The organism is Kutzneria chonburiensis, assembly GCF_028622115.1.
Taxonomy (GTDB): domain Bacteria; phylum Actinomycetota; class Actinomycetes; order Mycobacteriales; family Pseudonocardiaceae; genus Kutzneria; species Kutzneria chonburiensis.
The window spans coordinates 7,576,192-7,631,074 of sequence record NZ_CP097263.1; the positions used below are offsets into that span (position 1 = coordinate 7,576,192).

The window sequence follows — 54,883 nt, forward strand, 5'->3', positions numbered from 1 at the left end:
GTTCGAGAACGGCTGGATGGTGAACGCGTTGGCATACGTCACGGTCCCGTCCGGCACGCCCGCGGTCGACGACTTGAAGTTCAGGTCGGCCCGGATACCGCCCGGGTTCATCAGCGCCACCTGCGCGCCGGCCGACTGCGTCGACGCCAGCTGGGCGTCACCGATCACGTCGCCCAACGCCGACTCGCCCGAAGGCTGTTGTGCCGCAACGATGTCCGAGGTGATCGTGCCGACAGCCTTGTTGGCGATCGGCGCCGCCTGCGTCACGGCCCTGGACACCAGCGCCTGCACGGTCGGATCCGGCGTCACGTCCCGCGTGACAATCTCGTTGTGCGCCACCGTCTTCGAGCGGATCGCGTCCTTGGTGCGCGGGTCGATCTTCAGGTCCACGACCGAAAGCAGCCGGCCGAACGAGGCGCCCTGGATCAGCGGCCGCGGGTTGCCGGCCGGGTCCGGCACCGAGCAGTTGTACTGCTGGTGGCTGTGGCCGGAGAAGATCACGTCCACCTTCGGCGACGCCGCCTTCGCGATCGCCAGCGCCGGTCCGGGCGAGGTCCGGCAGTCGTCCGGGCCGCCACCCTCGGTGTTGTCACCCTGGTGCAGCAGCACGGCAATCGTCTTCACACCCAGCCGGTCGAGCAGGTCGGCCGACCGGTTGATCGCCTGCACCTCGTCGCCGAACTTCAGGCCCTTGATCGCGTCCGCCGACGTGACACTGGGCAGATCCTTCAGCGGCACGCCGATCACGCCGACCGGCACCCCGCCGCTGAAGTCCACAGTGAACGGCAACGCCGCCGGCAGGCCGTTGTCGAACGTCATGTTCGCGGCCAGGTAAGGGAACTTCGCGCCCTTGAACGGCTGGTCGAACTGGCAGCCGGTGTCCTTGGCGCAACCGCCGAACTGCTTGCGCAGCAGCTCCTGGTAGCCCTTGTCCAGCTCGTGGTTGCCGATCGCCGACGCGTTCACGCCGATGTCGTTCATGAAGTCGATCGTCGGCTCGTCGTGGAACAGCGCCGAGGCGAGCGGGGAGGCCCCGACATTGTCGCCGGCCGAGAACACCAGGGTGTTCTTCGTCCGCAGCTGCTGCACGTGCGTCGCCATGTACGCCGCGCCGCCCGCCATGACGGTCGTGCCGTCCGACAGCGTCACCCGGCCGGCCGAGCCGGCCGGCGGCTCCAGATTGCCGTGGAAGTCGTTGAACGCGATCAGGCGCAGGTCGATCGGGGCCTGCGTCGCCTGCGCCGGGACACCGGTCAGCGTCAGCGCCGCCGCGGCGGTGACCGCCAGTGCGCCGAGCCGTCTAGCCAAGACGATCATGTAGATCCTTCCGGATTGCGCCCGACTCCCCGTTCGGGCGTTCGGCGCAGGAGTGTGCCCCGAGACCCGCGACAACGCCAGGGTCGGCGACTGAACGGCACGTGACGGTTAGCCTTGACAGGTGAGCGAACCCCGATGGCTCGACGCCGGCGAGATGGCCGCCTGGCGGGCCTACCGCGTCGCCAGCATCCTGCTGGAAGGCCAGCTCCACCGTGAGCTGGTGGACGCCCACGACATCACCCTCGCCGACTACGAAGTCCTCGTCCGCCTCGCCGAACGCCCCGAGCAGCGGATGCGGATGAGCGTGCTCGCCGGCGAAGTCGCCTCCTCCAAGAGCCGCGTCTCCCACCAGATCGCCCGCATGGAACGCGCCGGCCTCGTCGAACGCGACAACTGCACCGACGACGGCCGCGGCGTCTACGCCGTGCTCACCGAAGCCGGCATGGCCAAACTCCGCGAAGCCGCCCCCACCCACGTCGACGGCGTCCGCCGGCACATGATCGACCTCACCACCGACGCCCAGCAGGCCACCATCGCCAAGGTCTTCGACCGCGTCGGCGCCATGCTGGCCGAGACGCCGGAAGACTGACCGGCTACCCTGACACCCCAGGGAAGCGTGGCAGAGCGGCCGAATGCATCCGCCTTGAAAGCGGAAGACGGGCAACCGTCCGGGGGTTCAAATCCCTCCGCTTCCGCTCAGGGGTGGTGTGCTCGGTGCCTTCGGCACCTTCGCCTTCCGCTCCAGGTGTTTTGTGGGGCTCTCGCCCCACACCCCAAGCCAAGGGGCTTCGCCCCTGGACCCCTTCGGGCTCGGCTTCGCCGCTCTTGCGGGGCTTCCGACGGTGGACGGGGATGCCCGCGCGTTCACGCAGTTCGCCCAGGCGCGCGTCGTCCGATGCTCGGCGCCATTCCTCCCAGCCGTCGACGCTGGTGTTGGTCAAGGTGCGGCACGCACCTGGGTTTGTCCGACTCCTGGTCGGCGTCCAGCCCAAGGACTCGGCGCAGGACTGAGTCGACGGTGTCGACCAGCGGTACTGCCTGACGTTGGATCGCCTCGAAGACCTCGTCCGGTCGAAGCTCCGCAAGTCACCCGTCGGGCGAGTCTTCGGCAGATTATTAGAAGCTTTGTTAAACTGGCCCCATGGCGGATGAGCAGATCCCTGGTGAAGGCGCTACGACCGTCGTCTCGGTGTCGATGCACAGCGGCACGATCGGTGCCGTCCGTGGTCGTGTCGGTCCTCGCGGTGTCTCCGCCTACATCGAGGCGGCAGTTCAACGGCAGATCGAACGTGACAACCTCGACGAGCTCATAGCGGCCGCTGAGGCAGAGCATGGGCCGGTCACTGCGGAGGAAATCGAAGCCAAGCGTCAGCAGCTCGCGCAGCTGCGCGACGAACACCGTGGTGCTGGTGCCGCATGACCCTTGTGTTGGACAGCGAGGGACTTGCCAAGGCGGTGCTTCGCGACCGTGAACTGACAGCCTGGCTGGCCGCAGCGCGTGCTGCGGACGAACGGGTGATCACCAGCGCCGCGACCCTGGTTGAAGTCATCCACCCTCGGATCAACCGAGCCTCGTTTGACTGGGTGATCTCCCGCCTGTCCGTTGAGCCGGTCACAGCCGACGTGGCCAGGCAGGCGGGTGCTCTCCTGGAGCGCGTTGGCCGCCACGGCCACAAGTACGCCATTGACGCAATGCTGGCGGCCACGGCACTTGCCGCTCATGGCCCGACAACCGTCCTCACCTCCGACCCTGAGGACATCGCGATGCTTTGCGGTCACCTGGTGACGGTTGTAAAAGTGTGAGGGTGCCTCGCAGGGCGGCGGTGCATCGCGGCACGCGAACGCGATCGAGTCCAGTGCACACGCTTCGGCGGCTGCGCCGCTTCGCCCTGGCGCTCCAGGTGTTTTGTGGGGCTCTCGCCCCACACCCCAAGCCAAGGGGGCTTCGCCCCTGGACCCCCTTCGGGCTCGGCTTCGCCGTCGCCCCCGGGTGCGTGGGTCCGGTATGTGGGTTTGTTTGCATTCTGGTAGGGGATTGGTGTGGATTCGTTGGGGGCATTGCGGGCTGAGTGTGGGGCGTTGGTTCGGGTGTTGAGGGGCCTTGAATCTAGCGCGTTTGTGGTGCCGACCAATTGTCCGCCATGGGATCTGGGGGAGTTGGTGGTGCATATGGCGGACAGTGTTTCTTTGCGACGGAAGCTTTCTGATGGTGATGGTCGGTTGTTCAGTGCTGCCGATTACTATCGGCGGCCGGAGCGGGGTAGTGAAGAATATCGGCGGAAGAATGTCGAGAAGACTCAGCGGTTGGCGGGGAGTGTGCCGGCTGGGGTGACGGCGGTTGAGTGGTTTGAGCGGGTTGCGGGGGAGACGTTGGCCGTGCTTGAGGGGGATGATCTGGGGCGAGTGGTGGAGGTGCCTGGGTTCGGTGTGATGCGGTTGGGGGATTGGGTGGCTACGAGGGTGGTTGCGGTGGCGGCCCACGGATTGGACGTGGCGATTTCGTTGGGCAGGGAAGGGTGGACTACGGAGGAAGCATTGAGGGTTGTTCGGCCGGTGTTTGTGGATTTGTTTGAGGGAGAGCCGGCGGTGGAGTTGGGATGGGATGATGTGGCGTTTTTGGCGGTGGCTACTGGCCGGCGGTTGTTGACGGACAGGGAGCGGGAGGTTCTCGGGGAGCGGGCGGGACGGTTTCCGTTGTTGTCGTAAATGGGTGGCGGGGCTGTTTAGGGTGGGCGGATGGGCGATATGGAGCTTTTTGGGGATGTGGTGGAGTTCGGGGAGGTGCTGGGGGTTGATCATGGGGTGACGGCGGAAAGGGTGGCGGAGGTGCTGGGGGAGCACTTCGCGGACGTGGGGAAGGCGACGCTGAGGCAGGACTTCGGGCTGGTGGAGTTCTACTGGCAGCGGCGATCTGGCGGGCGTGGGTGGTGGGGCGGCCACTTCACGGTGCAGGTGCATCGGCTGACGTACGGGCGGGCGCGTGATCGGCGGCGGACGGTGGGGGAAGCCGTGATGGCGCGGTATGGGCGCAAGTATCGGAAGGTGCTGACGTTCGATGCGCTGAAGGCGGAGCTGGATCGGCGGAAGGTGCGGCTGGTTGAGGGGGACTACGGCAATCTGCCGTACGTGAAGCGGTACTGGCAGCCGGAGTCTGAGATCGACGTGCTGGTCAACGCGGATGCCGACTACGCGGGCGACATCGGGCGGGTGCTGAAGATCTGCTCGAACAGCTGCGGGGGTTGGGGTGAGGCAGCGAATCGGGATCAGGTCAAGGCGCTGGTGGGGATGGGTGAAACGGAGCGCGAGCGCTGGTTGGGGAAGCGTGATGGGGAAGAGCTGCGTGATGTGTGGCAGTGCGCGCGAGGGCGGGCCTGGGGCAGTGGTGAGCGGCGGCGGTCGGAATGGATTGGGCTGTATGTGTGGGCGATGCGAGCTGGGCGGGAACGGGGACTGGTTACGGCAGGGGAAGAAGCTAGAACGACTGGTGGCCTGATTGCTGCTGTTGCCGACCAATTCCCGGCGGAGTTCGAAGAGCTGGCACAAATGCTGCCGGCGGTGGACGACGTGGCGCGGGCCTGTCTCGACCAGGTTGTGACGCCCGAGCCGCTGAGGTTCGCGGACAAGCGAATGGTTGACGTGGCGGTAAGGCTGGCGGATTGGGTGCGGGACCCGGAGTTGGCTCGAGAACTGGAGAAATGGGCGGACGTGCGGTCTGGGGCGACGCGGATGTAACGCGAGGTGCCGTCACGACCGATCCCGGCGATAGGCCCACGCTCACCACAGCCCTCGGCGGTGTGGCCGCCGCCGCGACGCCGCCCAGCGGCACCCAGGTCCAGGCCGACCCGTACGCGCCGACGACCCCGACCGCGCCAACCGGGCAGGCGACGCCGACGTTGGCCTACACCGGCGTGGTCGACTTGTTCGGTCTGAGCCTGGCAGCCGGCGCCGCGCTGGTGATCGGCGCGGGCCTGGTGCTCCTGTCCCGGCGGCGTCGGACCAGTTAGGACTGTTACGCCAATTGTGTAACGCAGGATGCGGCAAGCACCGATTCTGCTGGTAGAGCCGGTTTCTACCCCGGCTGACCGAACCAGGGGAGGGGTTCCTTGTCGTATGCCCTGCTGCGCCGGATCGCGGTCGGATCCGGCGCGCTCACCATTGCACTGACCACCGTGCTCGGCGGTGTGGCGGTGGCCGACGAGAGTCCGGCCACCGCCACACCAGCCGTGACCTCGTCGCCGGCCACGCCGACGTCGGACGCCCCGACGCCGAGCGAGTCGCCGACCTCCAGCTCGCCGACCACGTCGTCGAGCGAGCCCACGCCCAGCACCTCCAGCTCGGCCGAGCCGACGCCGAGCAAGTCCGCGGCCCAGCCGAAGGACGAAGCTCCCGCGCCGAAGCTCGACGTGACGGCCAAGTTCGACAAGTCCGCGTGGGACTGGGACGAAGAGGTCACCGGCTCGATCACGATCACCAACACCGGCACGGCCCCGGCGAAGAACGTCAGCTACTGGGGCTCGGGCTACAACGCCAAGTTCACCTTCACCGGCATCCCGCCCAACTCCGGGCCGGTCATCATCGGCCACGACCTCGCTCCCGGCGAGTCCTTCGTGGTCACGGCCAAGGGCACGATCGTCGACCGGAAGACCCAGATCGTCGACCTGTTCGCGCAGGTCTGGCTGGACCGGGCCCAGGCCTCGATCAACGCGTCCGCGTACGCCTCGGTGATCCCGGGCCGTGGCGACCTCAAGGGCACGCTGTACGTCGACAAGAACGGCAACGGGCGCTACGACTCCGGGGAGGGCCTCTCCGGTGTGCGGGTCACGATCTCCGGCGGTACGACGTACCACGAGGAGCCCGCGCAGACCACCGACAGCGACGGCCACTTCGCCTTCATCCACATTCCGTTCGGCGGCTACGGCGTCACGTACGACGGTCTCGGTGATCTGGTCGCGCAGGGTCAGTACTGGACCATCGGCGACCAGCCGCAGACCGTGTTCATCGAGGCCCGGCCCAAGGTCACGGACGAGTTGGCGGCGTCGGTGAAGCTGAACTCCAACACCTATGCGGGCGGCGACACCGCGCATATCACCGTCACCCTGACCAACAAGGGCGACCGGTCCCTGCATGCCGTGACCGAGCGCTGCAACGGCATCGGTGACGCGAACCAGCTCAGCGGTTTCAGCGACGGCTGGGGCGATCTCCGTGACGGTCACGCCGGCGTCTCCGTGCCGGCGCATTCGACCATCACCATCGAGGTGACCGAGCAGGTGCCGGTCGAAGCCCGCGACTGGGGCTACACCGCGCTCAGCTGCCGGTTCGGCGAGACCGGCTTCGACGAGGTCGTCGCCGACGCCGCTTTCGCCAGCGTGCCCGGCAACGTGATTCCGTCCGTGGCGCTCACCCTGGTCTACGACAAGAACAGCGACGGCAACACCGTTCCCGTCACCGGCGTCAAGGTCTACCTGACCGACTACATCACCAAGAAGATCGTGGCCTCCGCGGTCTCCGACTCCGCCGGCAGCGCCACCTTCACCTCGCTGCCCGCTGGTCTCTACGGGATCGGCCTCGTCGGGCCGTGGAAGACGGCTGGTGAGCAGGCCACGATCTGGCCGACGCGGATGGGTTCGGTGACCATCTCGGTCGAGCCGGGCCCGGATCAGCCCGACCCCACCGTGAACCCGACCAACCCGACGACCAACGTGCCGGTCTCGCCGGCCGCGCAGGCGTCGCCGGTGCTGGCGTACACCGGTGTCGCCGACGTGCTCGGCCTGAGCCTGGCCGCCGGTGCCGCGCTCGTGCTCGGCGTGGGCCTGGTGCTGCTGTCGCGGCGTCGTCGTACCAGTTGAGTGAGCTGGACGGCCGCTCGGCACAGCGCGCCGAGCGGCCGCCCAATGTGTAACGCCGCGAACCGAACCATCCGATCTTGGTTGTAGGCCCGGCTTCTGCCCGGGCAAGGCGAACCTGGGGAGAGGTTCTCTTTGCGGTATGACCTTTTGCGTCGGATCGCGGTCGGATCCGGCGCCTTGACCATCGCGCTCACGACGGCGTTCGGCGGCGTGGCGGCGGCAGATGTGCCGTCGGCGACGACCTTTGAGCTGGCGGTGCAGTTCGACAAGGCCGACTACGGCTCGGGTGACGACGTCAGCGGCACGGTGACGATCAAGAACACTGATCCCGGGTCGGCGCACGGCGCCTTCGTGAGGCCCTTCGGCACCAACCTGTCCACCTGGCATTTCGACGAGGGGGACAACGAGGGCGTCGCCGTCCCTGCGGGCGGCACCCTCGTGCTCGGGTTCACGGCGAGCATCGCCGACCCGGACCAGCCGATCGCCATGACGGTGGACCTGAAGGCATCGCCGAACCTCCCGTCGCCGACGCTGCTGGAGGCGTACGGGACGGCCACGGTCACCAAGGTCACCGGCAGCGCGGACGGCGTCCTGTACTTCGATGCCAACGGAAATGGCCAGTACGACCAGGGCGAGGGCCTTGCCGGCGCCACCGTCAAGTTCAGCGGTGGGGTGCCGTACCACGACGAGCCGCTGCTGACGACCGACAGCGACGGTCGGTTCGCCGTCACGGACATCCCGGCCGGTCACTACTGGCCGACCGTCAGCGGTGTCGGCGGCCTGGTCGCACCCAGCATCGATGTGCATCTCGGCGAGCAGCCGCAGCACATTCTCGTCGAGGCACGGCACAAGGTCTCCGATACGCTCGACGCATCGCTCGCGCTGAACGCCGACACCTACGTGGTCGGCGACATTGCACATGTGACCGTGACGCTGACCAACACCGGCGAGCAGGACTTGGCCGGCATCTCCACCAGGTGCAACCAGGCCGGCGACCAGGACCAGCTCACCGGTGCCGGTACCGGCTGGGGCGACCTTCGCCGTGGTGGCAGTGGTGTCATCGTGCCGGCCGACAGCACGATGACGTTCGACGTGACCGAGGCTGTGCGGCCCGGTTCCGGCGCCGACGGCCGTGTTCGGGTCGTATGCCAGTTCGGCCAGTTCGGCGATGGTTTCGAGACCGGCGTCGCCGTGTCCAACACCGCGTCCGCGCACGTGACCAGCTGAACCAGGGCAACGCCAGGGTTCGACCCTGATGCTTCGAGCCTGCGCACGGCGCAGGCTCGAAGCATGGTCAAGGTACGAGACAGCGCGTGTGTCGCCGCGCCGGTGCTGCTCGGCGGCTACGGCGTGGTGCGGCTGCTCAGCGGGCACGGACCGGGCATCGGCTGGACCGTGGGGCACCTGCTGTTCCTGGCCGGTCTCGTGCTGTTCGTGCCGGTGCTGCTGACGCTGGGGGACCGGCCGGGCGCGGCGCCGGTGGTGGCCGCGGTCGGCCTGCTCGGCCTGGCGGCCGCGGCGGCCCAGGTGGTGATCGACGTCGTCGTGGGTCTACAAGCGAATGACCGGGCCGGTATGAACGTGCTGTACCACCAAGTTCAGTCCGTGCCGGGCCTGCTGCCGGCGGTGTACGTGATCGGGCCGGCGCTGTTCTACGTCTGCCTGATCGTGCTGGCGACGATCAACTGGCGCGTCCTCGGCTGGTGGAGCCCGGTCCTGCTGGCCGTCGGCACCGGATTGGCGCTGCTCAGCCTCGACCTGATCCCGGCAACCGCCGTTTGCTTCCTGTTCGCGATCGGTCCGTACGGTGTGCGCCGCACCGACCGACGACTGACTGGGGCCACGCAGTGAGTGACGCCAAGCTCTTCCTCAAGGAGTTCCTCCGCTCGCCGCTCACCACCGCGTCGGCGATCCCCAGCTCGAAGGCGTTGTCCGAGCAGATGGTCGCGCCGATTCCCGAACAGGGCGAGCCGGTGGTCGTCGAACTCGGGCCCGGCACCGGCGCCTTCACCGAAGTGATCCAGTCCCGGCTGGACGGTCGCGGCCGACACCTGGCGGTCGAGCTCAATCCGCGGCTGGCCGACGTGCTGGCCAAGCGCTTTCCCGATGTCGAAGTGATCGTCGCCGACGCCGAGCGGCTGCCGGAACTGTTGGCAGCGAGGGAAATCTTCGCCGATGTGGTGATCAGTGGGCTGCCGTGGGCGGCATATCGAGGCCGCCTCACCGAATCCGTCGCCGCGGCACTGCATCCCGCCGGCGTGTTCACCCAGTTCACCTACACCTGGACCCGCTGGGCCGGTCCGTCCAAGCGGCAGCTTGCCGGATTTCGGCGCTGCTTCGAGGAAGTCGTGCTCACCAGGACGATCTGGGGCAATCTGCCGCCCGCGCTGGTGCACGTGATGCGACGCCCGCGACAGGTTTGAAGCCCGATCACAACGGGTAGGCAACGGCGGACTGTGTCTGGGGCCGGTCACGTTGACTGGAGTTCACCCCGGCGTGATTGGGTGGCGAGATGACGGAAACCAGGACCGAAAACCTGCCGTTGACCGACGGACGCGAGCTGCGCGTGACAGCCGCGGAACCGGAGGGTGCAGCGCGGGGCGGTCTGGTGCTGCTGCACGAGGCCCGCGGGGTCACCGACACGGTCCGGCTGCTGGCCGGATCGCTGGCGGCCGAGGGCTGGCTCGTGGTGGCGCCGCACCTCTACCCGGACGCCGACGGACTGGCCGACGGCCAGCCCGCGCAGCTGCCGGTCGAGTCCGTGCTCGCGGACATCGACGTGGCCTGCGTGTGGCTCGCCGAGCGGGGCATCACCCCCGACCGGACCGGCGTCATCGGCTTCGATCTCGGCGGCGCCGCTGCCCTGATCGTGGCGACCAGGCGCGCCATCGGCGCGGCGGTCAGCGTGTCCGGACGCGGCATCCTCACGCCGCTGTCCGACGGTCTGCCCTCGCTCGTCGAGGTCGCGCACGAGCTGAGCTGCCCGTGGCTCGGCCTCTACGGCGAGCAGGACGAGCAGATCAGCGCCGAGGAGGTCGACAAGCTGCGCGACGCCGCGGCATCGGCCGACGTGGCGACCGACGTGGTTCGCGTTGCCCAGGCCAACCACCGCTTCGACACCGACCCGAAGGCCAGTGCCGAAGCGTGGCAGCGCACTCTCAACTGGTTCGACTCACACCTGCGGTGATCAGGCGACGCCGGCGGCCACCGAGATCTCGGGCTCGGTGGCCGACCGGACGTCGTCCACCGTCACGCCCGGCGCCAGCTCGACCAGACGCAGCCCGTCCGGCGTCACGTCCAGCACCGCCAGGTCCGTGATGATCCGCTGCACCACACCGCGGCCGGTGAACGGCAGCGAGCACTCCTTGAGGATCTTCGGCGAGCCGTCCTTGGCCGTGTGCTCCATGATCACGATCACCCGGCGGGCCCCGTGGACCAGGTCCATCGCCCCGCCCATGCCCTTGATCAGCTTGCCCGGGATGGCCCAGTTGGCCAGGTCACCGGATGCCGACACCTGCATGGCGCCCAAGATCGCGGTGTCGATGTGGCCGCCGCGGATCATGCCGAACGACAGCGCCGAGTCGAAGAAGGCCGCGCCCGGCAGCGTCGTCACCGTCTCCTTGCCCGCGTTGATCAGATCCGGGTCGACCGCGTCCTCAGTGGGGTACGGGCCCGTGCCGAGAATGCCGTTCTCGCTGTGCAGCACCACCGTGACGCCCTCGGGCAGGTAGTTCGGCACCAGCGTGGGCAGGCCGATGCCCAGGTTCACGTACTGGCCGTCCTCGAGCTCCCGCGCGGCCCGGGCGGCGATCTCCTGCCTGCTCCACCCCATCACTGGGCCTCCCTCACGGTCCGGCGCTCGATGCGCTTCTCGTTGTCGGTGACCAGCACCACGCGCTGCACGAAGATGCCCGGCAGGTGCACGTGCTCCGGATCCAGCTCGCCCGGCTCCACCAGCTCCTCCACCTCGGCCACCGTGATCTTGCCCGCCATCGCGCACAGCGGGTTGAAGTTCATCGCCGACTTGTCGAAGACCAGGTTCCCGTGCCGGTCGCCCTTCGCCGCCCGAACCAGGGCGAAGTCCGTCGTGATGGCCTCTTCCAGCACGTAGTCGCGGCCGCCGAACTCGCGGGTCTCCTTCGGCGGCGACGCCACCGCCACCCCGCCGTCCGAGCTGTACCGCCAGGGCAGGCCGCCGTCCGCGATCTGCGTGCCCCCACCCGCCGGCGTGAAGAACGCCGGGATGCCGCAGCCGCCGGCCCGCAGCCGTTCCGCCAGCGTGCCCTGCGGAACCAGCTCCACCTCCAGCTCCCCGGACAGGTACTGGCGGGCGAATTCCTTGTTCTCGCCGACGTACGAGGAGGTCATCCGCGAGATGCGGCGATCGTGGAGCAGGACACCGAGGCCCCAGTCGTCCACGCCGCAGTTGTTGGACACGACCTTCAGACCATCGACCCCGAGGGCGTGTACCGCCCTGATCAGATCGCTGGGAATCCCGCACAACCCGAATCCGCCGACGGCGAGGGTCGCCCCCGTTGGCAGATCACTGACCGCGTCAGCCGCAGACGGCCGAACCTTGTCCATTGTCACTCCCCGGCCACGTCGATGTGGACCCGTTCACGCTAGTGACCGCCCGCCCGGGCCGTCCACCACCGGGTGCGCGTGGTCCCCACCACACCCGTCAGGGCGTACCCGCAGGTCACACCCCCACTGACCCCCGTTTTGGACCCTGCGGGCCGAGTGTGTAGTCTTATCGACGGTAGCCGAGGGCTCCGGGGAGGCTTCGCCTAGTCTGGTCTATGGCGCCGCACTGCTAATGCGGTTTGGGTTCACCCCCATCCCGGGTTCAAATCCCGGAGCCTCCGCAACATCCTGCTCTGGTAGGGTGACAACTGAACACGCGCCCGTAGCTCAACGGATAGAGCATCTGACTACGGATCAGAAGGTTAGGGGTTCGAATCCCTTCGGGCGCACGCGCAAGAGTGGGAGAGGTCCGTTTGCCGTTGGCAAACGGACCTCTTGCTTTGTGTTTTGTGGGGCTCTCGCCCCACACCCCAAGCCAGGGGGCTCCGCCCCTGGACTCCCCTTCGGGCTCGCCTTCGCCTTCGCCCTGGGGGCGTGGGATGGGGTGGGGCTGTCACGGCTCGCATGGCCGAGTGTGGCGTGGGGTGGGGCGAGCGGTCGAAGTGCTCGCTGGTTCGGGTGGGGTACGTTGCTCGGTCGCGTGGTTCGGTGGTGCACTGGAATGGTGCGACGTTGGGATCAACTGAATGAGCGTCAACTTGAAGTCCTGAAACGGATCGATGCCGCGGAGGATCTCAGCGGGCCTCAACATGGATCATTGAGGACCTCCGCCAACGCCCTGCGGGACCGTCGGCTGATCACTATTAGCAAGCATGGAGGACGATGGGAGGGGGCGATCACCGAAACCGGCCGATTCTACCTTGACCATGGATATCATCCTGACGACCCTCGTCGAGGAAGCGAATCCGAAGTTTCGCAACTCGCCGAGCGGCGACGGGCGGAAGCCGTAGAGCTGGTTGCGCGGCTGGGAGTCGAGACGACGGTGGTGATCGCGAACCCGACGGAGGACGAGGTCGCGGTCTGGCGCAAGATCGTCGACTTCGCCAAGCGGCACGGCATGGTGCCCGAGGGACACCGCATCGAGAAGACCAGGCAGTACAACCGCGGACGCGACCTGCACATTCGGTTGATCAAGGGTGCGCACGCCAACACCGCACATCAGCTACCGGATGGCCTACCCGCGGTGTCGATACCCGAGACATTGCGGTCGCCGCATAAAGTGATCGCGGATCTACGTGACGACAGCAACAGGCTGGTGATGCCGAAGGACACGCGCCGGCGTTGCCTTCTCGTATTGCACGGGCTGGCCGTCGCGGCGATCGAGCGCGGTTACAAGGTTGCTATTCTTCCTGATTCGGACAGCTATCGAGGCGGCTATCAATACGGCCGAGGGGGTCATCGCCGTGACGGCGGCATCAGTCTGGTAGTGGGTGAATTCAGTTATGCGGTCACTGTTCAGGAGGTGAGTCCCCAGACCGCTGATCCAGACAAGATGGGTCGTATTGCGATCGAACTGCCCGCCTACCGTTCCGAAGGACGACAGCACCGATGGACGGATGGGAAGCGGCGAACCGTCGAGGAGGCCCTGCCGGCGCTACTGCACGAGGTCGAGACGCGAGTCATGGAAGACCGGCAGCGACAGATCGACGAGGAGCGGGCGAAGGCCGACCGCAAGGTGCGCTGGGAGCAGGCGATGGAGACTGCCCACCGCAAGGCGACCGAGTCCTACTACGCATCTGCGCTCGATGCCCAGGTGCAGCGTTGGCAGCACGTGAACGATCTGCGCGCGTACTGCCAGGCTCTTGAGCAACGCATCATCGCCAGCGACCCGGAGAACGACAGCGCTTCGACAGGGCGAGTGTGGCTCACGTGGATCCGTGATCACATCGCAACGATCGACCCGTTGAACGAAGTCCCGACGATGCCGGTGCCGCCCAAGATCAGCCACGAGGATCTGAAGCCGTTCCTCGGCAGCTGGAGTCCGTATGGTCCGGAAGCACATCAGCGCAGGTGGTAGATGCGCAGATCGGCGCGACGGCTCTTGGGAGTTAGGACGTCAAGGGCCGGGACTTCAGGGGGCTGGAGTAGACGATGGTTGTTGTCACGGGGCCGAGGGTGGAGATGCGGCCGGTGACTTCCTCGAGGTGGCGCATGGAACGGGCGAGGACCTTGAGGACGAAGCAGTCCTCGCCGGTGACGTGGTGGGCCTCGACGACCTCGGGGGTGGTGTCGAGGAGAGCGTGGAAGGGCTTGTAGTTGTTGGTGGGGTAGCGAAGGCGGACGAAGGCCATGATCGTCAGGCCGAGGCGCTCGGGGTCGATGGTGGCGGCGTAGCCGGTGATGACGCCGGACTCCTCGAGGCGGCGGACCCGCTCGGTGACGGCGGAGGGGGACATGGCGACGGTGCGGGCGAGGTCGGCGTAGCTGGCGCGGCCGTCGGCCTGGAGGGCCTCCAGGATGCGCCAATCGGTGGAGTCCAAGGAATCCGTGGTCACTGGATGAGAATGCCATGGAATCCATGGCGAAACGTGGAATGTGTCGTGGACGTCGGGTTCAGCGGCGGAGGCCCGGTGCCTAGCGTCGGGACATGAACTTCTTCGAAATGCGTCTGGCATTCCAGACGGATGTGAGTGACGTCCGACAGGCGCTGACCAGCGGAAACCCGGGTTTTGTGCTGGTGGACACGCGCAGTGACGAAGCCTGGGCGCAAGGGCGGATTCCGGGGGCCGTCCGGCTCAAAGACAGCGACCTTGATCCGACGGTGCCGGTGGTGACGTACTGCTGGGGACCGGGCTGCAACGGGGCGACGAAGGCGGCGGCGGAGCTGACGAGGCACGGCTACCAGGTGCGGGAGATGATCGGCGGCATCGAGTACTGGATCAGGGAGGGCTTCCCGGTCCGCACGGATGCCGGCGACGAGCTGGGCGAACCCGACCCGCTGACGGCCCCCGTCGCAGCGGTGGACTGCGGTTGTTGAGGAGTTAACCTTCGCACTGTGGCAGTGGTGCTCGACGGCAAGTCGTTGACGTGTGCGGAGGTGATCGCGGTCGCCGTCCGCGGCGAACCGGTGAGCATCGAGCCGACCGCGAGGGAATGGGTACGTCGCGCGGCGGACCTGGCGCAAGAGGTCACGGGTCGTCGCCCGGTCTACGGCCGCACCACGGGCGTGGGCGCCAACCGCATGGTGAGCGTGGAGGAGCAGGAAGTCGCGGCGTTCGGCCGCCGCCTGCTGCGCAGCCACGCGGGCGGCACAGGCCCGCTGATCCCGGAGACGGAAGCGCGGGCGATGATGGTGGTCCGCGCCAACCAGATCCTGGCCGGCCACTCCGGCGTCTCGGAGCACGTGCTGGACGCGCTGGCGCTGGCCCTGAACGCGGGTTGCTACCCCCAGGTGCACTCGATCGGCGCGATCGGCACGGGCGACCTGACAGCGCTGGCCGAACTGGCGCTGACGCTGCTGGGCGAGCAGCCATGGATGGGCCCGCATCCGTTGCCGCCGATCGACTTCGCGACCTCGGACGCGCTGGCGTTCCTGTCCAGCAACGCCCTGACGATCGGTCAGTCGGTGCTGGCGCAGGGCCAGCTATCGGCGCTGCTCGACCAGACGTGCACGACCGCGGCGCTCTCGCTGCTCGCGGTGGACGGCTCGGTGGAGCCGTTCGCGGAGGTGGTGCACCAGTCGAGGCCGCACCACGGCAGCCAGCTGGTGGCGCGCCGCATCCGCGACCTGCTCGGCGAGATCACGCATACGCCGGCCCGCGTGCAGGACCCGTTCGGCCTGCGGTGTTTCCCGCAGGTCCACGGCGAGGCGGCGGACGGCCTGCTGGCGCTGGAGCAGGTGCTCAGCGTGGAGATCAACGCCGGCGCGGAGAACCCGCTGGTGTCGGTCCTCGACGGCGACGTCTACCACCACGGCGGATTCCACAGCATCACGCTCAGCCTGGCCCTGGACAAGGCGCGGCTGTCGGCGTTGCAAACGGCCCAGCTGTCGGTGAGCCGGCTGGCGATGCTGTGCGAGCCGAACTACACGGGCCTGCGGCCGTTCGCGGCGGACGAGGCCAGCGGCAGCTCGGGCCTGATGGTCATCGAGTACACGGCGGCGGCCTCGCTGGCCAGCTTCCGGTCGATGGCGATGCCGGCGGTGCTCGGCCACGCCACGCTGTCCCGCGGCGTCGAGGAGCACGCCAGCTTCTCGGCCCAGTCGGCGCGGATGACCGGTGAGGTGGTGCCGCACTTCGTGATCGTGCTGGCGTGCGAGCTGATCGCCAGCGTCCGTGTGCTGCGGATGCGCCAGCTGCACCCGAACAACAGCGTCGAGCTGCGTGCCGCGTTCGACAACGCGGTGAGCATGCTGCCGACGGAGACCGAGGACCGGCCGCTGACCGTCGATCTGATGACGGCGAGCGCGCTGCTCACCGGCGAGCACGTCGAGATGCCCGATCAGCTGCGGCGGGTCACGAATAAGCCTGCCTGAGCTGCCGCTCGGCGTCGTCCAGGTACTCGGCGAGCATCTGCTCGGCCCGTTCCCGGCCCTGCGCGGCCAGTGCGGCCAGGATCTCCTGGTTGCGCTTGATGTACGGCTCGTGGAACCCCTGCGGATCGCCCATCACATGGAAGACCAGCCGCAGCTCGGCGAGGATGCCGCGCATCATGTCCACGACGCGAGGGCTGCCGGCGAGCTCGCACAGCGCCTGGTGGAACCGCAGATTGTGGGTGCCGACGGCGACCCAGTCGGCCCGCCCGGCCGCCGCCACGGCCTCGTCCACGACCAGCTGCACGCGCTGGATCTTCTCGGCGGTGACCTCGGCGTAGCGCAGGGCGCCGCACTCGACGACCTTGCGCAGGCGGTACAGGTCGGTGACGTCGTCCTGGGTCAGCGTGCGTACGAACACGCCGCGGTTGAGCTCGTGCACCAGCAGCCGCTCATGGGTGAGCAGTCGGAACGCCTCGCGCAGCGTGTTGCGGGAGACGCCGAGCGCGGCGCCGATCGCCTCCTCGGACAGGCGTGTGCCCGGCGGCAGGTCGCCGACGGTGATCCTGGTGCGCAGCACGTCGGCGACACGTTCCGCGGTGCTGACGCGGTCCAGCTGAAGGCGGTCGGCGGCGAGCAGCTCCACCGGTCCGCCGGTCGGATCGGCCACGGGACCCCTTTCGGCGATAACCGTTGAACAATATATTTTCACCGGTTCGAGCGGCCAAGCTCCACCCCAGCGTGTGACGGCTCCGGTGCCACAGTGGGACCGGCCGGGCGAAGTAGGACGTGGGCGGCGGCAGGGGATGGGCACCCTGCCCCCGCTCACGACAACTACGGTGGACGTCGTGAAGGAGCAACGCGCCGCCCATCTGTTCGCGCTCCTGATGCTCGTGGTCACGGTCGGGCCGGTCGTGTCGATCTGGTTGTCGGTGATCGCGGCGGCCGCGCTGTTCCTGCCGCAGGTGCCGACCAGCTTCACCGGCGGCGGGCTGCGCGCCATCGGCCTGCTGGTCGTCGTGGCGCTCGCGGTGTCTCAGCTACTCGTGCCGGTGCTTCGGTGGGTGCCCGGTCGGCCGTACCCCCGTATCGGCGCTGCGCTGTGTGCGCTAATCGGGTTGTTTGCCGGCCTGCTCGCCGCGATCCTGGCTTAGCGTGAATCACATGACCGAGCGAGCCGAGGTGATCGTCGTCGGCGGCGGTGTGATGGGGCTGTCGACCGCATTCCACCTCGCCGAGGCCGGGGTCGACGTGCTGCTGGTGGAACGGGACGAACTCGGTTCCGGCAGCACCTGTCGGGCGGCCGGCGGGGTGCGCGCCCAGTTCTCCGACCCGGCCAACATCGAGTTGGCCCGGCGCTCGCTCGCGGCGTTCGAACGATTCGGCGAGCGCCCCGGCGCGGAGATCGACCTGCGCCAGCACGGCTACCTGTTCCTGCTCGACGACGAGGCCGATGTGGCCGCCTTCGAGGCCGGCGTCCGCCTGCAGAACGAGCTCGGTGTGCCGAGCCGGATGCTGAGCGTCGAGCAGGCGGTCGAGTTGTCGCCGCTGATCGTCGGTGACGGTCTGCTCGCCGCGGCGTTTTCGCCCACGGACGGGCACTGCACGCCTGAAGCTGTCGTGCAGGGTTACGCCCGTGGTGCCCGGCGGCTCGGCGCTCGGATTCGTCAGCACTGCGAGGTCACTGGCATCGACGTCGCCGACGGAGTGATCACCGGCGTTCGGACGACAGAGGGACTTGTCGACACGTCAACTGTTGTCGTCACGGCTGGCGCCTGGTCGGCGGCTGTTGGCGAGATGGCTGGTGTGTCGCTGCCGGTGGTGCCGCTACGGCGGCAGATCATCGTGACGTCCGAAATCCCCGACCTGCCGGCCGAGCTGCCGATGACCATCGACTTCGGCACCTCGTTCTACTTCCATCCCGAGGGGCCGGGATTGCTCGTCGGGATGTCCGACCCGGACCAGGAACCGGGCTTCCACCTGGTCACGGGCGACGAGTGGCTGCCCGGTCTGGCCGAGGCGGTGCAGCGGCGCGCCCCGTCGCTGGCCGAGATCGGCATTGCGCACCGGTGGGCCGGGCTGTACGAGATGAGCCCCGACCACAACGCCCTGATCGGCGAGTCCCGTGAGGTCGGGCGGCTGCTGTACGCGACCGGTTTCTCGGGGCACGCATTCCTACAGGGGCCGGCGGTCGGCGAGGTGCTGCGGGACCTCGTGCTCGGCGTGCCGCCCTTGGTCGACGTGACCGGGCTGTCCGTCGACCGCTTCGCGACCAGTTCGGACCGTCCCGAACTGAACTGCGTCTGATGTTGAACCCCATCCATCTGCGCACCCTGACCGAGGCGGTCCGGACGGGTTCGTTCGCCGAGACCGCGCGGCTGCTCGGCTACACGACTTCCGCCGTGTCGCAGCAGATCGCCATGCTCGAACGGGCTGTCGGCGCCCAGCTGTTCGAGCGTTCCGCCCGCAGTGTTCGGCCCACCGCCATCGCCGAGCGGATGGCCCTGCTCAGCCGGGACGCGCTCGCCGCACTGTCCGAACTGGAGCGTGAGGTGCGGGCCCTCACCCGCGGCGACGCCGGCACCTTGCGGCTGGCCAGCTTTGCCACCGCCAACGCCCGGATCATGGCGTCCACCCTCGCCGCCATTGTGGAGCGTCGCCCCGGCGCCGATGTCCTGTTGGACGAGGGCGAGCCCGACGAGGTCTTGGCCGGCGTGCTCGACGGCGACCGGGATGTCGCCGTCGTCTTCGCGTACGACCTCGATCCCCGGACCTGGCCTCGGGAGCTCATCGCCACGCCTTTGCTGTCCGAGCCGCTCGTGCTCGTCACCGCCCCCGGGCACCGTCTCGCTTCTCGCGGCGATGCGTCCCTTGTGGAGGTTGCCGACGAGCGGTGGATCTGCACCCGTAGCGACACCGCCGGCTCCAAGTCGTTGGAACGCCTCTGCGCCACGGCGGGTTTCGTGCCGCGGGTCACCTTGCGCAGCAACGACTACGGCGTCGTCTGCTCCCTCGTTCGCCGGGGGCTCGGCGTCGCAGTCGTGCCCCGACTCGCTCTCGGCATCGACACCGGTCTCGGCGTCCTGCGCATCGCCGACTCCGAGGTCTTCCGCCGGATCTTGGCGTTGCACCGCCCCAGCAACACCAACCCGTTGCTGCCCATCGTGTTGGACGCCCTCCGCGCCCAGTGCACGGCCATCGCCCAACGCTGGGGTTGACACCGCCGGCCCGCGCGGATTCGTGCAGGTTGACGTGGGCATCGGTGACGCCGACCGGACCTCGGCGGTGCCGACTTGTCCACAGCTCCTGAGTTGTCCACATCTGGATCTTCACGGCCTTGGGGGATGGGGGCCTCCCGGTAAAATCGGGCGCGGGCCAGCCCCCGGGAGGGTGGGGTGCTGGGCGAGTTGCGTGAGGTCGTTGTCGAAGACCATGAGCCTGGGGATTGTCATCGGTGTGAGGACATCGCTGGATCGGGTCGGGCGTTCGGCGCTCCATTACGCGGCGGCGCATGGCGATGCGGCTGAGGTGGCCGGCTTGCTGGCGGCTGGGCTTGACCCGAACCTCGCTGACAAGAACGGATTCACCCCCTTCACTTCGCCGCGCAGAGCTGGCAGCCCGAGATAGCCGCCGTCCTCCTAACCGCCGGCGCCGAGGTGGAGGCGCGAAACCGGTACGGCAACACGGTGCTGGCAATGGCAGTGTTGGAGTCGAGGGGGAGAGGCGAGCTGATCGAGCTCCTGCGCGCCGCCGGCGCGGATCCGCACTCGGTCAACCGGGCCGGTAAGACTCCCGTCGACATTGCCCGCACGATCGCGAACTACGACGTTCGGCAGTACTTCGCCGACATTTAGAGCTTCTTCATGCGCACGCGGCTGATGGAGTGGTCGGCTTCCTTACGCAGCACGAGAGTCGCCCGGCCGCGGGTGGGGCGGATGTTGTTGACCAGGTTGGGCTCGTTGATCTCCTGCCAGATCTGCGTCGCCCTGGCCACCGCCTGCTCGTCGGTCAGCGAGGCGTAGCGGTGGAAGTACGAGGCGGGATTGGCGAAGGCGGTGTCCCGCAGCTTGAGGAACCGACTGACGTACCACTGCTGGATGCAGTCGGTGCGCGCGTCGACGTAGAGGGAGAAGTCGAACAGGTCGGACACGGCCAGCCGGGCGCCGGGCTGGAGCACGTTGAGGCCCTCGACGATGAGGATGTCGGGCTTCTGCACCAACTGCCGTGTGCCGGGCACGATGTCGTAGCTGAGGTGGGAGTAGACGGGCGCCTCGACCTCGGGCGCGCCGGCCTTGACGTCGGCGACGAAGCGGACGAGGGCGCGCCGGTCGTAGCTCTCGGGAAAACCCTTGCGGGTCATCAGACCCCGCCGCTCCAGCTCAGCGTTGGGCAGCAGGAAACCGTCGGTGGTGATCAGGTCGACCCGAGGGTGGTCGCTCCACCGGGCGAGCAGCGCCTGCAAGATGCGCGCGGTGGTGGACTTGCCCACGGCGACGCTGCCGGCGACACCGATGATGAAAGGCACCTTTTCGGACGGTTCACCCAAAAACGTGGTGGTCGCTGCGTGCAGCCGCTGGCGGGCGGCGACCTGGAGGTTGATCAGCCGGGACAGCGGCAGGTAGATGTCGGCGACCTCGTCCAGTGACACCCGATCGCCGAGACCCTGCAACCGGTGCAGCTCGTCCGAGGTGAGACTCATGGGCGTGGCCGCGCGCAGCTCACGCCAGTGCTCGCGCCCCAGTTCCACGTACGGGGTCAGATCGCGCGCTCGCGTCACGCCCACAGTGTCCCCGCAGGTCCTGGTTTCGTTCACCCCCGCGACACGTGATGTTGACGACGCTGAGCAGCGAACGGGGTGCCACGAACGGAGTAGCGTCGGAGATCAAGTTGTCTCCGTTGGATAACGATCTTATCGCGAGAGGTTTACTGTTTCGTGCCGCCGTAATCGTTTGCGGCGATGTGACCAGCGGAAACTCGGACCTGTGGATAACTCTGCTCGATCGTGATTCATCGGCTCGAGCCGTGAAATCGGTGACGCAGAGTGAAAACCGAGTTCAGCTCGTCTAGTGGATCTTCGTGACGTGCCACGGAAGGGTGACATTTTCGCAGGTCAGACCCTATGGGGTGAGTGGTGTGCGGGACGCGTCACTCCATCGAGTAATGTGCGTCCGCGTTCCACACAGGACTTTCACCGAACGCGGCGCAAATCGCCCGTTCGGACTATGTGTCACGAGCTCCGGAAGCGTCCTTTCGGGTTAACGGATGCCCGGAGCGTGACACCGCAGGGCAGGTCAGTGGTCGGGGACCAGCGCTAGCAGGCAGTCACAAGGGAGAGTCATGGCAAACCGGTTCCACCCGGGTCGGATCGCGGCCGCCGTGCTCGGCGCCTCGATCGCTCTGATGTCGGCGGCGCCGCTGGCGTTCGCGGACAACGGCAACGGCAGCAGCGACCACGGTGGCTTCGCCACCCCGCGCGGCCCGCGCGACCAGGCGCCGTCGGCGAAGTCGGACGCCGACTTCGAGAAGAACGGCCTCAACGTCCACCTGGTCGGCGACAAGTTCAAGAGCGAGCAGACGCTGCTCATCCCGGTCACGGTCAACGGCCAGAAGGTCTACACCTACTGCGTCGAGCTCAACGTCGACATCGACGGCAACGTCAAGATGGTCGAGGTCCCGTGGGACAAGTACCCCTACGAGGCCACCCCGGGTGACAAGGACGGCGGCTTCAAGGCGCACGCCGGCAAGATCAACTGGATCCTGCAGAACAGCTACCCGAACGTCGGTGCGGACAAGCTGACCCAGACGCTCGCCGCGGCCGGCGTCAAGCTGCACAACGGCCTGAGCGCTGCCGAGGCGATCAGCGCCACCCAGTCCGCCATCTGGAACCTGTCCGACGGCGCCAAGCTGGACGAGAGCAACCCGACGCCGTTCGACGGCAAGGACGCCGGCGCGGACGTGGTGGCGGCCTACCACTACCTGCTGGACCACGCCACCGACCTGCCGCAGCCGACGGCGTCGATGGACCTGACGCCGGCCTCGGCGACCGGCAAGGCCGGTGACCTGATCGGCCCGTTCAAGGTCACCGCCAGCAACGTCACCGGCAAGATCACGGTCACGCCGCACCTGCCGAACGGCGTCACGCTGACCGACAAGGACGGCAAGGCGCTCGGCGACGTCGTCAACGGCACCGAGGTCTTCATCAAGGTCCCGGCGGGCGCCGCGGCCGACAAGGGTTCCTTCGCCCTCGACGCCAAGGTGCACCTCAACGCCGGCCGCCTGTTCGTCGGCTCCAACGGCAAGGACGGCAAGCCGAGCGACAAGGCCATCACGCAGTCGCTGATCGTGGCCAAGCCGACCGACATCAACCTGCACAAGGAAGCCGTCGCCACGTGGACCGTCGGGGACACCACCCCGCCGTCGAGCACCACCACGACGACCAAGCCGACGACCCCGACGACCACCACGCAGCCGTGTGTGCCGTCCACGTCGCCGACGACGACCACCACCAGCCCGAACGGTGGCGGCACCACCAGCAGCAGCACCCCGATGCCGCCGTCGTGCAACACCCCGACCCCGACCACCTCGGCCGACACCAACGAGCTCGCCTACACCGGCGCCTCGGTCATCGGCCCGGTGATCGCCGGCCTCGTGCTGATCGGCGCGGGCATCGGCGCGCTGTTCTTCGTGCGTCGCCGTAAGGCCAACCACAGCTGACACCAGCTGATCCGCTGAGCCATGTGGGGCCTCCCGTGGGAACGGGAGGCCCCACTGGCATTTCGGTTAGGTACGCTCCGTTGTCGACCCTGACCTCGAAAGGTGGACAGTGAACGTCCCCAACGCGACTGAGCCCGCACAGTCCGACAGCACGTCCCGTGCCGGTCGCCGGCCCGTGATGGTGACGTGGCAGGGCCTCACCGGTCCCCGCCTCGAGTCGGCCCGGCTGGTGCTGTCCGAGAACCGGATCAAGGGCAGCGGGCGGGTCGTCGCCGCCGCCATCGAAGGCAACGAGGCCTACAACGCCTCGTTCGAGCTGTCCGTCGGCGAGGACGGCGTGGTGAGCCGGCTGCTGCTGCGCAGCACCACCGCCGAGGAAGAGCGCACCATGTCGCTCAGCCGCACCGAGGACGGCATGTGGATCGTCGACCGCGGCCGCGGCGCCGAGCGCCGTGACTTCGAGGGCGCGCTCGACGTCAACCTCCAGAGCAGTGTCCTGTTCAACGCCCTGCCCGTGCGCCGTCTCGGCCTGCACCGCGAGGCCGGCGAGCACGAGCTGCCCGTGGTCTGGGTGTCACTGCCCGACCTGTCGGTCAGCCTCGTCCACGAGCGCTACCGCACCGTCTCCGTTGACGACAACGGCAGCGTCGTCGCCTTCGACCGCGGCGAAGCCTCGGTCGAGCTCAGCGTCGACACCAACGGCCTGGTCGTCGACTACCCCGGCCTGGCCCGCCGCGTCTGACCCCGTCTGATCAGAGCATCTGCACGATCGCGACGGTGCCGTCCAGGGCGGTCAGGCGGCCGCCCTTGTTGCCGAGGTCGCGGAGGGTGGCGAGGGCGTCCCGAGCCTCCAGGTCGACCTTGACGGGGTGCCGCGTGCCCGAGCGGTGCTGTTCGAGCTCCCTACGGGCCAGGTGCCCGGCGTTGACGGTGGCGGCGAGGCCGCCGGTGGACGCGAGGGACCCTCGGGCGGCGCCGAGGCGACCCAGTGCGTCGTCGACGGCGTCGAGCAGGGCGGCGCGATTGCCCTCGCACATGGCCTGCACGAGCTCCGGACGGCTGCCGGCGACGCGGGTGCCGTCACCGAACGCGCCGGCGGCCAGGGCGAGCGACAGCGGCCCGCCAGAGGCGCCGACGCTGGCCAGCACCGCGGCCATGAGGTGCGGCAGGTGCGAGATGCGGGCGACGGCGTCGTCATGGGCGGACGCCGAGGCCGGCACGACGTTGGCGCCGCAGGCCAGGGCCAGCTGAACGACCTCGGTCCACACCTCCTCGTCGCTGTCGTCCTCGGTCGTGACGACCCAGGCCGCGTCCCGGAACAGCTCGGCCGAGCCGGCGGACCACCCGGACCGCGAGGTGCCGGCCATCGGGTGCCCGCCGACGTACCGGGCGTACGGGTTGATCTTGCGCACGGCCTCGGACACCGCGCCCTTGACGCTGATGACGTCGGTGAGGCGGCAGCCGGGGGCGTAGGCGGAGACCGAGCGCAGCACCTCCGCCAAGGCTGTCAGCGGCACGGCCAGCACGATGAGGGCGTCTTCCTCATCGGCCCGGCGCAGCGCGTCGTCCACGCTGTCCTCGACGGTGAAGCCGGCGGCGCGCGCGGCCTCGGCGTCCGTTGTCGAGGCGGTGGCACCCCAGGTCGCCCGGCCGGCAGCGCTGGCGGCGCGCATGACGGACCCGCCGATCAGACCCAACCCGATCACACAAACAGGCAGCACGTGCCCCATCCTGCCGCGACCGGCGAACCTGGCGAAACCACCCCGGGTGTTTAACGCAGCGCGTCCAGCGCGAACGCTGCGTACATGGCCACGCCGTGCTCCATCGCGGCCTCGTCGAACAGCACCCGGTTGGAGTGGTTGGGGGCGGCCTCGTCCAGCCCGATGGACGGCGGGCAGGCGCCGAGGAAGGCCATCGTGCCGGGAATCTGCCTGGTCACGTACGAGAAGTCCTCGGCGCCCATCATCGGCTCGGCCATCGGCTCGCTGTAGCGCTGCCCCAGCACGCCGGCGGCCAGGCCGAGCACCGTGTCGGCCACGCCGGCGTCGTTGACGGTGATCGGGTAGCCGCGCTCGATCTGGAACGTGGCCGAGCAGCCGTAGGCCGCCGCCGTGTGCTCGCAGATCCGCTTGGCCTCGGTGTGCACCTCGGAGCGGGTGGTCTCGGAGAAGGTGCGGATCGTGCCCTCCAGCTCGGCCAGCTCCGGGATGATGTTGCTGGTGGTGCCGGCGGCGATCTTGGCCACGGTGAGCACGGCCGGCTCGGTGGTGGCGATCCGGCGGGTGATCATCGTCTGCAGGGCGCCGACCATCGCCGCCGCGGCCGGCACCGGGTCCAGCGCCTTGTGCGGCTGCGAGGCGTGACCGCCGCGGCCGATCACCCGCACCCGGAACACGTCGGCCGCCGCCATGATCGGACCCGGCCGGCTCGTGATCACCCCGGACCGCACGGTCGACGTGATGTGCAGGGCGAACGCCTTGTTGGCCAGCAGGCCGGAGGCGCCGAGGACACCCTCGTCGATCATGTGCTTGGCCCCGTGGTGGCCCTCCTCGCCCGGCTGGAACATGAAGACGACGTGGCCGTTGAGGGCCTCCTTGCGGGCACACAGCAGCCGGGCCGCCGACGCGAGCATCGCCACGTGGGTGTCGTGGCCGCAAGCGTGCATCGTCCCGTGCACCTCGGACGCGAACGCGCAACTGGTCTGCTCCGTCAGAGGCAGTGCATCCATGTCCGCACGAAGCAGCACGGTCGGGCCCGGTCGTGCGCCGTGCAGGACCGCGACCACCGAGTCCGTCGACTTGCCCGTGGTGATCTCCAGCGGCAGACCCTCCAGCGCGTGCAGCACCGCCGCCTGCGTCAGCGGAAGCCTCAGACCCAGCTCAGGCCGCTTGTGCACCTGCCGTCGCAGCGCCACCGTCCGTGGTTGCAGCGCCCTGGCGGCCTCGATGAGACCAGCGAGCCTGGGGTCACCTGACTGGGTGGTTGCTGGGCGTGCCGCTGAAGTGGTCATCCAGCCATGGTCCCACCGGAACCACCGTCCGGCCGATCTCCGTGGGGCCAGCTTGGGGGATAGTGCTTCCGGGTGACCGGCCCGTGCGCTTACGGTGTGCACATGTCGGTGCACGAGCCGGTCGGTGGTTTCGGTGTCGCCGTCGTCCGCGAGGACGGCAAATGGCGCTGCAGCTCGCTCGAACTGGCCACACTGAACGAGCTCGACGCCGCCATCACCGCCCTGCGCAAGATCAGGTCGACCGGGGCGCTGTTCGGCATGCTCAACGTCGACGACGAGTTCTTCGTGCTGCTGCGGCCCAGTCCCGGCGGGGTGTCCCTGCTACTGTCCGACGCCGCCGCCGCGCTGGACTACGACATCGCCGCCGACGTGCTCGACCTGCTGCGCGTCGAGCCGCCCGACGATGAGGACGACGGGCTGTGGCCCGAGGGCGACCTGGCCATCCTCGCCGATCTCGGGCTGCCCGACGGCGAGCTCCAGGTGATCGTCGACGAGGTCGACCTCTACCCCGACGAGCAGTTGCAGATGATCGCCCAGCGCTGTGGTTTCAGCTCCGAGTTCGCCGCGCTCGTCGACCGTGTCCAGCAGTGACGAGGCGCTGGTCCGGGCGGCCATCCGGGCCGCTCGCCAGGCCGGCGACGACATCCCCATCGGCGCCGTGGTCGTCGACCGTGACGGCCGGGAGCTCGCTTCCGCCTGCAACGCCCGTGAGCGCCTCGGCGATCCCACCGCCCATGCCGAGATCCTCGCCCTCCGCGCCGCCGCCGGCGTCCTCGGCGACGGTTGGCGCCTCGAGGGCTGCACCCTCGCCGTCACCGTCGAACCTTGCACCATGTGCGCCGGCGCCCTCGTCCTGGCCCGCGTCTCCCGCGTCGTCTTCGGCGCTTGGGAACCCAAGACCGGCGCCGTCGGCTCCCTCTGGGACGTCGTCCGCGACCGCCGCCTCAACCACCGCCCCGAGGTCCTCGGCGGCGTCCTCTCACAGGAGTGCGCCGCCCTCATGGACTCCTTCTTCGCCGCCCGCCGCCCCCACGTGTAAACCCCTGGAACGCCTCCTGTAATGTTCTTACCGGTGGCGTGTCCGAGCGGCCGAAGGAGCACGCCTCGAAAGCGTGTGAGGGGAGACCCTCCGTGGGTTCAAATCCCACCGCCACCGCTGCACGAAGCCCCGGCAACCGAACCTGGTTGCCGGGGCTTCGTCGTGTCAGCGGCGAACGACCGGCGGCCGGTAGTGGATGCGGATCAGGATCAGCACGCCGACAACGGCGTAGGCGAGCAGAACGGCGCCGGCGGTGGCGCGGAACGGGGCGACCAGGGTGGCGTAGTGCTCAGCGGCGCTGAGGGGAAGAGGGCTGGAGAGGCGGCCGCGGGAGGGCATGGCGGATATGGCGCTCACGATGACGACGGCGCCGGCCAGCCCGAGTAGGAGGTCGAGCAGGAGCAGGCGCTTGGCCGCCGTGGAGAAGCGGTGCAGCGTGCGGTAGGTGCTGTCGTGGCTGGTTCCGCGCAGCGCGAAGAAGCCGATCAGCACGACGGGTACGAGGGCCGAGGCCATCGCGAGCGGGCTGAGGGGCATCGCGGGGCCCAGGACGAGCGACAGCACGAAGGCGGCGACGGCCAAAGCCGCGCCTGAGAACGATAAGACGATCAACCACTTCATGACGGGAGTCCCCCTCCGGCGGCGGGTTGTCGAAGTCCCGCCACCACTTGATACGAGGGAGGGGCACAGTGTCGGGTTCCGCCCCTGTGACCTAGAAGACCGAAGTTGCCGCCCTTCGTACTACCAGGTAACCGTTGCGCAAAAGCCTTCCGGCGTTCACTCAACCGGGGGAGGATGCCCCGACCACTGAGCTAGTAGGAGGACGAGGGTGACCCCATCTCCACACCGCCGCAGAGCCATGGCCGGCACGGCGGTGACCGCGCTGTTGTCGGCCGGCCTGGTCGTCACGGCGGCCCCGGTGTCCGCGGCGCCGAGTGCCGATGCCCTGATCGCCGAGGTCTACGGGGGCGGCGGCAACACCACCGCGACCCTGACCTCCGACTACGTCGAGCTGGCCAACCGGTCAACGGCGGCGGTGTCGGTCGACGGCTGGAGCGTGCAGTACCTGCCGGCGGCCCCGAAGCCGACGAGCACCTGGCAGACGACGGCGCTGACGGGCAGTGTCGCCCCGGGTGCGAAGTACCTGGTGGGCGAGGCGAAGGGCACGGGCGGCTCGACGGCGCTGCCGACCCCGGACGCGACCGGCAACATCAACATGTCGGCGACGGCGGGCACGGTGGCTCTGGTGTCCGGCTCGGACCCGCTGACCTGCCTGACGGCGGCGGACTGCGCGGCCGACCCGAGGGTGCACGACCTGGTGGGCTTCGGCGGCGCTGTGGTGGTGGAGGGCACGAGCGCCCCGGCCCCGAGCAACACGACGGCGGTGTCCCGGACGGCGGGAGACACCGACGACAACAGCAAGGACTTCGCGACGGCCACCCCGGCGCCGACGAACAGCAAGGGTGAGACCACGGGTGGCGGCCCGACGCCGCCGACCGGGATCCCGGCCCGCATCCACGACATCCAGGGCACGACCCGCCTCTCGCCGCTGGTCGGCAAGCAGGTCAGCGACGTGCCGGGCATCGTGACGGGCGTCCGCACCTTCGGCAACAGCCAGGGCTTCTTCTTCCAGGACCCGACGCCGGACGCCGACCCGCGCACCAGCGAGGGCATCTTCGTCTACACCGGCTCGGCCAAGGCCACCGTCCAGCCGGGCGACTCGATCAAGGTCTCGGGCAAGGTCTCGGAGTTCTACCCGGACGAGTCCGGCGCGAAGTCGCTGTACCAGTCCAACACGGAGCTGGGCTCGGCCACAGTCACCGTGCTGTCGAGTGGCAACCCGCTGCCGCCGGCCGAGGTCCTGCACCCGGATACGGTGCCGACGACGTTCGCCCCGACCGGCGGCAACATCGAGGGTCTGACGCTCCAACCGGACAAGTACGCGCTGGACTTCTTCGAGTCGCGTGAGGGCATGCGGGTCGAGGTGGACGACGCCCGCGTGGTCGGCCCGACCGACAAGTTCAACGAGCTGTACGTGACGACGAAGCCGGCGCAGAACCCGAGCGTCCGCGGCGGCACGGTCTACCTGGGCTATGACGACAACAACGCGGGCCGGCTCGAGGTGCAGTCGCTGATCCCGTTCGCCCAGACGCCCTTCCCCAAGGCCAACGTGGGCGACAAGCTCACGGGCGCGACCGCGGGCCCGCTGGACTACACCCAGTTCGGCGGCTACGTGGTGCAGGCAACCCAGCTGGGCAGCCTCGTCTCTGGCGGTCTCCAGCCGGAGACCACGGACAAGCAGACCGTGGACGAGCTGGCGGTGGCCACGTACAACGTGGAGAACCTGGCGCCGACCGACGCGCAGGCCAAGTACGACCGCCTGGCCACGAACCTGGTGCACAACCTGGCCGGGCCGGACATCGTGTCGCTGGAGGAGATCCAGGACAACTCGGGCGCCACTGACGACGGCACCGTCGCGGCCGACCAGACTCTGCAGAAGTTCGCCGACGCCGTGGTGGCGGCGGGCGGCCCGAAGTACAAGTGGACGGAGATCGATCCGACCAACGACGCCGACGGCGGCCAGCCGGGCGGCAACATCCGGATCGCCTTCTTCTACAACCCGAAGCGGGTGTCCCTTGTGGACCGTCCGGGCGGTGACGCGACCACCGCGACGACGATCGTCGACAACCACGGCAAGGCCGAGTTGTCGATCTCGCCCGGCCGTGTCGACCCGACCAACCCGGCCTGGAACGCCAGCCGCAAGCCGCTGGCGGCGGAGTTCCGGTTCCAGGGCCGTGAGGTCATCGTGATCGGCAACCACCTCGTGTCCAAGCTCGGCGACCAGCCGGACGTCGGCCGCAACCAGCCGCCGACGCGTGGCTCGGAGGTGCAGCGCGGGCAGCAGACGGCGGCGCTGCGCGCGTTCGTCGACCAGATCCTGGCGGTGAACCAGAAGGCCAACATCGTCATCCCGGGCGACTTCAACGACATGCAGTTCTCGCCGACGGTGGCCACCCTGACCGCCGGTGGCGCGCTGCGTGACCTGGTGAACGAGCTGCCGGCGAACCAGCGCTACAGCTACGTCTACCAGGGCAACTCGGAGGTGCTGGACCACCTGCTGGTCAGCACCGCGCCGCGTGGTGTCGAGTACGACGTCGTGCACGTCAACTCGGAGTTCTTCGACCAGGCCAGCGACCACGACCCGCAGGTGGTCCGGTTCCGGCCGAGCACCGGCAACGAGTTCCTCGACCAGCTGCTCGACCTGGCGCACTGCTTCGCGCCGCCGGCCAAGTAGCACTGCTTGGAAGGGGCCCTTCCTGACGTTGAACGTCGGGTTGGGCCCCTTCATGTCATTGTGGGGGCGTGACTCAGCCGAAGGCCGGCCAGGTGTTGGCGGCGAACCTGAAGGTGCTGCGCGAGCGCAGTGGCCTGTCGCTGTCCGAACTGGCCCGCCGGTCGGGCATCGCCAAGGGCACGCTGTCCCAGCTGGAGTCCGGCGCCGGCAATCCGACCATCGAGACTGTGTTCAGTTTGTCGAACGCCCTGAGCGTGCCGGTGTCGAGCCTGCTGACGTTGCGCAGCGACCCGGACGTGGTGCTGATCCGTTCCGCCGACCTGGAGGTGCTCAGCAGCAACGCGGTCGACCTGCGGATGCTGCGCCGCCTCGACGTCACCGAGACCGTGTTCGAGATGTACGACCAGCGGGTCCGGCCCGGGCAGCAGCAGCATTCGGACGGCCACGCCGGCATCGAGCACGTCACGGTGGTCACCGGCCGGCTGCTGATCGGCCCGCCGGACGACCCGTACGAACTCGGCCCCGGCGACTACGTGAGCTTCCCGGCCGACCGCCCGCACATCTACCGCGCGGTCGACGGGCCGGTGCTGTCGGTGCTGCTGCTCCAGTACCCGGCCGATGCCGGCCCGCCGGCCTTGACCTGTGCCACCACCGACCCGTAGCGTTCATTTTAACGAACGGAGGTGGCCGTGCGCGTGGTGGTCGTCGGGGCGGGAGTGATCGGTGCGGCCTGCGCCGAGGCGCTCAGCGCCGCCGGCGTGACCGTCACGGTGGTCGACCGCAGCGGCCCGGCGGCCGGCACGACCGGGGCCGGCGAGGGCAACGTGCTGGTCTCGGACAAGGAACCGGGCCCGGAACTTGAACTGGCCCAGGCATCTCGTCGGCAACTCCCGATCCTCCTGGCCAAGCTGGCCGGGGAACTCGGCCAGGCCGACGTGGAATGGCAGCCCAAGGGCGGTCTCGTCGTCGCCACCACTGATCCCCGGCCACTGCACGATTTCGCCGCCCGGCAACGAGAAGCCGGCGTCACCGCCCACGAGATCACCGCCGGCCAGGCCCTCGAACTCGAACCCAACCTCACCCGCGAGATCACCGCGGCCGTCCACTATCCCGAGGACGGCCAGGTGCAACCCGTGCTGCTGGCCACCACGCTGCTCTCCGCCGTGCGGCAGCGTGGCGGCCAGCTCCTATCTGGCGTGACGGCGACCGGTGTCAGCAGAAACGCGCTGCTCACAGATCGCGGTGCCATTGCTTGTGATCACGTCGTCAACGCCTGCGGCCCGTGGGCCGGCGAGTTTGCGGCCAACGCCGGCGCGCCGATCCCGGTGCTGCCCCGACGAGGCCTGATCCTGGTGACCACGCCGGTGAAAGACCTGGTGCGGCACAAGGTGTACGACGCCGATTACGTCGGCGCGGTGGCCAGCGGCGACGCCGATCTCCAGACCTCGACCGTGGTGGAGTCGACGCCGGCCGGCACGGTGCTGATCGGCTCCAGCCGGCAGCGCGTCGGCTTCGACGACACCATCCAGGTCGATGTCCTGCGCGAGCTCGCTCGCAAGGCGATCCGGCTCTTTCCCAAGCTGCGCAAGGTGAACGTGATGCGCGCCTACGGCGGTTTCCGGCCGTACCTGCCGGATCACCTCCCGGTCATCGGCCAGGACCACCGCGTGCCGGGCCTCTGGCACGCCACCGGCCACGAAGGCGCCGGCATCGGCCTGGCCGTGGCCACCGGACGACTGCTGACGGAGCTGATGACCGGCCAAAAGCCCCACGTCGACCCGAAACCGTTCCGCGTCGACCGGCCAGGTCTGGCATGAACGTCACGGTCAACGGCGAGCCGCGCACGGTCGAACCCGGCCGGACGATCGCGGCGGTGGTGCCCGATATCGGCGTCTTCTGCGCGATCGGCGTCTGCCACGGCTGCCTGGTCACGGTCAATGACGTGCCGGATGTCCGGGCCTGCCAACGGATTCTGCGCGACGGCGACGAGGTGAGCACGCGATGACCGTCGTCGTGGTCGGCGCGGGACCGGCCGGCGTCAACGCGGCCGTCACGGCGGCGCGGGCCGGCGAGGAGGTGCTGCTGATCGACTCCGCGCCGGGGATCGGCGGCCAGTACCACCGGCAATCCTTCCGTGCCAAGGAAATCCGGGTAAATCACGACCGCGTGCGACACCTCCCGGACACGAGCGTCTGGGCGATCGAGGGCAATCGCCTGCACCTCACCGGATCCCGTGTCGTCACGGCGGACAAGCTGATCCTGGCCACCGGGGCCTACGACCGCACGCTGCCGTTCCCCGGTTGGGACCTGCCCGGGGTCTACACCGCCGGCGCGGCCCAGGCGATGGCCAAAGGCCAACATATTGCCTTGGGGCACAAAGTGATCGTCGCCGGCACCGGGCCGTTCCTGCTGCCGGTCGCCAGCTCGCTCATGGACGTCGGCGCCAGGGTGAAGGTCTTCGAGGCCAACGCCCCGTCACGGAACTGGCTCAGGGAACCGAAAGCGCTCATCGCCGGCCGCCGCAAACTGCTGGAACTGGCCCAGTACGCCAAAGTCGCGCCGCACTACCGTGAACGGACAGCGGTGATCGCCGCCCACGGCGACGACCGCGTCCGCGAAGTCACCGTCGCGGCCCTCGACAACGACTGGAATCCCATACGCACCAAGCAGATCCCAGCCGATGCGGTCTGTGTCGGCTACGGTTTCGTCCCGCAGCTGGAGCTGGCGATCGCCGCCGGCTGCCACATCAGCAACGGCTTCGTCACCATCGACGAGAAGCAGAGAACCTCGGTGCCGTGGGTCTTCGCGGCCGGCGAGATCACCGGCATCGGTGGCGCGGAACTGGCCGCGCACCAGGGCATCATCGCCGGCGCAGGGGCCGCCGGCGTGCAACTCGGCCTCACCGCCGACCGGACCTTCGCCGACGCCCTGACCAGGGTTTATCCAGTCAAAGAAAACTGGCGCAGCTGGCTGACGGACGACACAATCATCTGCCGCTGCGAACGCGTCACGCACCGAAAACTGCGGGCAGCGACCGAAGGCCTCACCGCGACCAGGTCGGTCAAGCTGGCCAGCCGCGCCGGCCTCGGCGTGTGCCAGGGCCGGATCTGCGGCCACACCGTCGCCGACCTGCTCGACCTCGACCCGACCAGCTTCCAGCGCCGGCCGATCGCCACCCCGATCCCGCTCGGCGACCTCGCCGCCAACCCCGTGGAGGAATCGTGATCTTCGATGGAGTGGTCGTCGCGACCGCCCTGCCGTACCACGACGACCTGAGCGTCGACTACGACCGCTACGCCGAGCACTGCCGCTGGCTGATCGACAACGGCTGCCACGGCATCGGCCCGAACGGCTCGCTCGGCGAATACTCGTCGCTGACCGACGAAGAACGCCGCCGCGTGGCCAAGACCGCGATCGACACCGTCGGCGACGACGGCATCGTGGTCGTCGGTGTGCATGCCCCCGGCTCGCACCAGGCCCGGCGCTGGGCCGAGCTCGCTGCCGAGGACGGCGCGGACGGCCTGCTCTGCCTGCCGCCGACCATGTACCGCGCCAACGAATCCGAGGTCGTCAACCACTTCGCCGCGGTCGCGGAAGTCGGCCTGCCGGTGATGGTCTACAACAACCCGTTCGACACCAAGGTCGATCTCACGCCGAAGCTGCTGGCCGAGATCGCCCAGCTCGACAACGTGCTGGCGGTCAAGGAGTTCTCCGGCGACGTCCGCCGCGTGCTGGAGATCCGTGAGCAGGCCCCGGAGCTCGCGGTGATCGCCGGCGCGGACGACGTGCTGCTGGAGGCCGTGCTGATGGGCGCGACCGGCTGGTTCGCCGGCTTCCCCAACGCCTACCCGGCCGAGTCGGTCGAGCTGTTCAACCTGGCCAAGGCGGGCCGTCTCGAGGAGGCGCGCAAGCTGTACGAGCGACTTGTCGCGGTGTTCCGCTGGGATTCGCGCACCGAGTTCGTGCAGGCCATCAAGTACGTGATGGACAAGATCGGCCGCTACGGCGGCCCTTGCCGGCCGCCGCGCGGCCCGCTGACCGAGGCGCACCAGCGGCAGCTGGACGCCGACCTGGCGCGGGTGGTCTGAGGTGCGGGCCAGCAGGTACTTCACCGCCGTCGACTCACACACCGAGGGCATGCCGACGCGCGTGATCACCGGCGGCATCGGGCCAATCCCCGGCGCCACAATAGCCGAGCGACGCGAGCACTTCGTCCAGCACATGGACCACATCCGGCAGCTCCTGGTCAACGAGCCGCGTGGGCACGCCGCCATGAGCGGCGCGATCCTCCAGCCGCCGACGCGGGCGGACGCCGACTGGGGCGTGCTGTACATCGAGGTCTCCGGCTGCCTGCCGATGTGCGGTCACGGCACGATCGGGGTCGCGACCGTGCTGGTCGAGACCGGCATGGTCGCCGTAACGGAGCCCGTGACGACCGTGCGGCTGGACACCCCGGCCGGCCTGGTCGTCGCCGAGGTCAACGTGCGTGACGGCCGTGCGGAATCGGTGCGGTTCCAGAACGTGCCGGCGTACGTGCACGAGCTCGATGCCGTCGTGGACGTGCCCGGACTGGGCGAAGTCCGCTACGACATGGCCTACGGTGGCAACTTCTATGCGATCCTGCCGATCGAGTCGATCGGCATCTCCTTCGACGTCAAGGAGAAGGAGCAGATGCTGACGTCTGGACTGTCCATCATGGACGCCATCAACGCGCAGCGGCGGCCGGTGCACCGCGAAGACCCCGGCATCGCCGGCTGCAAGCACGTGCAGCTGGTCGCGCCGGGAAGCGGCGGCAGCGACGCCCGCAACGCCATGGTCATCCACCCCGGCTGGTTCGACCGATCGCCGTGCGGCACCGGTACCAGCGCGCGGATGGCGCAACTGCACGCGCGCGGCGAGCTGCCGCTGAACACCGACTTCGTGAACGAGTCGCTGCTGGGCACCCGATTCATCGGGCGGCTCGTGGCCGAGACGTCACGGGGCGTGACCCCGACGATCGAAGGCCGCGCTTGGCTGACCGGCATGGCACAGTACCTGCTGGACCCAACCGACCCGTTCCCGAACGGGTTCACGCTGTGAGGAGTGCTCGACATGACTGATCGGCCGGCGAGGCGAGACCCGTCCAGGCTGGTCGAGGCGACCGGTTTCCGGTCCTCGGTCGGCACCGGCTGGGGCGACGCCGCGCGGGAGGTCCGGCTGACCCCGGGCGCCGCCGAGGCCGCCGCCGCGCACCGGGCCAAGCTGTCCGCGGAGTTCCCCGGCCAGCGCATCGCCGTCGCGTCCGGGCGGGCCCCCGTGCGGGCCAACGACACCGACTACGACTTCCGCCCGGACAGCGACTTCTCGTGGCTTACCGGCTGCAATGCCGAAGGCGCAGTGCTGCTGATGCTGCCGGTCTCCGGCGGTCACGAGGCCGTACTGCTGCTCCGTGAGCCGGCGCGTCCAGGAGACCCGGAGTTCTTCGGCAGCGCCCGCGACGGCGAGCTGTGGATCGGGCCGGTGCCCGGCCTCGCCGAGTGGGGCGCGGCGCTCGGCCTGACGTGTCGGCGGATCGAGGATCTGCCTGGTCTGCTGCGTGGCCAGCACCCTTCCGTGAACGCGACCGGCGGCGTCGAGCCAATGCTGGACGCCCTCGGCTACGGCAACAGCGCCGGCTTGCGCACCACCCTGGCCGAGCTGCGCCGGTTCAAGGACGCGTGGGAGGTCGGCCAGCTCCAGGCGGCCGTTGACGCCACCGTGCTCGGCTTCGCCGAGGTCGCCGCCGAACTGCCGATGGCGATCAAGGGCGGCGGCGAGCGCTGGCTCCAGGGCACCTTCGACCGTCGAGCCCGTACCAGCGGCAACGCCCCCGGCTACGCCTCGATCCTGGCCGCCGGGCCGCATGCGCCCGTGCTGCACTGGGTTCGCTGTGACGGCGACGTGCCGGCCGACGGGCTGCTGCTGATGGACGCCGGCGTCGAGGTCAACACCTACTACACGGCCGACGTGACCCGGACCTTCCCGGTCAGCGGCAAGTTCAGCGACCCGCAGCGGCAGGTGTACGAGCTCGTGCTCAAGGCCCACCTCGCCGCCATGGCCGACGTGCGTCCCGGCGTCGAGTACCGCGCCTTCCACCACACCGCCATGCGTGTGCTGGCCGAGGGCCTGCACGACTGGGGTCTGCTGCCCGTCTCCGTCGACGAGGCGCTCGACCCCGACGGGCAGCACCACCGGCGCTACATCGTCTGCGGCGTCGGCCACTACCTCGGTCTCGACGTGCACGACTGCGCCCAAGCCCGCGCCGAGACGTACCACGAGGGCACGCTCGCCGCCGGCATGGCGCTGACCGTCGAGCCCGGGTTGTACTTCCACCCCAACGACCTCACCGTGCCCCCGGAGCTGCGCGGGCTCGGCGTGCGCATCGAGGACGACCTCGTCGTCACCGACACCGGCGCCGACGTGCTGTCCAGCGCGCTGCCCATCACCGCCGCCGGCATCGAGGAGTGGGTCAGCGGCTGTCTTCGTGGCTGAGCTCCAGCTCCAACTGCGGTGACACGTGATCGGCCGCTGCCTGCCGGACCTGCGGCGAACGCAGGCAGCGGCCACACGTCACCGGATCGGTCGTCGGCACGAACCGGGTGAAGTCCCACGTCCCCGTGCCCACGTGGCAGCCCGGCGCCGGGATCAGCATCTCGCCCAGCCAGCGCTGTAAATGCACCGCGTGCACGGTCGTCGAACTGCCCAGCCGCCCGTTGCGCTGGTCGAACCGCTGCCGGGCGTTGGCCGCCGTCCCCTCCAGGAGCGCGCTCAACGGATCTGTCACCCCCTCAGCCTGGCACGCCGGTCTGACAATCGCCGCTGACCAGCCGTTTTGGCTGGTCAATACCCCCTCCGGTAAGCTCTCCCACGGAGGATTCGCATAGTGGCCTAGTGCGCACGACTGGAAATCGTGTTGGGGATTAAACCCCTCACGGGTTCAAATCCCGTATCCTCCGCAGGTCAGAGGCCCCGCCGTCAGGTGGGGCCTCTGCTGCGTTCAGGGGCCTACCGCTCCGGGGCCGACATCGACCGCCACCACCGGGTGATCGCCTCCACCAGCAGCATCGTCACGCCGAGTCCGCCACCGAGGATCGCCGCCGGCAGGAGAAAACCGAGCCAGCTGTCGGCCGGCTGCGTCTCGAACGCCCAGGCCCCGCCGACCGTGAGCAGCGAAGCCCAGACGGCGATGGCCTCGGCCGCGACCACCTCGCACAACGCCAGCCCGAGCGCGACGACAAAGGCGACCACGATCATCGCCGCCGCCACCATGCCCGGCCCCCAGATGAACCCGCCCAGCCAGCACCAGGCGGTGGGGCCCTCGGTGGCGCACTGATCATGGATGTGGTCCGTCACCGCCGTCCAGAACCAGCCGCAGCCCGCACCGAGCAGGGCGCCGACCACGCCGGCGAACAGCGGAATCAACTGCCGCCGGCGCGAGATCCATTCAGACACGCGACGATTCTGTCCAGCACAACGGCCGGCCGGACATCCGTAGTCCTACTCAAGACGGTTGGTGCTGGTCCTCAGCTACGGGCGCGGGTGCCGGCGTAGACGTACTTCCAGCGGCCGTTGCTCGGCTCGGCCGGCCGCTCGTAGACGATCACCGGTGACGCGGCCAGCGCGGCCTTCAGCTTCTCCCGGTTGCGCTCCTTGGGCAGCTGCGGGAACTCCCAGCGCGGCAGCGTCGGGACCCCGTCCCGCTGCGCCGGGACCTTGATCGTCCGGCCGTCCTCGGGACCGCCGAACAGCTCGATGTCGATCTCAAGCCGTGTGTCCTCAGCCATGGCCCGGCATCCTGCTCCCGATCCGCCGGGACCGCCCCTCGGAGCACCGGATCGGGGGACCCGCTACACTGTCGTTGGACCTCGTGCGGTGTCCATCCTGTGAACCTCCCCAGGGCCGGAAGGCAGCAAGGATAAGCGGGCTCTGACAGGTGCGCGGGGTCCCCTTTTTTGCCCGGACCAGGTCCGGCACCGAACTGTCGGACCACCGCAGTAGGGTCTTCCCCGTGGCGCTCGCCCTCTACCGCAAGTACCGGCCCGCGACCTTTGCCGAGGTCGTCGGCCAGGATCACGTCACCGAGCCGCTGCGGGCCGCGCTGGCCGCGGGGCGGGTGAATCACGCCTACCTGTTCTCCGGGCCGCGGGGCTGCGGCAAGACGTCCAGCGCCCGCATCCTGGCCCGGTCGCTGAACTGCGTGCAGGGCCCGACGCCGAACCCGTGCGGGGTGTGCAACTCCTGCATCGGACTGGCCCCGGGCGGCTCGGGCACGGTGGACGTGGTCGAGCTGGACGCGGCCAGCCACGGTGGCGTCGACGACGCCCGGGAACTGCGTGACCGAGCCTTCTACGCGCCCGCGGAGGCCCGCTACCGGGTCTTCATCATCGACGAGGCGCACATGGTCACCACGCAGGGCTTCAACGCCCTGCTGAAGATCGTGGAGGAGCCGCCGGAGCACCTGATCTTCGTCTTCGCCACCACGGAGCCGGAGAAGGTGCTGCCGACCATCCGGTCCCGCACCCACCACTACCCCTTCCGGCTGATCCCGCCGGGCACGCTGCGCGGCCTGCTGGAGAGCATCTGCGGCGACGAGGGCGTGAAGGTGGAGCCGGCGGTCTACCCGCTGGTGCTGCGCGCGGGCGGTGGCTCGGCCCGCGACACGCTGTCGGTGATGGACCAGCTGCTGGCCGGCGCGGGCGACGAGGGCGTCACGTACGAGCGGGCGATCTCGCTGCTCGGCGTGACCGACGTGGCCCTGATCGACGAGATGGTCCGCGGCCTGACTGCCAATGACGGCTCGGCCGTGTACGGCACACTGGACCGGGTCGTCGAGGCCGGCCACGACCCGCGCCGCTTCGCGGCTGACCTGTTGGAACGGCTGCGTGACCTGGTGCTGCTGTCCGCGGTGCCGGACGCCGGCCAGCGTGGGCTGATCAACGCGCCCGAGGACGAGCTGGCGCAGATGCAGGAGCAGGTCTCCGGCCTCGGCCCGGCCACGCTCACTCGCTACGCCGAGATCGTGCACGCCGGCCTGATCGAGATGCGCGGCGCGACCGCGCCGCGGCTGGTGCTGGAACTGCTGTGCTCCCGCATGATGCTGCCGGCCGCCAGCGCCACGGATGCCGCGCTGCTGCAACGGATCGAGCAGCTGGAGCACCGCCCAGTCGCCGCCGGCGGCGCGGTGGCGGCGGAGGCCCCGGTCGCGAGCAAGTTCCAGCGGCCGTCGCAGCGAACCGCCGAGCCCGAGCCGGCTGCCGCGCCCCAACCGACACCGGCCCAACCCACCCCGGTACAGCCGGTTCAAGCACCGCCGGTCGAGCCCGAGCCAGTGCCGCAGCCTGCGCAACCGGTCGTCCAGGCCCCTGCGCCGAGGCAGCCGGAACCCCAGGTCCAGCAGCCGGAGCCCGAGCCGGAACCGGTGGCTGCCCCGGCGAGCAGCGGAGCCACGGACGTGGCAGCGCTGCGCCGACTGTGGTCGCAGCTCCTGGCCGCGATCCCCAGCAAGTCCACGCAGGCCATGCTGATGAACGCCGCCGTGCAGTCGGTGGACGGCAACACCGTCACCATCGCGCACACCTCGGCCCCGCTTGCCCGCCGGCTGGCCGCTGCCCAGAACCAGGACGCCATCGCGGCGGCCGTGAGCAAGGTCGTCGGCGGCGACTGGCAGGTCAAGGTCGTGCACGGCGAAGCAGGCGGCGGGCCGGGCGCGATGGCCGCCCCGGTCGCGGCCCCGCCCCGCCAGCGTCCGGCCCCGACCCGGCCCAGCCAGGCCGCCCGCCCGCAGCCCGAGCCGACCCCGGCGCCCGCGCCGGTGGCCCGGCCGGCCGCGGGCCCGGCCGACGACATCCCGCTGCCGCCGGAGCCGGACGAGCCGTCCGAACCCGAGCCGGAACCGGAGCCGGAGACCGAGGAGCAGATGCTGGCCGAGGCGGCCCGCAAGCCGGAGCCCGGCGAGCTGGTCGACCGCCGCGACCCGCACGACGTGCTGCTGGCGATGCTCAACGAGGAGCTCGGCGCGGTGCCGATCGAGAAGAAGGCTAAGCCAGCAGGCGGCTGACGAACTCGATCGCCTTCGGATAGGTGGCCAGCTTGTTGTCCAGGTTGGCCATCTGGTGTCCCTCGTCGGCGTGCACCACCAGTTCGCACTCCACACCGTTGGCCCGCACGGCCGAGGCCAGCTGCTCGGCCTCGCTCAGCGGCACCCGCGGGTCGTTGGCCCCGTGCACCACGAACAGCGGCGCCCGGATCTGGTCGACCTTGTTCATCGGCGAGGCCTCCTCGAGGAAGTCCCGGTCGGTGTCCAGCCAGCCGTACTCCCGCTCCCGGACCCGCCGCCGGTAGGGCGAGGTGTTCTCCAGGAACGTCACGAGCGAGGAGATGCCGACGATGTCCACGCCGGCGGCCCACCGCTCCGGCAGGAAGGCCAGCCCGGCCAGCACCAGGTAGCCGCCGTAGGACCGGCCCCACAGCGCCACCTTGTCGGGGTCGACACCGATCGACGGCAGCCAGTCGTGCAGCACCGCGAGGTCCTGGACCGAGTCCAGCCGCTTGCGCCGGTCGTCGGCCGCGTAGTACGTCTTGCCGTAGCCGACGGATCCTCGGATGTTCGGCACCACGACCACGTGTCCGGCGGCGACCAGGCCCTGCACCAGCGGATCGAACCGCCGCTGCGACTGGCCCTCCGGGCCGCCGTGCAGGAACAGCACCGCGGACTTGCCGCTGCCGTAGACGAAACACGGGATCTGGCCGTTCGCCCGCACGTGCGTCGGCTCGACCATGCCGGCCAGCTGCGACCCGGTGTCGGTCAGCGGCGTGACCTTGGCCGACTCCAGGTCGACCAGCAGCACATCCATCGGGATCGTCGGCGAGCTGAAGGTCAGCGCCACGTACCGGGAGTTCGGCGAGAACACCGGCTCCGGCAGCGGGGACGAGGTCCAGCCGTCGGCCGGCAGCTGGATCTCGTCGAGCTGGCGGCCGGTCGCCTCGTGCACGGTCAGCCGGGCCACGCCGTCGACATTGGTCAGCACCAACAGCTTCTGCCCGTCCGGCGACAGCCAGCCGGTCACGTCGTGCTTGTCCGACGCGACCAGCCAGGTCCACGCCGCGGTGGCCAGGTCGTAGCGGACGATCGCCTTGAACTCGCGGTCCCGGTTGCTGGTGGCGATCAGGCCGGCGCCGTCGGGCAGCCAGCCGAGGTGGCCGATGTTGGTCTCCTCGGCCGCGCCGGTCAGCTCGGTCACACGGTCGGCCTCGGTCGCCGGCATGGTGTCGACCAGCAGTAGCTGCATCGAGTTGGCCTGGTCGATGCCGACCGTGGTGGCGACGTAGCGGCTGTCCGGGGACAGCTTGGCGTCGGCCGAGTAGCCGCCGCCGTCGTAGACGACCTCCTCGGCGCCGCTGAACAGGTTGCGCACCACGACGTCGAAGTCGACCTTGTTGCGGCGGTTGGTCGCATAGACCACCCGGCCCGGCCGCATGCTGACCAGCCGGTGGATGTACCGGTCGTCGTGCACGACCGGCTGATAGTCCGTGTCCCCGATGCGCAGCAGCGACAGCTGCCCGCGCTCGTTACCGCCGCTGTCGTGCTCGACGACCACGGCCCGTTCGCCCTTCACGTACCGGGCGGCGCTCACCCCGGTCAGGTGCGGCAGCGGGGTCGGCGTGCCGTCCGGCGCCAGCTCGACGAGCTGCACCCGGCCCGTCTCGTCCGAACCGGCCAGCACCCGCCCCTCGTCGTCGACGTCGAACGCCCGCCAGGTGTGCAGTTCCAGTAGTCGCTTCACGTCCAGCCCCATGGAGCCACCCTGTCACACCCGGCGACTACGCTGGTGCTGGTCAAACCGACGAGAGGAGCCGCGGTGCAGCCCGGCCAGCCCAACATGCAACAGATCCTGCAACAGGCCCAGCAGATGCAGCAGCAGCTGGTCAACGCCCAGCAGGAGCTGGCGGCCGCGGAGGTCACCGGCACCGCGGGCGGCGGCCTGGTGACCGCGACGGTGACCGGCGCCGGCGAGCTCAAGTCGCTGAGCATCGACCCCAAGGTGGTCGACCCCGACGACGTCGAGACGCTGTCCGACCTGGTCGTCGCGGCCGTGCGCGACGCCAACAACAACGCGCAGGCGCTGGCCGCGCAGAAGATGGGCCCGCTGGCCGGTGGCCTCGGCGGCGGGTTCGACCTCGGCGGCCTGAGCCTGCCCGGGTTCTGACCGTGTACGAGGGACCGGTACAGGATCTGATCGACGAGCTGGGGCGGCTGCCCGGCGTCGGTCCGAAGAGCGCCCAGCGCATCGCGTTCCACCTGCTGGCGGCCGATCCGGCCGACATCGGGCGGTTGCAGGACGCGCTCCAGAAGGTGCGCGATGGGGTGCAGTTCTGCCAGATCTGCGGCAACGTCGCCGAGGAGCAGACCTGCCGTATCTGCAAGGACCCGCGGCGCGACGCCACCGTGGTCTGCGTGGTCGAGGAGCCCAAGGACGTGGTCGCGGTGGAGAAGACCCGCGAGTTCAAGGGCCGCTACCACGTGCTCGGCGGCGCGCTGGACCCGTTGTCCGGCATCGGGCCCGACAAGCTGCGCATCCGCGAGCTGCTGGCCCGGATGGGGGCCGACGACATCAAGGAGATCATTCTCGCAACCGACCCGAACACCGAGGGCGAGGCGACCGCGACGTACCTGATCCGGATGCTGCGCGACTTCCCCGGGCTGACCGTCACCCGGCTGGCCTCGGGCCTGCCGATGGGCGGCGACCTGGAGTTCGCCGACGAGCTCACGCTCGGCCGGGCGCTGTCGGGCCGACGAACGGTGTGAGGATCATCGCGATCGACGGGCCGTCCGGCGCCGGCAAGTCCAGCTACGCCGCGACGCTCGGCCTGCCGATCGTGCCGACCGACCACTTCGCCACCTGGGACGACCCGGTGGCGTGGTGGCCGCGGCTGGTCGACGGCGTGATCACGCCGCTGCGGCAGGGCTTGCGCGGCCGGTACCGGCGGATGGAGTGGACCGACGGCGTGCCCGCGCTCGGCGCGGAAGTGGTCGTCGAGCCGACGGAAATCCTTGTCGTGGAAGGGTTTTCCTCCGGCCGGCGGGCAGCCGCGCCGTGGCTGTCGCAGTTGATCTGGGTGGACGCGCCGGACGCGCTCGAACGGGCCGTCGCCCGTGACGGCGAAGCCAGCCGGGCGAATCTGGTGCGGTGGAAGGAATTCGAGCGCGGTTGGTTCCAGGTGGACGGCACGCGCGACCGCGCCGACCTAGTCGTTCAGCGCTAGCCGCAAGGCTTCCTGGGCCTGAGCCAGCAGCATGGGATGCTCTGCCGGCTCGCACACCGCGATCGCCCGGCGGATCAGCTCGATCGCCCGACCCTGTTCGCCTTGGCCGCGATACAACTCGGCCAGCTCGAGCAGCGTTCCGGCCTCCAGGGCGCGGCTGTCGATCTCCCGGAAGACGGCCAGCGACTGCTCGTAGTGCCGTACGGCCGACTCGAAGTCGCCGCGTCGGGCCACGATGCTGCCCAACGACCGCTGCGTGTGCGCCTCGAGGCGGCGGACGCCGGTCTCCCGGGCATGCACGAGAGCCGTCGTGGCGTAGTCCTCTGCCTGCGCCACGTCGCCGATGTCCAGGCACAACGTGGCGAGGTTGTCGAGCAGGCTGCTGCGACCGTCGGAGGAGCCCAGCTCGGTGCGCAGGTCCAGCGCTTCCTGCATGTACGCCAGCGCCTTGTCGAGCTGGCCGAGCTCGCGATAAGTCAGGCCGAGATTGGTCAGGCAGGACGCCTGGTCGTAACGGCGGCCGAGCGCCCGATAGCCGGCCAGCGCGTTCTCCAGCAGCGCGGCCGATTCCTCGAGCTCGCCCAACGCCTGCTTCAGCGTGCCCAGCTTGAACTGCGTGATGGCGCGGCCGACCGGGGAACCGATCGCCTCGGCCACCTTCACCGCCTGCTGGAAATACTCCGCCGTGGTGGCCAGATCGCCGCGTTCGCCGTGCACGCCGCCGAGGTCGGTCAGCGCCTCGATGAGCGCCTCGTCCGGCCCCATCTCGCGGTAGTACGCCACCGCCAGCGACAGCTGGTCGACGGCCTCGCCGTAGTCGCTCACGTCCCACGCCAGCACGCCAAGCGCTTGCCGCATAACGGCTTCCGCCCGCCGCTCGCCCGAACGCAGCGCCGCGGTCAGGCCGATCCGGGCCATCCGGACGCCCTCGTCGTTGGCCCGGTGGCTGCGGAAGTACCGGTGCAGCGCGTCCGCGAGACCCCAGGCCGCCGTCAGCGGGCCCGCCTCCTCGGCCTGCGCCACCGCCGCGATCAGGTTCGCCCGCTCCCCGTCCAGCCAGGCCAACGCCTCGAAGTGGTCCGCGAACCGCGGCGTCGTCACGACGAAGCCGGCGCCCGGCACCGGCAGCCGAACGCTGCCCGGCGACAGCGTGTTCGAGGCCGCGGCCGAGGCGTGGTGGTAGTAGGCGGCCAGGTTCGACCGGGCGATCACCTTCGAGCCCGGGTTCTCCTCCACGTTCGTGCGCTGCTCGGCGTACAGGCGGAGCAGGTCGTGCAGGTGGTAGCGGCCCGGCGAGTGCTGCTGCACGAGATTGGCCGCCGCCAGCCGGTCCAGCAGCCGCTGCGACTCGTCCAGCCGCAGCGAGGCCACGGCTGCGGCCGCCTCGACCGTGAAGTCCGGGCCCGGGATCAGGCCCAGCAGGCGGAACAGCTGCCGCGCCGCCGGCTTCAACGCGTGGTACGAGAGATCGAAGGCCGCGGTCACCGCTGCCTCGTCGTCGTCATCCACCACCAGCGCGTCGAGTCGGCTGCCCTCGCGCAGCCGCGCCACGTAGTTCGCCACGCCTGGCCGGTTGGCCAGGTTCGCCGCCGCGATCCGCAGCGCCAGCGGCAGATTGGCGCACAGCTGGGCCAGCTCCTTCACGGCGTCCGGCTCGGCCAGCACGGCCCGTGCACCGAGCATCTCCGTCAGCAGCTGATGCGCCTCCTCCGGCACCAGCGCGTCCAGGCCGACCGGCCGCGCACCCTGCAAAGCCGTCAGTCCTAGGAGAGTGTCGCGACTGGTCACGAGGACCGCGCAGCCCGGGCTACCCGGCAGCAGCGGGCGCACCTGCTCGGCCGCCGCCGCGTTGTCCAGCACCACCAGCACCTGCCGGCCGGCCATGCACGACCGGTACAGCGTGATCTGCTCCTCGACGTCCAGCGGGATCTGCGACGGCGGCACACCCAGCGCCTTGAGGAACCGGGTCAGCGCGTCCACCGTGCTCATCGGCGGGCCCGGGGCGTAACCGCGCAGGTTGACGTACAGCTGGCCGCCCGGGAAGCGGCTGCTCACGCCGTGCGCCACGTGGATCGCCAGCGCCGTCTTGCCCACGCCCGGCGGCCCGGACAGCGTCACCAGCGGCACCGCCGTGTTCTTGTCGCCGGCCACCAGCCGCTGCGCGATCCGGTCCGACACCTCACGCCGTCCGACGAAGTCCACCAGGTCGGCCGGCAGTTCCGACGGAACCGCGCGGGTCGGCGGCCGCGGCGCGCGCTCCGGCGGCGCCAGGCCTGGGTCGTCACGCAGCACCGCCTGGTGCATCGCCCGCAGCTGCTCCCCGGGGCCGACCCCCAGTTCCTCGCCGAGCAGGCGGCTGACCTGGCGAAACGCCTCCAGCGCCTCCACCTGGCGGCCCGATCGGTGCAGCGCCAGCATCAGCTGGCCCCAGAAGCGCTCCTGGAACGGGTGCTCGCCCGTGACGACGCGCAGCAGCGGGATCAGATCCGTGTGCCGACCAAGGCTCAGTTCCACCTCGATCCGGCGTTCCAGCACCTCCAGCCGGTACTCGACCAGGCGCTGGATCTCCTCGCGGTGCAGCACGTCCGAGGGCACGTCCACCAGCGGCTGGCCCCGCCACAGGGCCAGCGCCTGGCCGTACAGCTCGGCCGCGGTCGGCAGGTCCCCGCTGGACAGCGTCGCCTGCGCGGCGGCTGCGAGCTCGGTGAAACGCAGCAGGTCAAGGTGGTCGGCGTCGACTGTGATCAGGTAGCCGTCGGCCGCCGTGCGGATCACCGACGGGTCGCCCAGCACCTGGCGCAGGCGCATCACGTACGTCTGCAGCGTCGCCTTCGAGCGGTGCGGGGTGTCGCCGTCCCAGATGCGGTCGACCAGCTCGTCCACCGAGACCACGCGATTGGCACGCAGCAGCAGACAGGCCAGCAGCGTCCGGTGCTTGGCAGCGCCGATCGGCGCCACCTGGCCGTCCACGACGACCTCCAGCGGCCCGAGGATCCGGAACTCCACGGCCAACCCGGTCGCACCCCTTCTTCGCCCGCGTATCACGACAAGTACAGATTGTGCACGCATTCGCCGGTGTACTTGACCCAAAGCGACAACCGGGCACTGGAAGGTGTCCGGTGAATCGGCTGGCGGCCGTCTCCGGCGCTGGTCACACCCCCCGACTGGTCGGCCGAATCGGCGGGCTCGAAGATGTCAGGTCTGGGGTCCGGTCACACCGGACGGGAACCGACGGGACGCGGGCGTCGTCGTAGAGCCTGACGTGAGGGGTGTTGGCACATGACTGAGCCGGACTTGAGTCCTGAGCAGCGCGCGGCGAAGGTCGCCGAGCTGCGGCAACAGGCCGACGGCGCGCTGGCTGGGCTGCGCGCGCAGATGGCCGCCGTGAAGCAGGCGCAGCAGGAGGCGCTGTCGAGCACGGGGGAGGCGACTTCGCGTGACGGCAGTGTGCAGGTCGCCGTGGACGCGACCGGCGTGGTGACGGCGTTGAAGCTGTCGCCGAACGCCTTCGAGCGCACCACGCCCGACAAGCTCGCGCAGGCCGTCGTCGCCACGATCCAGGCCGCCGCGGCCAAGGCCCGGGCCAAGGTGTCCGAGACCATGGCGCCCGTGCGGGCACAGAGCGCCAACGTGCTCGCCGCCGCCGGCAACGCCAACGGGCTCGACGCCGCCAAGCTCAGCACGCCCGACGTGCCGCGGACCGCCGCCGACCCCACCGGTCAGGACGACCCGTGGCGCCAGGCGCAGGCTCCGCAGCCGCAGTCGTACAGCCCTCGCCCCAACCCGCCGGTCGCGCCGCCCGCCGCCCGGCCCGCGCCCGCTGCGCAGCCTCCCCAGCGCCAGGCGCCGCCGTCCCGTGACGACGACGATGACGCCGGCGGTTCCGTGCTCAACGAAGGGTCGTGGTGAGCGTGGGCGTCACCCTCCCTTCCGAGGTCACCTGGGTGCTCGACCTCATCGGCGTCGAGTGGCCCAACATCGACGAGGACGAGCTCCGCTCGGCCGCCGATCAGCTCCGTGAGCTCGGCTCCGAGCTGTCCAGCAACAACGGCGACGCCAAGTCCGAGATCGAGGAGATGCTCGGCGTCAACTCGGCCGAGTCGCTGCAGATCTTCGAGGCGCTGTGGAAGAAGCTCGCCGACGGGCATCTCCAGCAGCTCGGCGAGGGCATGGACATGCTCGCCACCGGCCTCGACATAGCCGCCGTCGTCATCGTGGCCATGAAGCTCGCCGCCATCGTCCAGCTGGTCATCCTGGCCGCCGAGCTCATCGCCGACCAGGCTGCCGCCATCGAGACCCTGGGCGCTTCCGAGGCACTGGCCGTGGCTCAGACCGAGTTCACCGAGCAGATCGTCAAGCAGGCCATCGAGCAGGCCATCCAGACCGTCGAGCAGCAGCTGCTGTCCGTCGTCGAGGGCCCCATCTTCGCCGCCTTGGAGAGCGCCGGCGAGGAGCTCGCCATGCAGCTCGTCGGGGACGCCCTCGGTACGCACCAGGGCATCGACATGGGCGCCGTGGCCAATGCCGGCGTCGACGGCTTCTCCCAGGGCGTCAGCGATTCGGTGGATCAGGTCGAGGGCATGGCCGACTCCGTCGTCAACGATCCTCTCGGCACCGCTGAGTCCGTGGCGACGAACCAGGGCATTCCGACGTGACCAAGGCCAACATCCACCCCGAGCACCTGCGCAGGTCCGGCGGCAAGCTCAAGGACTTCGGCGACAAGATCGAGCAGGCCGGCGGCAAACTCGAGCAGGCAGGCCAGAACCTCGTCTCCCACGCCTCCGGCGACCGCTCTGGCGTCGGCTCCGTGGTCGCCAAGTTCACCGGCAAGGCCACCGAGGTCACCGGCAAGGTGTTCAAGGAAGGCGGCCGCGTCGCCGGATCCGCCGGCGGCCGGCTCGGCAACACCGCCGACCTGTACGAGGAAGCCGACAACGTCGGCGCCAAGGGCCTGAACAAGATCCACAAGGGCCGCTCCAGCAAGTCCGTCACCGGCGGCGGCACCCGCTCCGGCTCCACCGTCGGCTCCGGCGGCGGCAAGACCAAGAAGGCCGAGCCCGTCCCCGGCGGCGGCAAGCGCACCGGGACTCGCGTCGGCAGCGGCGGCGGCAAAAAGGATCACGAGGTCCCCTCCCTCAGCGGAGACCTCAACGACCCGCCCAAGTCGACCCGTGACTACGACTCGTCCGGCAAGACAATCAAGACCGATGATCTGGACCACCCGCACAAGGGCCTGATCGACGACAACCTCATCAAGAAGGCCGAGGCAAATCCCAACCGTGCGCAGGACGCCTTGAAGCCCGGGGCCGACCAGAAGCATCCGGTCGTGCAGGGCATCGTGCCGAAGACCTACGACCCCACCGGTGGCCTCGGCCAGACCGAGTGGGACAAGCAGTACTGGCCGACCGGGGCGAAGGACAAGTACGGCAATCCCGAACTGACATGGCCGGATCCGCAGACTCATCCCCAGGGCTTCGACAGTCCCGAGTCGCGCCAGCCCAATGTGTTGCAGCCCGGCCACACCATTGACCGTTTCGGTCCCGGGTTCGGTCGGTTCACCTCGCCGACCGACACTCCGTTCCCGCAGCGCGGACTGCCGCCCGGCAACCTGAGCGACGGGTATCACCAGTACGAGGTCGTGAAGCCCATTCCCGTATGGGAGGGTCCGATCGCGCCCGCGATGGGTCAGCCCGGTGGCGGAACTCAGTACTACATGCCCCATTCCGTCATCGACCTCGTCAATGCCGGATACCTTAGGGAGGTCAAGCTGTGAATATCCAGGAACTGGAATCTGCCGTAGCTGCCATCGGCATTCCCGCCCGCATGGTGGCCGCCGGTGGCCATGCCCAGTACTCGTGGTCCCTGGAGCAGGCCGAGGACGGCGCATGGGAGGTCTACTGGCTGGAGCGCGGGGAGAAGAACGACCTCGAGCGGTTCACCACCGAGAACCAGGCCTGCACCTACCTGCTCGGCCGTCTCACCTACAGCCAGATCCTCGCCGGTCTCACCTGGGGCGACGCCGCCCAGTGACTCCTTGCCTCCGGACCTGTATTTCCGACAGGTCCGGAGGCTCCTTATGCGTCTGGGGTGCCAGTGATTATTTCGGCGAACAGCCTTGCGGCTTATATCGAAGCCATCGGCGTCGAGGGCGATGAGTTCTCCATCGGAGATTACGCGGACGACCGTTGGTGCATCCTTCAGCGTCCTGACGGTACCTGGACTGTTTTCTATCGCGAGCGCGGCGGAAACTTCGATGAATCCACCTTTGATCTCGAGTCCGATGCCTGCTACGCCTTCCTGGGTCGCATGACACTGCTCCAGATCACCAGGGGCTGCTTCCAACTCGTGGATGAGTCGAACCCCGAGGCGGTATCCGATCTCGTTACGCTGAACAGCGTTGAGGCCCTGCTGCGAGAAATGGGTTCGTGGCATGAGGCGGCCTGTGTCGGCGAGGCCGAATACTGTTACTGCATCGTCCGTGACGACGACTGCCTGTGGAGCGTCTTCTACAGGGAACGCGGATGTCGGGATCGGCTACGTGAGTTCACCGACGAGCAGTCCGCCTGCCTTGAGTTCATGGGACGGATCGCCGGCAAGGCCAAGGTTGTCGAGTGGCTGGCCGGACACGGCCGAACCGACCTCATACCCGCTGATGATCCCTTGGTCTGATCATCGGTAACTCGACAGAGGTACTTCCTGCCATCCGGTTCTCACCGCTGCCGTACCCTGCCGGTTGGGTTGAGAAGCTCTGACCGTCACCTGGGGGCGACGTGAGCAAGGCCAATATCCATCCGCAGCACCTCCGCAAGTCCGGCGGCAAGGTCAAGCAGTTCGGCGGCACCGTCAAGCAGACCGGTTCGAAGCTCGAGGAGACCGGCCAGAACCTCGTCTCCCACGCCTCCGGCGACCGTTCCGGTGTCGGTTCCGTCGTAGCGAAGTTCACCGGCAAGGCCACCGAGATCGCCGGCAAGGTCCTCAACGAGGGCGGCCGGGTCGCCGAGGAGGCCGGCACCCGCCTCGGCAAGACCGCCGACCTCTACGAAGAGGCCGACACCATCGCCGCCAAGAACCTCCGCAAACACCACCCCAACTCCAAGCGCAAGGTCGACCCACCCGGCGGCTCCAAACGCGCCGGCTCGCCCGTCGGCAAGGGCGGCGGCTCCGCCAAGAAACCCAAGCGCGTGCCGGGCGGTGGTACCCGCCCGGCTGAGAAGGTCGGCTCCGGCCGCGGTGGTAAGGACACGAAGGCGCCAACGGTTCCCGGCGGCAACGGCGAGCCCACACGCATCAATGGACGGCTGCCTGGGCCGGACTCCGCCGAACGTCGGCTGCCTGATCTTCTTGATCGACATGGGATGTCGGGGCAGGAGTTCAATTCAATCCGGCACCGTGTCAATCAGCCTGGTGGCACTGCGAATATTAGCCGCGAGGAAGCCTTGAAGCTGCGCGGACTTCGTGAGGATATCAAGCTGGAGGCGGGAACTCCGGTTCAGAAGGTGCTCAGCCCGTGGGCTGCGCAGCACTATCTGGACAACTCGACGGCCGACGGGTTCAAGCCGAAATTGTCCGGCGGTTGCTTTGCGCGCGTGGTCGACTCGGAGCAGATAAACAGTCCGTCCGGATATTACGAAGGGCTGCGTCTGGACTACGGCGGCACACCGTTCTCGCCGAAGGATCCTTCGGTTCATGTCCTTCGGACGAGTGTTAGCGACGTGAATCAGTACTCAATTCCGTTTGGTGGTCCGACCGAAGCTGGGCGGGCGAAGATTGGCGGTACCGTCGACTGGGGCGACCCCTTCACGGGAAGTGGATTCACTGGATCCGACAGGCATCTTGTGCCCGAGTGGGATCGTCAGCCAACTCCCCTGCGGAACGGCGACGAGATACATGAGGTATTTGCCGACGGTACCTCGAGGAGAGTTGCTCGATACATCACCCGCCTTGGTTGGGTTAAAGAGGAGCGATGACCGACAGTTACGAGCAGTACTGCTATTCCATGGTTGACGGTCGGAAGTTTGAGACGGCGTTGACGGTGGATCCGGACGTTATTGACATATATTGGTTCGATGACGATCCACCCATGGTTGGATTTGAGAAGTATGCACCTGATCTTTATATTAGACACACGCCAATCGCGGAGTCAACCGGCGTCTTTCGGGTTGAATGGCGATGTGAATATCGCGGCGAGCCGTTTATGGTCACCGGCAGTGAGGGTGATAGCTTGTGGGTTTACTACCTTGGTGGAAGTGAGCCCAAGGCTCGCGAGCTCGGCCTAACTATTGAGGAGCGCTTCGTTGCTACCGGCAAATTTCCCAAGTCTGAGGTGGAAAATCTTCGCGAAGTCACCACTCAGGTCTGGCCCTATGAGGCCGAACAGGGGAAGTGAGCGGACAACGGCAGAGCGTGGCCGGCAGCCTGAGTGATTAGAGCCGGTGGGTGGCCAGTTGGTGGCGGGCGGTGGGGACGGAGCGCTGGCCGGCTTCGTAGGCGAGGCGGATGCGGAGGTCGGTGACGGTGAGGGCGGCGCCGCGGTGGGCGCCGGCGTGCTGGGGCTTGGGGCCGAAGAGGTGGGGGCGGAGGAAGAGGGCGGCCAAGGTGAGGACGACGAGCCCGAGGAGAGCGAGCCCGAACGGGAGGGCTAGCGCGAACATGGCTGGAGGAGGTCGGCGGCTTCGCGCAGGGCGGCCTGTACGGAGAGGGAGTCGCCGGGCTGCCAGTCGGTGGTGACGGGGGAAACCCACCAGGTGAGTGCGCCGCCGGGAACGGGGGTGGGTGGCAGGGGAACGCACTCGCCATGGGTGCAGAGCTCGGCGAGAGGGAGGTCGGGGGCGAGAGGAATGCCGGGTAGTACGAGGAAGCGGATGCGGTCGGGGGACAGGGCGGCGGGGGCGATGCGGCGGCGGAAGGGGCCGGTGCGAGTGGCGGCGACGCCGAGCGCCAGGGGGACGGAGATGACGTCGAAAGCGGTGCCGGTGGGGGCGAGCACGGAGTAGGGCGCGATCTTCCACAGGGAGTGGACGCGCCGGACGTCGCGGGTGGGGCGGGGGAATACGGGCTCGAACTCGCCGGCGGGGCGGTCGGTGTGGCCGCGGACGTACCGCGTGCCGGTCCAGACCGAGCCGGGGACGATCGGCCACTCGGCCAGGTGGGCGTAGTCGCAGGCCGCCTGTTGGAGGCGGGTGCGGAGGGTGGGGGTTGTGGGCATGTGGGTCAATTTAGTGGGGTTTGTAGTTGGTAAGCTACCAATTATTGTCCCTCGATCGGGTGGGGTTGGGTGTGGGGGTCGTGGCGGCGGGCAGGATGGGTGGCCCGCGGATGAGTGAGAGGTGTGCCGATGGGGTCTGCCGCCGTGGCGGCGTACCGCGAGCTGCTGGGAGCGGTGCTGCGCAGCTGCCGTGAGAAGGCCGGCATGTCGCCGACGCAGGCGACCAAGCAGCTGAACTGGTACAGCAGCGTCAAGATCGCCCGGCTCGAGGCCGGCGCGATCAAGGTCCCGGAGAGCGAGCTGGAGCGCATGCTCGAGCTGTACGAGGTGCCGGGCGGCGAGGCGGAGAAGATCCGGTTCTTCGGCATGAAGGCCCGTGAGCGACCGTCCCGGGTGCTGGCCAACGAGAGCACGCTCCGCGCATACGTGGCCGAGGCGTCGGAGATCAAGACCTATACGGACCAGCTGCTGCCCGACCTGACTCAGACTGTGGACTACGCGAACGCGCTGCTGTCGACGTCGTTGCGCACGGCCCCGTCGGACGTGGGCCGGGAGGCCCGCGAGAGGGTCGCGGCGCAGCAGCCGCTGACCGATGCGAGCCCGCCGGACCTGCACATCGTCACGGGCGAGCCGGCGCTGCTGCGGCCGGTCGGCGGCCGGCGGGTGCTGCGCACGCAGCTGGAGCACCTGCGCGACCTGATCGAACGGCCGAACGTGACGTTCCAGGTGATCCCGATCGACCACGGCGAGCACGCGGGCCTCGGTATGGCGTTCACGCTGCTCACGCTGGCGGTGCCGGCGTTCACGACGGTCTACACGGAGAGCCTGACGGCGATCTCGTACGCGGACTCGCGGGACGAGGTGGACGCCTACCAGCTGGCGTTTCGGCGGCTGACCGAGGCGGCGCTGCCGACGGAGGACTCGGCGAAGCTGCTCGACCGCCGCATCGACGAGCTCGTCCTGTGACAGCCAGGTCTCGATCTTGCGTACGGTCACCCGGCGGATCTAGCCGTGCGCGGCGACGTCGACCATAAGGTTGGTGGCGTGATCGAGCTGAAGACAGCAGCCGAGATAACGGCCATGCGCGCGGCCGGCTCGGTGGTGGCCGCGGGGCTCGCGGCCGTGCGGGAGCGCGCGGCGGTCGGGGTCGGTTTAAAGGAGCTGGACGCGGTGGCGGCGGAGGTGCTGGCCAGCCGGGGCGCCCGCTCCTCGTTCCTGAACTACCACCCGCGCTTCGCGCCGACGCCTTATCCGGCGGTTCTCTGCACGAGCATCAATGATGCTGTCGTGCACGGTGTCCCGAACGACTACAAGCTGCTCGACGGCGACGTGGTCAGCATCGACTTCGGCGCCGAACTGGACGGCTGGCACGGCGACGCGGCCATCACCTTCCTGGTCGGTGAGCCGGACCCGGAGGACGTCGCCCTGGTCGAGGCGACGGAGCTGGCGCTCCGCAAGGCGATCGAGGTCTGCCGCCCGGGCAACACGCTCGGCGACATCGGGCACGCGATCGGCCCCATCGCCCGCAACGCCGGCTACGGCATCCTCGCCGACCACGGCGGCCACGGCGTCGGCCACGCCATGCACGAGCTGCCCCACGTGCCCAACGAGGGCGAGCCGGGCAAGGGCATGACGCTGCACCCGGGCCTGGTGATCGCGATCGAGCCGATGTTCATGCTCGGCGGCCAGGACACCTACTGGACCGGCCACGACGGCTGGACACTGCTCACCGAGGACGGCAGCCGGGCGGCGCACTTCGAGCACACGATCGCCATCACCGAGGGCGACCCGATTGTGCTGACGGCCCCGTGATGCTGCTCGCGGACGCCAGGCGGGAAGTCGTCGAGACGTGCCGACGCGCGGTCGAGGACCGGCTGGTCATCGGCACGGCCGGCAACGTCAGCGTCCGCATGGGTGACCTCGTCGCTGTCACGCCGAGTGGCCTGGACTACGGCGACCTGACGCCGGAGCTGGTCGGCGTGCACAACCTGGACGGCACGGCCGTCGAAGCGCCGTTGAAGCCGACGAGTGAGCTGGCGATGCACCTCGCGGTGTACGCCGCGACCGGCGCCAAGGCCGTCGTGCATACGCATTCCGTCGCGGCCGCCGCGTTGTCGGTGG

General features: G+C 69.2%; 60 protein-coding genes, 5 tRNA genes and 1 other RNA gene (2 of these 66 running past the window's edge). 50 read left to right on the plus strand and 16 right to left on the minus strand.

Annotation, left to right across the window (positions count from 1 at the left end; all coding sequences use genetic code 11):
• On the minus strand, window positions 1-1,314 hold the 5' portion of the coding sequence (locus M3Q35_RS34890) for a bifunctional metallophosphatase/5'-nucleotidase (RefSeq protein ID WP_379794526.1). It extends 378 nt beyond the left edge of the window; only the first 1,314 of its 1,692 coding nucleotides appear in the window; it begins with the start codon at window positions 1,312-1,314; its stop codon lies beyond the left edge, outside the window.
• 157 nt (window positions 1,315-1,471) lie between these two features.
• Between M3Q35_RS34890 and M3Q35_RS34895 the strand changes: the two genes are divergently transcribed.
• From M3Q35_RS34895 to M3Q35_RS34950, 12 genes are all read left to right on the plus strand, one after another.
• A complete protein-coding gene (locus M3Q35_RS34895; protein WP_273944580.1) occupies window positions 1,472-1,906 on the plus strand; it encodes a MarR family winged helix-turn-helix transcriptional regulator in 435 nt (144 codons plus the stop codon).
• Window positions 1,907-1,927: 21 nt separating this feature from the next.
• Window positions 1,928-2,012 (plus strand) — tRNA-Ser (locus M3Q35_RS34900).
• Between the two features lie 446 nt (window positions 2,013-2,458).
• Complete coding sequence (locus tag M3Q35_RS34905) at window positions 2,459-2,737, plus strand: hypothetical protein (RefSeq protein ID WP_273936786.1); 279 nt, start codon at window positions 2,459-2,461, stop codon at window positions 2,735-2,737.
• Window positions 2,734-3,120, plus strand: a complete 387-nt coding sequence (locus M3Q35_RS34910) for a PIN domain-containing protein (protein ID WP_273936787.1) — start codon at window positions 2,734-2,736, stop codon at window positions 3,118-3,120. Before M3Q35_RS34905 ends, M3Q35_RS34910 begins: the two co-directional genes overlap by 4 nt.
• A gap of 237 nt (window positions 3,121-3,357) precedes the next feature.
• Window positions 3,358-4,023, plus strand: a complete 666-nt coding sequence (locus tag M3Q35_RS34915; protein WP_273936788.1) for a maleylpyruvate isomerase family mycothiol-dependent enzyme — start codon at window positions 3,358-3,360, stop codon at window positions 4,021-4,023.
• 30 nt (window positions 4,024-4,053) lie between these two features.
• Entirely contained in the window at window positions 4,054-5,049 is a 996-nt protein-coding gene (locus M3Q35_RS34920; protein ID WP_273936789.1) for a hypothetical protein, read from the plus strand.
• A gap of 62 nt (window positions 5,050-5,111) precedes the next feature.
• A complete protein-coding gene (locus M3Q35_RS34925) occupies window positions 5,112-5,321 on the plus strand; it encodes a hypothetical protein (RefSeq protein ID WP_273936790.1) in 210 nt (69 codons plus the stop codon).
• A 99-nt stretch (window positions 5,322-5,420) separates the two neighbouring features.
• The gene (locus tag M3Q35_RS34930; protein WP_273936791.1) at window positions 5,421-7,163 is read left to right on the plus strand and encodes a hypothetical protein; all 1,743 of its coding nucleotides are present in this window, start codon (window positions 5,421-5,423) and stop codon (window positions 7,161-7,163) included.
• Window positions 7,164-7,340: 177 nt separating this feature from the next.
• Window positions 7,341-8,390: a carboxypeptidase-like regulatory domain-containing protein gene (locus tag M3Q35_RS34935; protein ID WP_273936792.1), complete on the plus strand. Its 1,050-nt coding sequence runs from the start codon at window positions 7,341-7,343 to the stop codon at window positions 8,388-8,390.
• A 63-nt stretch (window positions 8,391-8,453) separates the two neighbouring features.
• Window positions 8,454-9,014 carry a hypothetical protein gene (locus M3Q35_RS34940; RefSeq protein ID WP_273936793.1) on the plus strand — a complete coding sequence of 187 codons (561 nt, stop codon included), beginning with the start codon at window positions 8,454-8,456 and terminating at the stop codon, window positions 9,012-9,014.
• The gene (locus M3Q35_RS34945) at window positions 9,011-9,586 is read left to right on the plus strand and encodes a class I SAM-dependent methyltransferase (protein WP_273936795.1); all 576 of its coding nucleotides are present in this window, start codon (window positions 9,011-9,013) and stop codon (window positions 9,584-9,586) included. The genes M3Q35_RS34940 and M3Q35_RS34945 overlap by 4 nt, the downstream gene beginning before the upstream one ends.
• Before the next feature lie 89 nt (window positions 9,587-9,675).
• Window positions 9,676-10,350, plus strand: coding sequence for a dienelactone hydrolase family protein (locus tag M3Q35_RS34950; RefSeq protein ID WP_273936796.1), 675 nt, complete (start codon window positions 9,676-9,678; stop codon window positions 10,348-10,350).
• Here the strand turns inward: M3Q35_RS34950 and M3Q35_RS34955 are convergent, their stop codons facing one another.
• Window positions 10,351-10,995, minus strand: a complete 645-nt coding sequence (locus M3Q35_RS34955) for a CoA transferase subunit B (RefSeq protein WP_273936797.1) — start codon at window positions 10,993-10,995, stop codon at window positions 10,351-10,353.
• Complete coding sequence (locus M3Q35_RS34960; protein ID WP_273936798.1) at window positions 10,995-11,747, minus strand: CoA transferase subunit A; 753 nt, start codon at window positions 11,745-11,747, stop codon at window positions 10,995-10,997. The genes M3Q35_RS34955 and M3Q35_RS34960 overlap by 1 nt, the downstream gene beginning before the upstream one ends.
• Before the next feature lie 192 nt (window positions 11,748-11,939).
• Between M3Q35_RS34960 and M3Q35_RS34965 the strand changes: the two genes are divergently transcribed.
• The 3 genes from M3Q35_RS34965 (at window position 11,940) to M3Q35_RS34975 (ending at window position 13,764) form a co-directional block, all read left to right on the plus strand.
• A tRNA-Ser gene (locus M3Q35_RS34965) sits at window positions 11,940-12,028 on the plus strand.
• A gap of 35 nt (window positions 12,029-12,063) precedes the next feature.
• Window positions 12,064-12,136: transfer RNA gene (locus M3Q35_RS34970), tRNA-Arg, on the plus strand.
• A gap of 272 nt (window positions 12,137-12,408) precedes the next feature.
• A complete protein-coding gene (locus M3Q35_RS34975) occupies window positions 12,409-13,764 on the plus strand; it encodes a hypothetical protein (protein ID WP_273936799.1) in 1,356 nt (451 codons plus the stop codon).
• Window positions 13,765-13,795: 31 nt separating this feature from the next.
• Here M3Q35_RS34975 and M3Q35_RS34980 read toward each other — a convergent pair whose 3' ends face one another.
• Complete coding sequence (locus M3Q35_RS34980; protein ID WP_273936800.1) at window positions 13,796-14,242, minus strand: Lrp/AsnC family transcriptional regulator; 447 nt, start codon at window positions 14,240-14,242, stop codon at window positions 13,796-13,798.
• Between the two features lie 92 nt (window positions 14,243-14,334).
• Here M3Q35_RS34980 and M3Q35_RS34985 point away from each other — a divergent pair, with 92 nt between their 5' ends.
• Both M3Q35_RS34985 and M3Q35_RS34990 read left to right on the plus strand, forming a co-directional pair.
• Window positions 14,335-14,724, plus strand: a complete 390-nt coding sequence (locus M3Q35_RS34985; RefSeq protein WP_273936801.1) for a rhodanese-like domain-containing protein — start codon at window positions 14,335-14,337, stop codon at window positions 14,722-14,724.
• 18 nt (window positions 14,725-14,742) lie between these two features.
• Window positions 14,743-16,221: an aromatic amino acid ammonia-lyase gene (locus tag M3Q35_RS34990; RefSeq protein ID WP_273936803.1), complete on the plus strand. Its 1,479-nt coding sequence runs from the start codon at window positions 14,743-14,745 to the stop codon at window positions 16,219-16,221.
• On the opposite strand, the gene M3Q35_RS34995 is transcribed toward M3Q35_RS34990, so the two are convergent.
• Complete coding sequence (locus M3Q35_RS34995) at window positions 16,202-16,888, minus strand: GntR family transcriptional regulator (RefSeq protein ID WP_273936804.1); 687 nt, start codon at window positions 16,886-16,888, stop codon at window positions 16,202-16,204. The genes M3Q35_RS34990 and M3Q35_RS34995 overlap by 20 nt on opposite strands.
• A 178-nt stretch (window positions 16,889-17,066) precedes the next feature.
• Here M3Q35_RS34995 and M3Q35_RS35000 point away from each other — a divergent pair, with 178 nt between their 5' ends.
• The 4 genes from M3Q35_RS35000 to M3Q35_RS35015 all read left to right on the plus strand — a co-directional run bounded on the left by M3Q35_RS35000 (window position 17,067) and on the right by M3Q35_RS35015 (window position 20,072).
• The gene (locus M3Q35_RS35000) at window positions 17,067-17,372 is read left to right on the plus strand and encodes a hypothetical protein (protein ID WP_273936805.1); all 306 of its coding nucleotides are present in this window, start codon (window positions 17,067-17,069) and stop codon (window positions 17,370-17,372) included.
• A 10-nt stretch (window positions 17,373-17,382) separates the two neighbouring features.
• Window positions 17,383-18,525: an NAD(P)/FAD-dependent oxidoreductase gene (locus tag M3Q35_RS35005; RefSeq protein ID WP_273936806.1), complete on the plus strand. Its 1,143-nt coding sequence runs from the start codon at window positions 17,383-17,385 to the stop codon at window positions 18,523-18,525.
• The gene (locus M3Q35_RS35010) at window positions 18,525-19,436 is read left to right on the plus strand and encodes a LysR family transcriptional regulator (protein WP_273936807.1); all 912 of its coding nucleotides are present in this window, start codon (window positions 18,525-18,527) and stop codon (window positions 19,434-19,436) included. Before M3Q35_RS35005 ends, M3Q35_RS35010 begins: the two co-directional genes overlap by 1 nt.
• A gap of 363 nt (window positions 19,437-19,799) precedes the next feature.
• The gene (locus M3Q35_RS35015) at window positions 19,800-20,072 is read left to right on the plus strand and encodes an ankyrin repeat domain-containing protein (protein ID WP_273944581.1); all 273 of its coding nucleotides are present in this window, start codon (window positions 19,800-19,802) and stop codon (window positions 20,070-20,072) included.
• On the opposite strand, the gene coaA is transcribed toward M3Q35_RS35015, so the two are convergent.
• Window positions 20,069-20,995 (minus strand): type I pantothenate kinase, encoded by a 927-nt coding sequence (gene coaA / locus M3Q35_RS35020; RefSeq protein ID WP_273936808.1) that lies wholly within the window; start codon window positions 20,993-20,995, stop codon window positions 20,069-20,071. The genes M3Q35_RS35015 and coaA overlap by 4 nt on opposite strands.
• A gap of 560 nt (window positions 20,996-21,555) precedes the next feature.
• On the opposite strand from coaA, the gene M3Q35_RS35025 reads away from it, so the two are divergent.
• Together M3Q35_RS35025 and M3Q35_RS35030 are read left to right on the plus strand one after the other, a co-directional pair.
• Window positions 21,556-22,932 (plus strand): Cys-Gln thioester bond-forming surface protein, encoded by a 1,377-nt coding sequence (locus M3Q35_RS35025; protein WP_273936809.1) that lies wholly within the window; start codon window positions 21,556-21,558, stop codon window positions 22,930-22,932.
• A 109-nt stretch (window positions 22,933-23,041) separates the two neighbouring features.
• Complete coding sequence (locus M3Q35_RS35030; protein WP_273936811.1) at window positions 23,042-23,674, plus strand: putative glycolipid-binding domain-containing protein; 633 nt, start codon at window positions 23,042-23,044, stop codon at window positions 23,672-23,674.
• Between the two features lie 10 nt (window positions 23,675-23,684).
• On the opposite strand, the gene M3Q35_RS35035 is transcribed toward M3Q35_RS35030, so the two are convergent.
• Together M3Q35_RS35035 and M3Q35_RS35040 are read right to left on the minus strand one after the other, a co-directional pair.
• Window positions 23,685-24,662, minus strand: a complete 978-nt coding sequence (locus M3Q35_RS35035; protein WP_379794404.1) for a prephenate dehydrogenase — start codon at window positions 24,660-24,662, stop codon at window positions 23,685-23,687.
• 41 nt (window positions 24,663-24,703) lie between these two features.
• Complete coding sequence (locus M3Q35_RS35040; protein ID WP_273936813.1) at window positions 24,704-25,942, minus strand: M20 metallopeptidase family protein; 1,239 nt, start codon at window positions 25,940-25,942, stop codon at window positions 24,704-24,706.
• A 102-nt stretch (window positions 25,943-26,044) separates the two neighbouring features.
• Between M3Q35_RS35040 and M3Q35_RS35045 the strand changes: the two genes are divergently transcribed.
• The 3 genes from M3Q35_RS35045 to M3Q35_RS35055 all read left to right on the plus strand — a co-directional run bounded on the left by M3Q35_RS35045 (window position 26,045) and on the right by M3Q35_RS35055 (window position 27,098).
• Complete coding sequence (locus tag M3Q35_RS35045; protein WP_273936814.1) at window positions 26,045-26,533, plus strand: tRNA adenosine deaminase-associated protein; 489 nt, start codon at window positions 26,045-26,047, stop codon at window positions 26,531-26,533.
• Window positions 26,520-26,981, plus strand: a complete 462-nt coding sequence (locus M3Q35_RS35050; RefSeq protein ID WP_273936815.1) for a nucleoside deaminase — start codon at window positions 26,520-26,522, stop codon at window positions 26,979-26,981. Before M3Q35_RS35045 ends, M3Q35_RS35050 begins: the two co-directional genes overlap by 14 nt.
• A 32-nt stretch (window positions 26,982-27,013) precedes the next feature.
• A tRNA-Ser gene (locus tag M3Q35_RS35055) sits at window positions 27,014-27,098 on the plus strand.
• 48 nt (window positions 27,099-27,146) lie between these two features.
• On the opposite strand, the gene M3Q35_RS35060 is transcribed toward M3Q35_RS35055, so the two are convergent.
• On the minus strand, window positions 27,147-27,602 hold the full coding sequence (locus tag M3Q35_RS35060; RefSeq protein ID WP_273936816.1) for a hypothetical protein: 456 nt from the start codon (window positions 27,600-27,602) through the stop codon (window positions 27,147-27,149).
• A 208-nt stretch (window positions 27,603-27,810) separates the two neighbouring features.
• Here M3Q35_RS35060 and M3Q35_RS35065 point away from each other — a divergent pair, with 208 nt between their 5' ends.
• From M3Q35_RS35065 to M3Q35_RS35100, 8 genes are all read left to right on the plus strand, one after another.
• A complete protein-coding gene (locus tag M3Q35_RS35065; protein WP_379794405.1) occupies window positions 27,811-30,276 on the plus strand; it encodes an endonuclease/exonuclease/phosphatase family protein in 2,466 nt (821 codons plus the stop codon).
• A gap of 68 nt (window positions 30,277-30,344) precedes the next feature.
• Window positions 30,345-30,938 carry a helix-turn-helix domain-containing protein gene (locus M3Q35_RS35070; protein WP_273936817.1) on the plus strand — a complete coding sequence of 198 codons (594 nt, stop codon included), beginning with the start codon at window positions 30,345-30,347 and terminating at the stop codon, window positions 30,936-30,938.
• A gap of 36 nt (window positions 30,939-30,974) precedes the next feature.
• Entirely contained in the window at window positions 30,975-32,093 is a 1,119-nt protein-coding gene (locus M3Q35_RS35075) for an NAD(P)/FAD-dependent oxidoreductase (RefSeq protein ID WP_273944585.1), read from the plus strand.
• Window positions 32,090-32,281 carry a 2Fe-2S iron-sulfur cluster-binding protein gene (locus M3Q35_RS35080; protein WP_273936818.1) on the plus strand — a complete coding sequence of 64 codons (192 nt, stop codon included), beginning with the start codon at window positions 32,090-32,092 and terminating at the stop codon, window positions 32,279-32,281. Before M3Q35_RS35075 ends, M3Q35_RS35080 begins: the two co-directional genes overlap by 4 nt.
• Window positions 32,278-33,501: an NAD(P)/FAD-dependent oxidoreductase gene (locus M3Q35_RS35085; protein WP_273936819.1), complete on the plus strand. Its 1,224-nt coding sequence runs from the start codon at window positions 32,278-32,280 to the stop codon at window positions 33,499-33,501. Before M3Q35_RS35080 ends, M3Q35_RS35085 begins: the two co-directional genes overlap by 4 nt.
• Window positions 33,498-34,364 carry a dihydrodipicolinate synthase family protein gene (locus M3Q35_RS35090; protein ID WP_273936820.1) on the plus strand — a complete coding sequence of 289 codons (867 nt, stop codon included), beginning with the start codon at window positions 33,498-33,500 and terminating at the stop codon, window positions 34,362-34,364. The genes M3Q35_RS35085 and M3Q35_RS35090 overlap by 4 nt, the downstream gene beginning before the upstream one ends.
• A gap of 1 nt (window position 34,365) precedes the next feature.
• Window positions 34,366-35,355, plus strand: a complete 990-nt coding sequence (locus M3Q35_RS35095) for a proline racemase family protein (protein ID WP_273936822.1) — start codon at window positions 34,366-34,368, stop codon at window positions 35,353-35,355.
• A 12-nt stretch (window positions 35,356-35,367) separates the two neighbouring features.
• The gene (locus M3Q35_RS35100) at window positions 35,368-36,786 is read left to right on the plus strand and encodes an aminopeptidase P family protein (RefSeq protein WP_273936823.1); all 1,419 of its coding nucleotides are present in this window, start codon (window positions 35,368-35,370) and stop codon (window positions 36,784-36,786) included.
• Here the strand turns inward: M3Q35_RS35100 and M3Q35_RS35105 are convergent.
• On the minus strand, window positions 36,764-37,078 hold the full coding sequence (locus tag M3Q35_RS35105) for a hypothetical protein (RefSeq protein ID WP_273936824.1): 315 nt from the start codon (window positions 37,076-37,078) through the stop codon (window positions 36,764-36,766). The genes M3Q35_RS35100 and M3Q35_RS35105 overlap by 23 nt on opposite strands.
• An 85-nt stretch (window positions 37,079-37,163) precedes the next feature.
• Between M3Q35_RS35105 and M3Q35_RS35110 the strand changes: the two genes are divergently transcribed.
• Window positions 37,164-37,250, plus strand: a tRNA-Ser gene (locus tag M3Q35_RS35110).
• Window positions 37,251-37,299: 49 nt separating this feature from the next.
• Here the strand turns inward: M3Q35_RS35110 and M3Q35_RS35115 are convergent.
• Together M3Q35_RS35115 and M3Q35_RS35120 are read right to left on the minus strand one after the other, a co-directional pair.
• Window positions 37,300-37,746, minus strand: coding sequence for a hypothetical protein (locus tag M3Q35_RS35115; protein WP_273936825.1), 447 nt, complete (start codon window positions 37,744-37,746; stop codon window positions 37,300-37,302).
• 71 nt (window positions 37,747-37,817) lie between these two features.
• On the minus strand, window positions 37,818-38,078 hold the full coding sequence (locus M3Q35_RS35120) for a hypothetical protein (RefSeq protein ID WP_273936826.1): 261 nt from the start codon (window positions 38,076-38,078) through the stop codon (window positions 37,818-37,820).
• A 72-nt stretch (window positions 38,079-38,150) separates the two neighbouring features.
• On the opposite strand from M3Q35_RS35120, the gene ffs reads away from it, so the two are divergent.
• Together ffs and M3Q35_RS35130 are read left to right on the plus strand one after the other, a co-directional pair.
• Window positions 38,151-38,247, plus strand: an RNA gene (ffs, locus tag M3Q35_RS35125) — signal recognition particle sRNA small type.
• A 55-nt stretch (window positions 38,248-38,302) separates the two neighbouring features.
• Window positions 38,303-40,351, plus strand: coding sequence for a DNA polymerase III subunit gamma and tau (locus tag M3Q35_RS35130; protein ID WP_273936827.1), 2,049 nt, complete (start codon window positions 38,303-38,305; stop codon window positions 40,349-40,351).
• Here M3Q35_RS35130 and M3Q35_RS35135 read toward each other — a convergent pair.
• Window positions 40,332-42,089 carry an alpha/beta fold hydrolase gene (locus M3Q35_RS35135; protein WP_273936828.1) on the minus strand — a complete coding sequence of 586 codons (1,758 nt, stop codon included), beginning with the start codon at window positions 42,087-42,089 and terminating at the stop codon, window positions 40,332-40,334. The genes M3Q35_RS35130 and M3Q35_RS35135 overlap by 20 nt on opposite strands.
• A gap of 84 nt (window positions 42,090-42,173) precedes the next feature.
• Here M3Q35_RS35135 and M3Q35_RS35140 point away from each other — a divergent pair, with 84 nt between their 5' ends.
• The 3 genes from M3Q35_RS35140 to M3Q35_RS35150 are packed head-to-tail and all read left to right on the plus strand — an operon-like array spanning window position 42,174 to window position 43,557.
• A complete protein-coding gene (locus M3Q35_RS35140) occupies window positions 42,174-42,500 on the plus strand; it encodes a YbaB/EbfC family nucleoid-associated protein (protein ID WP_273944586.1) in 327 nt (108 codons plus the stop codon).
• A gap of 2 nt (window positions 42,501-42,502) precedes the next feature.
• A complete protein-coding gene (gene recR / locus M3Q35_RS35145) occupies window positions 42,503-43,099 on the plus strand; it encodes a recombination mediator RecR (protein WP_273936829.1) in 597 nt (198 codons plus the stop codon).
• A complete protein-coding gene (locus tag M3Q35_RS35150; protein WP_273936830.1) occupies window positions 43,096-43,557 on the plus strand; it encodes a uridine kinase family protein in 462 nt (153 codons plus the stop codon). Before recR ends, M3Q35_RS35150 begins: the two co-directional genes overlap by 4 nt.
• Here M3Q35_RS35150 and M3Q35_RS35155 read toward each other — a convergent pair.
• Entirely contained in the window at window positions 43,540-46,563 is a 3,024-nt protein-coding gene (locus tag M3Q35_RS35155; protein WP_273944588.1) for an AfsR/SARP family transcriptional regulator, read from the minus strand. The genes M3Q35_RS35150 and M3Q35_RS35155 overlap by 18 nt on opposite strands.
• A gap of 273 nt (window positions 46,564-46,836) precedes the next feature.
• Here M3Q35_RS35155 and M3Q35_RS35160 point away from each other — a divergent pair, with 273 nt between their 5' ends.
• The 7 genes from M3Q35_RS35160 to M3Q35_RS35190 all read left to right on the plus strand — a co-directional run bounded on the left by M3Q35_RS35160 (window position 46,837) and on the right by M3Q35_RS35190 (window position 51,943).
• Window positions 46,837-47,466 (plus strand): YbaB/EbfC family nucleoid-associated protein, encoded by a 630-nt coding sequence (locus M3Q35_RS35160; protein WP_273936831.1) that lies wholly within the window; start codon window positions 46,837-46,839, stop codon window positions 47,464-47,466.
• Entirely contained in the window at window positions 47,463-48,212 is a 750-nt protein-coding gene (locus M3Q35_RS35165) for a WXG100-like domain-containing protein (RefSeq protein ID WP_273936832.1), read from the plus strand. Before M3Q35_RS35160 ends, M3Q35_RS35165 begins: the two co-directional genes overlap by 4 nt.
• The gene (locus M3Q35_RS35170) at window positions 48,209-49,330 is read left to right on the plus strand and encodes a TNT domain-containing protein (RefSeq protein WP_273936833.1); all 1,122 of its coding nucleotides are present in this window, start codon (window positions 48,209-48,211) and stop codon (window positions 49,328-49,330) included. Before M3Q35_RS35165 ends, M3Q35_RS35170 begins: the two co-directional genes overlap by 4 nt.
• Window positions 49,327-49,587, plus strand: a complete 261-nt coding sequence (locus tag M3Q35_RS35175; RefSeq protein WP_273936834.1) for a hypothetical protein — start codon at window positions 49,327-49,329, stop codon at window positions 49,585-49,587. The genes M3Q35_RS35170 and M3Q35_RS35175 overlap by 4 nt, the downstream gene beginning before the upstream one ends.
• 57 nt (window positions 49,588-49,644) lie before the next feature.
• Window positions 49,645-50,226: a hypothetical protein gene (locus tag M3Q35_RS35180; RefSeq protein WP_273936835.1), complete on the plus strand. Its 582-nt coding sequence runs from the start codon at window positions 49,645-49,647 to the stop codon at window positions 50,224-50,226.
• Between the two features lie 101 nt (window positions 50,227-50,327).
• A complete protein-coding gene (locus M3Q35_RS35185; protein WP_273936836.1) occupies window positions 50,328-51,524 on the plus strand; it encodes a WXG100 family type VII secretion target in 1,197 nt (398 codons plus the stop codon).
• Entirely contained in the window at window positions 51,521-51,943 is a 423-nt protein-coding gene (locus tag M3Q35_RS35190) for a hypothetical protein (RefSeq protein ID WP_273936837.1), read from the plus strand. Before M3Q35_RS35185 ends, M3Q35_RS35190 begins: the two co-directional genes overlap by 4 nt.
• Window positions 51,944-51,980: 37 nt before the next feature.
• On the opposite strand, the gene M3Q35_RS35195 is transcribed toward M3Q35_RS35190, so the two are convergent.
• On the minus strand, window positions 51,981-52,208 hold the full coding sequence (locus tag M3Q35_RS35195; RefSeq protein ID WP_273936838.1) for a hypothetical protein: 228 nt from the start codon (window positions 52,206-52,208) through the stop codon (window positions 51,981-51,983).
• Window positions 52,196-52,762, minus strand: a complete 567-nt coding sequence (locus tag M3Q35_RS35200; RefSeq protein ID WP_273936839.1) for a hypothetical protein — start codon at window positions 52,760-52,762, stop codon at window positions 52,196-52,198. Before M3Q35_RS35200 ends, M3Q35_RS35195 begins: the two co-directional genes overlap by 13 nt.
• A 129-nt stretch (window positions 52,763-52,891) precedes the next feature.
• Between M3Q35_RS35200 and M3Q35_RS35205 the strand changes: the two genes are divergently transcribed.
• The 3 genes from M3Q35_RS35205 to M3Q35_RS35215 form a co-directional block, all read left to right on the plus strand.
• On the plus strand, window positions 52,892-53,728 hold the full coding sequence (locus M3Q35_RS35205; RefSeq protein WP_273936840.1) for a helix-turn-helix domain-containing protein: 837 nt from the start codon (window positions 52,892-52,894) through the stop codon (window positions 53,726-53,728).
• Between the two features lie 78 nt (window positions 53,729-53,806).
• Window positions 53,807-54,574, plus strand: a complete 768-nt coding sequence (map, locus tag M3Q35_RS35210) for a type I methionyl aminopeptidase (protein ID WP_273936842.1) — start codon at window positions 53,807-53,809, stop codon at window positions 54,572-54,574.
• Window positions 54,574-54,883, plus strand: the 5' portion of a protein-coding gene (locus tag M3Q35_RS35215; protein WP_273944589.1) for a class II aldolase/adducin family protein. It continues 389 nt past the right edge of the window; only the first 310 of its 699 coding nucleotides appear in the window; the start codon lies at window positions 54,574-54,576; its stop codon lies off the right edge, out of view. Before map ends, M3Q35_RS35215 begins: the two co-directional genes overlap by 1 nt.

Coding starts and splice junctions, on each gene's coding strand:
- M3Q35_RS34895 (WP_273944580.1), top strand. CDS start 1,472: ATGGCCGCCTGGCGGGCCTACCGCGTCGCCAGCATCCTGCTGGAAGGC.
- M3Q35_RS34905 (WP_273936786.1), top strand. CDS start 2,459: ATGGCGGATGAGCAGATCCCTGGTGAAGGCGCTACGACCGTCGTCTCG.
- M3Q35_RS34910 (WP_273936787.1), top strand. CDS start 2,734: ATGACCCTTGTGTTGGACAGCGAGGGACTTGCCAAGGCGGTGCTTCGC.
- M3Q35_RS34920 (WP_273936789.1), top strand. CDS start 4,054: ATGGGCGATATGGAGCTTTTTGGGGATGTGGTGGAGTTCGGGGAGGTG.
- M3Q35_RS34940 (WP_273936793.1), top strand. CDS start 8,454: ATGGTCAAGGTACGAGACAGCGCGTGTGTCGCCGCGCCGGTGCTGCTC.
- M3Q35_RS34950 (WP_273936796.1), top strand. CDS start 9,676: ATGACGGAAACCAGGACCGAAAACCTGCCGTTGACCGACGGACGCGAG.
- M3Q35_RS34955 (WP_273936797.1), bottom strand. CDS start 10,995: ATGGGGTGGAGCAGGCAGGAGATCGCCGCCCGGGCCGCGCGGGAGCTC.
- M3Q35_RS34960 (WP_273936798.1), bottom strand. CDS start 11,747: ATGGACAAGGTTCGGCCGTCTGCGGCTGACGCGGTCAGTGATCTGCCA.
- M3Q35_RS34975 (WP_273936799.1), top strand. CDS start 12,409: ATGGTGCGACGTTGGGATCAACTGAATGAGCGTCAACTTGAAGTCCTG.
- M3Q35_RS34985 (WP_273936801.1), top strand. CDS start 14,335: ATGAACTTCTTCGAAATGCGTCTGGCATTCCAGACGGATGTGAGTGAC.
- M3Q35_RS35005 (WP_273936806.1), top strand. CDS start 17,383: ATGACCGAGCGAGCCGAGGTGATCGTCGTCGGCGGCGGTGTGATGGGG.
- M3Q35_RS35010 (WP_273936807.1), top strand. CDS start 18,525: ATGTTGAACCCCATCCATCTGCGCACCCTGACCGAGGCGGTCCGGACG.
- M3Q35_RS35025 (WP_273936809.1), top strand. CDS start 21,556: ATGGCAAACCGGTTCCACCCGGGTCGGATCGCGGCCGCCGTGCTCGGC.
- M3Q35_RS35035 (WP_379794404.1), bottom strand. CDS start 24,662: ATGGGGCACGTGCTGCCTGTTTGTGTGATCGGGTTGGGTCTGATCGGC.
- M3Q35_RS35040 (WP_273936813.1), bottom strand. CDS start 25,942: ATGACCACTTCAGCGGCACGCCCAGCAACCACCCAGTCAGGTGACCCC.
- M3Q35_RS35045 (WP_273936814.1), top strand. CDS start 26,045: ATGTCGGTGCACGAGCCGGTCGGTGGTTTCGGTGTCGCCGTCGTCCGC.
- M3Q35_RS35060 (WP_273936816.1), bottom strand. CDS start 27,602: ATGAAGTGGTTGATCGTCTTATCGTTCTCAGGCGCGGCTTTGGCCGTC.
- M3Q35_RS35080 (WP_273936818.1), top strand. CDS start 32,090: ATGAACGTCACGGTCAACGGCGAGCCGCGCACGGTCGAACCCGGCCGG.
- M3Q35_RS35085 (WP_273936819.1), top strand. CDS start 32,278: ATGACCGTCGTCGTGGTCGGCGCGGGACCGGCCGGCGTCAACGCGGCC.
- M3Q35_RS35100 (WP_273936823.1), top strand. CDS start 35,368: ATGACTGATCGGCCGGCGAGGCGAGACCCGTCCAGGCTGGTCGAGGCG.
- M3Q35_RS35120 (WP_273936826.1), bottom strand. CDS start 38,078: ATGGCTGAGGACACACGGCTTGAGATCGACATCGAGCTGTTCGGCGGT.
- M3Q35_RS35135 (WP_273936828.1), bottom strand. CDS start 42,089: ATGGGGCTGGACGTGAAGCGACTACTGGAACTGCACACCTGGCGGGCG.
- M3Q35_RS35140 (WP_273944586.1), top strand. CDS start 42,174: ATGCAACAGATCCTGCAACAGGCCCAGCAGATGCAGCAGCAGCTGGTC.
- M3Q35_RS35160 (WP_273936831.1), top strand. CDS start 46,837: ATGACTGAGCCGGACTTGAGTCCTGAGCAGCGCGCGGCGAAGGTCGCC.
- M3Q35_RS35190 (WP_273936837.1), top strand. CDS start 51,521: ATGACCGACAGTTACGAGCAGTACTGCTATTCCATGGTTGACGGTCGG.
- M3Q35_RS35195 (WP_273936838.1), bottom strand. CDS start 52,208: ATGTTCGCGCTAGCCCTCCCGTTCGGGCTCGCTCTCCTCGGGCTCGTC.
- M3Q35_RS35200 (WP_273936839.1), bottom strand. CDS start 52,762: ATGCCCACAACCCCCACCCTCCGCACCCGCCTCCAACAGGCGGCCTGC.
- M3Q35_RS35205 (WP_273936840.1), top strand. CDS start 52,892: ATGGGGTCTGCCGCCGTGGCGGCGTACCGCGAGCTGCTGGGAGCGGTG.